The 56365-nt window shown below is 67.6% G+C and carries 51 protein-coding genes, 2 tRNA genes, 3 rRNA genes, 1 pseudogene and 1 riboswitch (2 of these 58 only partly in view); of the genes and pseudogenes, 25 read left to right on the forward strand and 32 right to left on the reverse strand.

Features of this window, described 5'->3' with window-relative positions; all coding sequences use genetic code 11:
• The 3 genes in view from QFZ21_RS18430 to QFZ21_RS18440 are tightly spaced (at most 37 nt apart) and all read right to left on the reverse strand, a layout consistent with a single transcriptional unit that may run on beyond the window.
• Positions 1-176: the beginning of a DNA repair helicase XPB gene (locus QFZ21_RS18430; protein WP_307380463.1), read on the reverse strand. 1465 nt of this gene lie to the left of the window's left edge; only the first 176 of its 1641 coding nucleotides appear in the window; it begins with the start codon at positions 174-176; its stop codon lies beyond the left edge, outside the window.
• Between the two features lie 37 nt (positions 177-213).
• Positions 214-1920: a helicase-associated domain-containing protein gene (locus QFZ21_RS18435; protein ID WP_307380464.1), complete on the reverse strand. Its 1707-nt coding sequence runs from the start codon at positions 1918-1920 to the stop codon at positions 214-216.
• Positions 1921-1929: 9 nt separating this feature from the next.
• Positions 1930-2205, reverse strand: a complete 276-nt coding sequence (locus QFZ21_RS18440; protein WP_307380465.1) for a multidrug ABC transporter ATPase — start codon at positions 2203-2205, stop codon at positions 1930-1932.
• A gap of 118 nt (positions 2206-2323) precedes the next feature.
• On the opposite strand from QFZ21_RS18440, the gene QFZ21_RS18445 reads away from it, so the two are divergent.
• Positions 2324-2704, forward strand: coding sequence for a cold-shock protein (locus QFZ21_RS18445; RefSeq protein WP_307380467.1), 381 nt, complete (start codon positions 2324-2326; stop codon positions 2702-2704).
• Positions 2688-3329: a DUF3027 domain-containing protein gene (locus tag QFZ21_RS18450; protein ID WP_307380468.1), complete on the forward strand. Its 642-nt coding sequence runs from the start codon at positions 2688-2690 to the stop codon at positions 3327-3329. Before QFZ21_RS18445 ends, QFZ21_RS18450 begins: the two co-directional genes overlap by 17 nt.
• Positions 3330-3339: 10 nt before the next feature.
• Here the strand turns inward: QFZ21_RS18450 and serC are convergent, their stop codons facing one another.
• The gene (gene serC, locus QFZ21_RS18455; RefSeq protein WP_307380469.1) at positions 3340-4452 is read right to left on the reverse strand and encodes a phosphoserine transaminase; all 1113 of its coding nucleotides are present in this window, start codon (positions 4450-4452) and stop codon (positions 3340-3342) included.
• A gap of 101 nt (positions 4453-4553) precedes the next feature.
• Here serC and QFZ21_RS18460 point away from each other — a divergent pair, with 101 nt between their 5' ends.
• From QFZ21_RS18460 to QFZ21_RS18475, 4 genes are all read left to right on the forward strand, one after another.
• Positions 4554-5255 (forward strand): metal-dependent transcriptional regulator, encoded by a 702-nt coding sequence (locus tag QFZ21_RS18460; protein WP_307380470.1) that lies wholly within the window; start codon positions 4554-4556, stop codon positions 5253-5255.
• A 343-nt stretch (positions 5256-5598) separates the two neighbouring features.
• A complete protein-coding gene (locus QFZ21_RS18465; RefSeq protein ID WP_307380471.1) occupies positions 5599-6339 on the forward strand; it encodes a M23 family metallopeptidase in 741 nt (246 codons plus the stop codon).
• Positions 6340-6648: 309 nt separating this feature from the next.
• Positions 6649-7146 carry an HNH endonuclease gene (locus QFZ21_RS18470; RefSeq protein ID WP_282216424.1) on the forward strand — a complete coding sequence of 166 codons (498 nt, stop codon included), beginning with the start codon at positions 6649-6651 and terminating at the stop codon, positions 7144-7146.
• Between the two features lie 46 nt (positions 7147-7192).
• Positions 7193-7265 (forward strand) — tRNA-Arg (locus QFZ21_RS18475).
• Between the two features lie 48 nt (positions 7266-7313).
• Here the strand turns inward: QFZ21_RS18475 and QFZ21_RS18480 are convergent.
• From QFZ21_RS18480 to idi, 8 genes are read right to left on the reverse strand one after another with little or no spacing between them, the layout of a single operon-like run.
• The gene (locus tag QFZ21_RS18480; RefSeq protein WP_307380472.1) at positions 7314-9497 is read right to left on the reverse strand and encodes an MMPL family transporter; all 2184 of its coding nucleotides are present in this window, start codon (positions 9495-9497) and stop codon (positions 7314-7316) included.
• A gap of 33 nt (positions 9498-9530) precedes the next feature.
• A complete protein-coding gene (locus QFZ21_RS18485; RefSeq protein WP_307380474.1) occupies positions 9531-10424 on the reverse strand; it encodes a prenyltransferase in 894 nt (297 codons plus the stop codon).
• Positions 10421-10768: a lycopene cyclase domain-containing protein gene (locus tag QFZ21_RS18490; protein WP_307380476.1), complete on the reverse strand. Its 348-nt coding sequence runs from the start codon at positions 10766-10768 to the stop codon at positions 10421-10423. Before QFZ21_RS18490 ends, QFZ21_RS18485 begins: the two co-directional genes overlap by 4 nt.
• Positions 10765-11112: a lycopene cyclase domain-containing protein gene (locus QFZ21_RS18495; RefSeq protein ID WP_307381353.1), complete on the reverse strand. Its 348-nt coding sequence runs from the start codon at positions 11110-11112 to the stop codon at positions 10765-10767. Before QFZ21_RS18495 ends, QFZ21_RS18490 begins: the two co-directional genes overlap by 4 nt.
• Positions 11112-12707: a phytoene desaturase family protein gene (crtI, locus tag QFZ21_RS18500; RefSeq protein WP_307380477.1), complete on the reverse strand. Its 1596-nt coding sequence runs from the start codon at positions 12705-12707 to the stop codon at positions 11112-11114. Before crtI ends, QFZ21_RS18495 begins: the two co-directional genes overlap by 1 nt.
• Positions 12704-13612 (reverse strand): squalene/phytoene synthase family protein, encoded by a 909-nt coding sequence (locus QFZ21_RS18505; RefSeq protein ID WP_307380478.1) that lies wholly within the window; start codon positions 13610-13612, stop codon positions 12704-12706. The genes crtI and QFZ21_RS18505 overlap by 4 nt, the downstream gene beginning before the upstream one ends.
• Positions 13609-14691, reverse strand: coding sequence for a polyprenyl synthetase family protein (locus QFZ21_RS18510; protein ID WP_307380480.1), 1083 nt, complete (start codon positions 14689-14691; stop codon positions 13609-13611). Before QFZ21_RS18510 ends, QFZ21_RS18505 begins: the two co-directional genes overlap by 4 nt.
• A gap of 3 nt (positions 14692-14694) precedes the next feature.
• Positions 14695-15216: an isopentenyl-diphosphate Delta-isomerase gene (gene idi / locus QFZ21_RS18515; protein WP_307380481.1), complete on the reverse strand. Its 522-nt coding sequence runs from the start codon at positions 15214-15216 to the stop codon at positions 14695-14697.
• An 80-nt stretch (positions 15217-15296) separates the two neighbouring features.
• Here idi and QFZ21_RS18520 point away from each other — a divergent pair, with 80 nt between their 5' ends.
• Positions 15297-15965, forward strand: coding sequence for a MarR family winged helix-turn-helix transcriptional regulator (locus QFZ21_RS18520; RefSeq protein WP_307380483.1), 669 nt, complete (start codon positions 15297-15299; stop codon positions 15963-15965).
• A 25-nt stretch (positions 15966-15990) separates the two neighbouring features.
• Here the strand turns inward: QFZ21_RS18520 and QFZ21_RS18525 are convergent, their stop codons facing one another.
• The 3 genes from QFZ21_RS18525 to QFZ21_RS18535 form a co-directional block, all read right to left on the reverse strand.
• Positions 15991-16335 carry an Lsr2 family protein gene (locus QFZ21_RS18525; RefSeq protein WP_307380484.1) on the reverse strand — a complete coding sequence of 115 codons (345 nt, stop codon included), beginning with the start codon at positions 16333-16335 and terminating at the stop codon, positions 15991-15993.
• A 59-nt stretch (positions 16336-16394) separates the two neighbouring features.
• The gene (locus QFZ21_RS18530; protein ID WP_307380486.1) at positions 16395-16721 is read right to left on the reverse strand and encodes a multidrug efflux SMR transporter; all 327 of its coding nucleotides are present in this window, start codon (positions 16719-16721) and stop codon (positions 16395-16397) included.
• A gap of 11 nt (positions 16722-16732) precedes the next feature.
• Positions 16733-16800: riboswitch (guanidine-III (ykkC-III) riboswitch) on the reverse strand.
• A 91-nt stretch (positions 16801-16891) separates the two neighbouring features.
• Positions 16892-17752 carry a LuxR C-terminal-related transcriptional regulator gene (locus tag QFZ21_RS18535; RefSeq protein ID WP_307380487.1) on the reverse strand — a complete coding sequence of 287 codons (861 nt, stop codon included), beginning with the start codon at positions 17750-17752 and terminating at the stop codon, positions 16892-16894.
• 109 nt (positions 17753-17861) lie between these two features.
• On the opposite strand from QFZ21_RS18535, the gene QFZ21_RS18540 reads away from it, so the two are divergent.
• On the forward strand, positions 17862-18209 hold the full coding sequence (locus QFZ21_RS18540) for a DUF485 domain-containing protein (RefSeq protein WP_307380488.1): 348 nt from the start codon (positions 17862-17864) through the stop codon (positions 18207-18209).
• Positions 18206-19843 (forward strand): cation acetate symporter, encoded by a 1638-nt coding sequence (locus QFZ21_RS18545; protein WP_307380489.1) that lies wholly within the window; start codon positions 18206-18208, stop codon positions 19841-19843. The genes QFZ21_RS18540 and QFZ21_RS18545 overlap by 4 nt, the downstream gene beginning before the upstream one ends.
• 74 nt (positions 19844-19917) lie before the next feature.
• On the opposite strand, the gene QFZ21_RS18550 is transcribed toward QFZ21_RS18545, so the two are convergent.
• Positions 19918-20430 carry a methylated-DNA--[protein]-cysteine S-methyltransferase gene (locus QFZ21_RS18550; protein ID WP_307380490.1) on the reverse strand — a complete coding sequence of 171 codons (513 nt, stop codon included), beginning with the start codon at positions 20428-20430 and terminating at the stop codon, positions 19918-19920.
• Between the two features lie 230 nt (positions 20431-20660).
• Between QFZ21_RS18550 and QFZ21_RS18555 the strand changes: the two genes are divergently transcribed.
• Together QFZ21_RS18555 and QFZ21_RS18560 are read left to right on the forward strand one after the other, a co-directional pair.
• Entirely contained in the window at positions 20661-24329 is a 3669-nt protein-coding gene (locus QFZ21_RS18555; RefSeq protein WP_307380491.1) for an AAA family ATPase, read from the forward strand.
• Positions 24322-24525 carry a hypothetical protein gene (locus QFZ21_RS18560; protein WP_307380493.1) on the forward strand — a complete coding sequence of 68 codons (204 nt, stop codon included), beginning with the start codon at positions 24322-24324 and terminating at the stop codon, positions 24523-24525. Before QFZ21_RS18555 ends, QFZ21_RS18560 begins: the two co-directional genes overlap by 8 nt.
• 66 nt (positions 24526-24591) lie before the next feature.
• On the opposite strand, the gene mscL is transcribed toward QFZ21_RS18560, so the two are convergent.
• Genes mscL through QFZ21_RS18575 form a run of 3 tightly spaced genes read right to left on the reverse strand, consistent with a single transcriptional unit; the run spans position 24592 to position 25927 of the window.
• Positions 24592-25014, reverse strand: a complete 423-nt coding sequence (mscL, locus tag QFZ21_RS18565; RefSeq protein ID WP_307380495.1) for a large conductance mechanosensitive channel protein MscL — start codon at positions 25012-25014, stop codon at positions 24592-24594.
• Positions 25015-25041: 27 nt separating this feature from the next.
• Positions 25042-25314, reverse strand: coding sequence for an FmdB family zinc ribbon protein (locus QFZ21_RS18570; protein WP_307380496.1), 273 nt, complete (start codon positions 25312-25314; stop codon positions 25042-25044).
• A 16-nt stretch (positions 25315-25330) separates the two neighbouring features.
• Entirely contained in the window at positions 25331-25927 is a 597-nt protein-coding gene (locus QFZ21_RS18575; protein WP_307380498.1) for a 5-formyltetrahydrofolate cyclo-ligase, read from the reverse strand.
• A gap of 41 nt (positions 25928-25968) precedes the next feature.
• On the opposite strand from QFZ21_RS18575, the gene galU reads away from it, so the two are divergent.
• From galU to QFZ21_RS18600, 5 genes are all read left to right on the forward strand, one after another.
• A complete protein-coding gene (gene galU / locus QFZ21_RS18580; protein WP_307380499.1) occupies positions 25969-26856 on the forward strand; it encodes a UTP--glucose-1-phosphate uridylyltransferase GalU in 888 nt (295 codons plus the stop codon).
• A gap of 45 nt (positions 26857-26901) precedes the next feature.
• A complete protein-coding gene (locus QFZ21_RS18585) occupies positions 26902-27513 on the forward strand; it encodes a GNAT family N-acetyltransferase (RefSeq protein ID WP_307380501.1) in 612 nt (203 codons plus the stop codon).
• 90 nt (positions 27514-27603) lie between these two features.
• Entirely contained in the window at positions 27604-28452 is an 849-nt protein-coding gene (locus QFZ21_RS18590) for a hypothetical protein (protein WP_307380503.1), read from the forward strand.
• Positions 28453-28504: 52 nt separating this feature from the next.
• Positions 28505-28577 (forward strand) — tRNA-Ala (locus tag QFZ21_RS18595).
• A 206-nt stretch (positions 28578-28783) separates the two neighbouring features.
• On the forward strand, positions 28784-30349 hold the full coding sequence (locus tag QFZ21_RS18600) for a CoA-acylating methylmalonate-semialdehyde dehydrogenase (protein WP_307380505.1): 1566 nt from the start codon (positions 28784-28786) through the stop codon (positions 30347-30349).
• Between the two features lie 20 nt (positions 30350-30369).
• On the opposite strand, the gene QFZ21_RS18605 is transcribed toward QFZ21_RS18600, so the two are convergent.
• A complete protein-coding gene (locus tag QFZ21_RS18605; protein WP_307380507.1) occupies positions 30370-31914 on the reverse strand; it encodes a PucR family transcriptional regulator in 1545 nt (514 codons plus the stop codon).
• Between the two features lie 128 nt (positions 31915-32042).
• On the opposite strand from QFZ21_RS18605, the gene QFZ21_RS18610 reads away from it, so the two are divergent.
• Entirely contained in the window at positions 32043-33374 is a 1332-nt protein-coding gene (locus QFZ21_RS18610) for an aspartate aminotransferase family protein (RefSeq protein WP_307380510.1), read from the forward strand.
• A 22-nt stretch (positions 33375-33396) separates the two neighbouring features.
• On the opposite strand, the gene QFZ21_RS18615 is transcribed toward QFZ21_RS18610, so the two are convergent.
• Positions 33397-33780, reverse strand: a complete 384-nt coding sequence (locus tag QFZ21_RS18615; protein ID WP_307380511.1) for a nuclear transport factor 2 family protein — start codon at positions 33778-33780, stop codon at positions 33397-33399.
• Between the two features lie 658 nt (positions 33781-34438).
• Between QFZ21_RS18615 and QFZ21_RS18620 the strand changes: the two genes are divergently transcribed.
• From QFZ21_RS18620 to rrf, 3 genes are all read left to right on the forward strand, one after another.
• Positions 34439-35961: ribosomal RNA gene (locus tag QFZ21_RS18620) — 16S ribosomal RNA — on the forward strand.
• A gap of 419 nt (positions 35962-36380) precedes the next feature.
• Positions 36381-39484, forward strand: a 23S ribosomal RNA gene (locus QFZ21_RS18625).
• A 109-nt stretch (positions 39485-39593) separates the two neighbouring features.
• Positions 39594-39710, forward strand: a 5S ribosomal RNA gene (rrf, locus tag QFZ21_RS18630).
• The 16S, 23S and 5S rRNA genes sit together here, the layout of an rRNA operon.
• Positions 39711-39783: 73 nt before the next feature.
• On the opposite strand, the gene QFZ21_RS18635 is transcribed toward rrf, so the two are convergent.
• From QFZ21_RS18635 to QFZ21_RS18655, 5 genes are all read right to left on the reverse strand, one after another.
• Positions 39784-40713, reverse strand: coding sequence for a sensor histidine kinase KdpD (locus QFZ21_RS18635; RefSeq protein WP_307380514.1), 930 nt, complete (start codon positions 40711-40713; stop codon positions 39784-39786).
• On the reverse strand, positions 40710-41429 hold the full coding sequence (locus QFZ21_RS18640; protein ID WP_307380517.1) for a response regulator transcription factor: 720 nt from the start codon (positions 41427-41429) through the stop codon (positions 40710-40712). The genes QFZ21_RS18635 and QFZ21_RS18640 overlap by 4 nt, the downstream gene beginning before the upstream one ends.
• Positions 41430-41432: 3 nt before the next feature.
• Complete coding sequence (locus tag QFZ21_RS18645) at positions 41433-41966, reverse strand: hypothetical protein (protein ID WP_307380518.1); 534 nt, start codon at positions 41964-41966, stop codon at positions 41433-41435.
• A gap of 18 nt (positions 41967-41984) precedes the next feature.
• A complete protein-coding gene (locus tag QFZ21_RS18650; RefSeq protein ID WP_307380520.1) occupies positions 41985-43193 on the reverse strand; it encodes an OmpA family protein in 1209 nt (402 codons plus the stop codon).
• A 78-nt stretch (positions 43194-43271) separates the two neighbouring features.
• Positions 43272-44054 (reverse strand): IclR family transcriptional regulator, encoded by a 783-nt coding sequence (locus QFZ21_RS18655; RefSeq protein ID WP_307380523.1) that lies wholly within the window; start codon positions 44052-44054, stop codon positions 43272-43274.
• Between the two features lie 58 nt (positions 44055-44112).
• On the opposite strand from QFZ21_RS18655, the gene hutH reads away from it, so the two are divergent.
• The 4 genes from hutH to QFZ21_RS18675 all read left to right on the forward strand — a co-directional run bounded on the left by hutH (position 44113) and on the right by QFZ21_RS18675 (position 50065).
• A complete protein-coding gene (gene hutH, locus QFZ21_RS18660) occupies positions 44113-45735 on the forward strand; it encodes a histidine ammonia-lyase (protein ID WP_307380525.1) in 1623 nt (540 codons plus the stop codon).
• A complete protein-coding gene (hutU, locus tag QFZ21_RS18665; RefSeq protein ID WP_307380528.1) occupies positions 45728-47392 on the forward strand; it encodes a urocanate hydratase in 1665 nt (554 codons plus the stop codon). Before hutH ends, hutU begins: the two co-directional genes overlap by 8 nt.
• 12 nt (positions 47393-47404) lie before the next feature.
• Entirely contained in the window at positions 47405-48568 is a 1164-nt protein-coding gene (gene hutI, locus QFZ21_RS18670) for an imidazolonepropionase (RefSeq protein ID WP_307380531.1), read from the forward strand.
• Positions 48569-48637: 69 nt separating this feature from the next.
• A complete protein-coding gene (locus QFZ21_RS18675) occupies positions 48638-50065 on the forward strand; it encodes an HNH endonuclease signature motif containing protein (RefSeq protein WP_307380533.1) in 1428 nt (475 codons plus the stop codon).
• Between the two features lie 27 nt (positions 50066-50092).
• Here QFZ21_RS18675 and QFZ21_RS21125 read toward each other — a convergent pair whose 3' ends face one another.
• The 5 genes and pseudogenes from QFZ21_RS21125 to QFZ21_RS18695 all read right to left on the reverse strand — a co-directional run bounded on the left by QFZ21_RS21125 (position 50093) and on the right by QFZ21_RS18695 (position 55155).
• Positions 50093-50698: an amylo-alpha-1,6-glucosidase gene (locus QFZ21_RS21125; protein ID WP_373426052.1), complete on the reverse strand. Its 606-nt coding sequence runs from the start codon at positions 50696-50698 to the stop codon at positions 50093-50095.
• Between the two features lie 37 nt (positions 50699-50735).
• A complete protein-coding gene (locus tag QFZ21_RS18680; protein WP_307380535.1) occupies positions 50736-51968 on the reverse strand; it encodes a glycogen debranching N-terminal domain-containing protein in 1233 nt (410 codons plus the stop codon).
• Complete coding sequence (locus QFZ21_RS18685) at positions 51965-52804, reverse strand: carbohydrate ABC transporter permease (RefSeq protein ID WP_307380538.1); 840 nt, start codon at positions 52802-52804, stop codon at positions 51965-51967. The genes QFZ21_RS18680 and QFZ21_RS18685 overlap by 4 nt, the downstream gene beginning before the upstream one ends.
• Positions 52801-53898, reverse strand: coding sequence for a carbohydrate ABC transporter permease (locus QFZ21_RS18690; protein ID WP_307380540.1), 1098 nt, complete (start codon positions 53896-53898; stop codon positions 52801-52803). The genes QFZ21_RS18685 and QFZ21_RS18690 overlap by 4 nt, the downstream gene beginning before the upstream one ends.
• A gap of 2 nt (positions 53899-53900) precedes the next feature.
• Positions 53901-55155: pseudogene (locus QFZ21_RS18695) on the reverse strand (extracellular solute-binding protein).
• Between the two features lie 122 nt (positions 55156-55277).
• Between QFZ21_RS18695 and QFZ21_RS18700 the strand changes: the two are divergent.
• Positions 55278-56282: a LacI family DNA-binding transcriptional regulator gene (locus tag QFZ21_RS18700; protein ID WP_307380543.1), complete on the forward strand. Its 1005-nt coding sequence runs from the start codon at positions 55278-55280 to the stop codon at positions 56280-56282.
• Here QFZ21_RS18700 and QFZ21_RS18705 read toward each other — a convergent pair.
• Positions 56257-56365, reverse strand: partial view of an agmatinase family protein gene (locus tag QFZ21_RS18705; protein ID WP_307380546.1) — the final stretch only. It continues 833 nt past the right edge of the window; only the last 109 of its 942 coding nucleotides appear in the window; its start codon lies off the right edge, out of view; its stop codon occupies positions 56257-56259. The two genes, QFZ21_RS18700 and QFZ21_RS18705, sit on opposite strands and share 26 nt — an antisense overlap.

Below are 56365 nucleotides of genomic sequence, written 5' to 3' on the forward strand. Positions count from 1 at the left end.
GCGGCTCGCGCGTTCCAGAGCCCGAGGCGAGTGATCCGATAGGTGTGGATGTGCTCGGGCGCGCGCTCCAGCTCGGCGAAGATCGCCAGCTCGTGGCGGGCGCTCTCGGCATCGGCGTGGGCGACTTCGAGGAGCACGGTGCGATCGCTCTGGACGATCAAGGGGCCATCAGACATAGCTGACCAGTTTAGCTGGCGCGCGGGGGTACCCGGCCTATGGCGTCACGATCGTGGCTGCGAGGATGCTGGACACCGGGAGGGTCCGCTCGACATCGGCCGCTCGGTCGCGTCCGCGGAGCCGTCCGCCACCGATGCCGGTGGCCTCCAGCAGCAGCTCGCGCCGCGACCCGTCCGGCATCCCGACGGTGACCTGGAGCACGGCCCGCGCGCGCACCGCGGCTTCGAGCTCGCGGTCGAGCCATGCCGCATCGGCATCCGGCCCCTGGTGCGCGCGAAGCCGGGCGATCAGGGTCACGACGTCGACTCCGGAGTCAGCCGCCGTCGCGGGGGGAGCGGGATGCCGCTCCCGGACGGGGATCTCGCCGGCGGTCCCGATGAGCGTCGCCGGGTACCTGGCGTCGGTGAGCGCCCAGTACACGGTCTCGCGGCCGACGCGCGTCGTGAGGCTGTCGACGTGCATGGTGAGCGCCAGCGGACGCAGCGACTGGTCGACGGCCATCGCCTCGATCAGATGCTGGTCGGTGCTCTCGATCCGGGTGCGTCCGGTCTCCCCGTCGGTCGAGACGCGGACGAGCCCGTGCCGCTGCGCGGTCTGGGCGACCAGGTAGCTCAACGGCTGCGGGATGCCGGTGAGCGAGATCGCGCTCAGGAACTCGAGGATCGACTGCTCGGTCTCGCCCACGACGAACGCGTGCGCGATGGATTCGGCGGTGAAGCGATACGACGACGCCTGGGCAGCGGATTCGCGGGCGGCGATCGAGCGCAGACGCACGTCCGCTGCCGGTTCCAGCGGCCCCGGGGCGATGGCGGTGAGATCGTTCTGGAGGAAGATCCGGTCGACCTCGGCGGGGAGCAGCTGGACGAGGGCGGTCGGGTCGGCGGGCTCCCCGCGCCGGAGCGCGACGGCCCAGGCGGGCTCGGTGCCGTCCTCGGTGATCAGGCCGAGGAGTCGTGCGGCCTCGCGCAGCATCCGAGAGCGATCCGGCCACGACGGATCCCACGGATGCGCCGACGGCCACTCCTCGGCGGGGATCCATCCGCCATCGGCCGAGCGCACGCCGCGTGGCAGCGAGTCCCGGAACGACGTCGCGAGTATCGCCCAGCGGTCAGCGACCGAGGAACGCAGCCAGGGTTCCGCGGCGGTGGTCGCGCGGAGGCGGCGTTCCACGGCGACGGCGAGGCCCGCATGGACGGCGATCGCCACCAGCGGGTCGACGATCTCGGCGGGGATGCCGGCCTCGGTGAGCTGCCGCTTCTCTCCCGCGCTGATACTGCCGCCGGTGAGCAGAGCGAACGGCGTCTCGCGGGCGACCAGCAGGAGATCTGCGAGGACCGCGACGGTGGTGAACGCCCGCTCGGCCGCGTGCGCCGATGCGCTCTCGGTCGCCGGGGTCGCGGCTGCGGCTGCGGGAGGATCCGACACTGTCCGGCCGGCGATCACGGCGGCGACCGGGGCGTAGGGGGTGCCGTCGGGGCGGAGCAGCGCGAGGGCGATCAGGGGCTCGCGCTCGGGGCCGGGATCCTCGCCGGCAGCCGCGCGGAGGAGCGCGGTCGCCTCCGATGCGGTCAGGAGCGGGAGGACTCGGCCGAGTGACACGGGATCGAGCAGGGCCTCAGCAGCATCGAAGAGATCCTGCCAGGCGACCTCCGGCCGCACGCCGCGCGTGGTGAGGAGGTGGAGCAGCTCGTCATCGCTCGCCGCGGCCAGCCAATCCGCCAGCGGTCTCGCGTGAGTGCTCATGAGGATGCCTCAGGGACGCGAAGCCGCGCGGCCCTTTCGGATGAAGGTCATCACGAGCAGCGTGATGATCATCACGAAGGCGAGCGGCAGACCCCAGAAGGGGATCGCGGCGATGAGCGGCCAGACGCCCTCTCCGAACGCGGACTGGTCCATGCCCACGGCCGTGCCGATGATGATGGCGAAGAAGCAGATCACGGATGCCGCGCCGATTCCGAGCGCGGTGAACGCGAGGATGTTGTCCAGCCGGCGGACGGGAACCTCCGGTTCGGTGTTCTGCGTGCTCATCCGTCCCAGCCTACTCGTACCCGGTCTCGAATCCGCCGGTCGCGCGACCGGTAGGCTGGGAGTGTGCGCGCGTCAGCGTCCGCACTGTTCCGCACACCGATTTTCAGCGAGGTTCTCCATGCCCACCGGCAAGGTCAGGTTCTACGACGAAGACAAGGGCTTCGGCTTCATCGCCAGCGATGACGGCCAGGACGTCTTCCTGCACGCCTCGGCGATGCCCACGGGTGCCGTCGTGAAGGCGGGCGCACGCGTGGAGTTCGGAGTGGCAGACGGCAAGCGCGGTCTTCAGGCGCTGTCGGTGCGCGTGCTCGAAGCGCCGCCGAGCCTCTCGAAGGCGAAGCGCATCCCCGCCGACGATATGGCGATCATCGTCGAAGACCTCGTCAAGCTCCTCGACACCATCGGCGGCGATCTGCGTCGCGGTCGATACCCGTCATCCGGTCACGGCCGCAAGATCGCGGCCGTGCTGCGCAAGGTCGCTGATGACCTCGAAGCCTGACGCCGACGCGCGTCTCCTCGACGCCCACGATCTCGCGCTCGATGCTCTGCGCGAGATCACTCCGGCGTCGTCCATCGGACCGGCCGCCGGCTATCTCCTCGAGGACGACGGCTCGGTCTCCCTGCGCTTCCAGAACCGGCTGCCGGGATATCCCGGCTGGTACTGGACGGTGACGGTCGCACGCGTCGACGACGCCGACCCCACCGTGCTCGAGGTGGAGCTCATGCCCGGTGACGGCGCGCTCCTCGCCCCCGAGTGGGTGCCCTGGGCCGAGCGCCTCGCGGACTACCGGGCGCACCAGGTCGAGCTCGCGGAGCAGGCGGCGGCCACGGCCGAGGACGGCACCGCGGACCCTGCCGAGGACGCCGTCGACGGTGAACTCGTCGATGAGGACGACCTCGACGACGACGACGATGACCTCGATGACGACGACCTCGATGATGACGATGACATCGATGACGACCGTCCGTCCGTCGTGCTGCACGCTGGTGACGTGGACGGTGTCGACATCGACGAACTCGATGAGACCGCGGTCGACGTCGACGAGGACGAGGACGAGGACGAGGACGACGACGTCGACGACGAGGATGCCGACGACGACCTCATCGAGGACGACGAGGAGTGACGCCGGGCGCTCAGGCGCCCAGGTGCTCCAGCACGTAGTCGAGCGAGCGGGTCAGCCGGCGTACGTCGTCCGGCTCGATCGAGACGAAAGTCGCCACGCGCAACTGGTTGCGACCGAGCTTGCGGTACGGCTCGGTGTCGACGATGCCGTTGGCGCGCAGCGTCTTGGCGATCGCGGCGGCGTCGATGCTCTCGTCGAAGTCGATGGTCACGACGACCGGCGACCGGTGCGCGACGTCGGCCACGAAGGGCGTCGCCACTGACGAGGAGTCGGCCCAGTCGTACAGGACGCCCGATGACTCCGCGGTGCGCGCGCCCGCCCAGGCCAGTCCGCCGTTGTCGAGGATCCAGCGCAGTTGGCTGTCGAGCAGATGCAGCGTCGTCAGCGCCGGGGTGTTGAGGGTCTGGTTGAGGCGTGAGTTGTCGACCGCGTTCTTCAGGCTGAGGAACTCGGGGATGTAGCGGTCGGATGCGGCGATCCGTTCGATCCGCTCGATCGCGGCCGGCGACGCGGCGCCGAACCAGAGCCCGCCGTCGGAACCGAGGTTCTTCTGCGGCGCGAAGTAGTAGAGGTCGGCCTGGCTCACGTCGAAGTCGATGCCGCCGGCGGCGCTCGTCGCGTCGATGACCGTCAGCGCGCCGTCGGAGTGCACGCGATCGACTGGGGCGGCGACACCGGTCGAGGTCTCGTTGTGCGGCCAGGCGTAGACGTCGATGCCCTCGACGATCTCGGCGGTGGCGCGAGAACCGGGCTCGGACTTGCGCACGTCGGGGGTCTCGAGCCACGGGGCGGCTGCCGCCGCAGCGAACTTGCCCCCGAATTCGCCGAACACGAGGTTCTGGCTGCGGCGCTCGATCAGGCCGAAGGCCGCGGCGTCCCAGAACGCCGTCGAGCCGCCGTTGCCCATCAGGATCTCGTATCCCTCCGGCACGCGGAACAACGCGGCGAGCTGCTCGCGCACGCTGCCCACGAGGTTCTTCACGGGAGCCTGGCGGTGCGAGGTGCCCAGGATCGTCGCCCCCGACGCGAGAAGCGCCTCGAGCTGCGCCGGGCGCACCTTCGAGGGGCCGCAGCCGAAGCGGCCGTCAGCGGGCAGGAGGTCACCGGGAATCTCGATCGCCATGGGTCGATTCTAGGGGGCGGGGGAGGGAGCGCCCGGCCGCGCGCGGATCCGATGTCCGTCCGGGAATGTAGGCTTGCCTAAGAATCTCGGAAGGCCTGCACATGACCGATCTGATCGACACCACGGAGATGTATCTCCGCACCATCCTCGAACTCGAGGAGGAGAACATCGTGCCGCTGCGCGCACGCATCTCCGAGCGCCTCGGCCACTCCGGCCCGACGGTCTCGCAGACCGTCGGCCGCATGGAGCGCGACGGCCTCGTGGTGGTCTCCGAAGACCGCACGCTCGAGCTCACCGACGCCGGTCGCCGCAAGGCTGTCGACGTGATGCGCAAGCACCGCCTCGCTGAGCGTCTGCTGTCCGACGTCATCGGACTCGACTGGGCGTTCGTCCACGAAGAGGCCTGCCGCTGGGAGCACGTGATGAGCGAGCAGGTCGAGCGCCGCCTCGTCGAGCTGCTCGGTCACCCCACCGAATCGCCCTACGGCAACCCGATCCCCGGACTCGACCAGCTGGGCGACCTGCCGGCGCGCACGTTCGACGAAGGTGTCATCGGGCTCGTGCAGAAGCTGAACGCCGCGGGCGAGGCCATCGAGGGCACTGTGCGCCGACTGGCCGAGCCGGCCCAGGTCGATCCCGAGCTCCTCGAGCAGCTGCGCGACGCCGGCGTCATGCCCGGCGCGCACGGCGATTTCCGCTTCAGCGAGGGGTACGTGCTCATCCAGATGGACGGCAACGAAGACGGTCTGGAACTGCCGGTCGAGCTCGCCTCGCACATCTTCCTCGTCGGCGAGCCGGCCTGACCCGCGAGTCGACCCCCGGAAAACCGCGGAAATCCGCGGGGCCGGAGGATTGTCAGGTTCGCAGGGTGACATGATCGTTATCTTCCGGTAACCTCGGACGAGTCGTCAGCGAAGAAGCCCGCTGGCGATGACCCGTGAAGATTCGCCTTCCAGGCTCGTCGTCTTCCCGGCAGGAACGCACAACGTACCCCGAGCTACATTCGTGCCACGAAAGCAGAGTGCCGACGAGCCAGCGCTACCCGAAAGCGCGAGGGCCCAGGAGGACCAAGTTTTGGCCACAGACATCGAACCGCCCGCGAAGACATCTGAAGACCGAGTTCCCGCCCGTCGCACCAGTGCGCGGGTGAGTGCTCGAAAGGCCGTCAAGCCACTCCGATCGGTCGCCATCTTCGCGGCCGTCGGCGCTCTTGTCGCCGCCGTCGCTCTGCCCGCTTACGCGGCGTCGAAGCCGGCCGAGGCAGCCACCACCGTCCAGCAGCTCGCGGCGGTCGATGCGCAGTCGCTGGTCGTCGCCTCGCAGGCGACCGCCGCCCCGCTGGTCCGCGGCACCTTCTCGGCGACCACGCCGGAAGAGATCGCCAAGAAGAAGGCGGAAGCCGCCGCAGCCGCTCGCGCCGCCGCGGCAGCCACCGCCTCCCAGGCGCAGAGCAACTACAACACCGCCGGCTACGCGCTCGTGTCTCCCGGTTCCGGCGAGGTGCGGTACCCGCTCCCCGGTGGCTCGTACAACCAGGGCCGCACGATCGGCGGCGGTCACAACGGCGCCGACATGCTCGCCCCCGCGGGTACCCCGATCTACGCCGCCGCCGCCGGAGTCGTTCGCGCATCGGCCGAGAACATCGGCGGATACGGCGTGTGTGTCATGCTCGACAGCGTCGTGGGCGGCCAGCAGGTTCAGACCACGTACGGTCACATGACCTACGGTTCGCGGCAGGTGCAGACGGGTCAGACCGTGGCGGCCGGGCAGCTGATCGGCTACGTGGGCAGCACGGGACGCTCGACGGCGAACCACCTCCACTTCGAGGTCTGGATCAACGGCGGCCTGGTCGAGCCCTACTCCTGGCTCGCCGCCAACGCCGGCTGATCCGCGGACACGATCCGCACCGTTCACCTCCCGTTTCGCCTCCTATGCCGCGGGATGGGTTAGCCTGAACCCGTTGTCGTACTGGCGGGAGAGGCTGATGGAGCGAATACCGAGCATCCGAACCATGGATGCCCTCGGTCGTCACGTCCTTCTGCATAGCCCGCAGGGATGCCACGGCGTTGCCGTGCGCGAAAGGCGCTGTCTTTAGACAGCGCCTTTTTTCGTCCCTGCGAACGCTCTGCCGCCTGCGCGACCTCGTGTGAGTCGAGAGTGCCGGGAAGCCGTCCCGGCGGATCGAGAGGATGACGAATGCGCACACTTGTCCTGAACGCCGGCTACGAGCCGCTCGCCATCGTGTCCTTCAAACGAGCGCTCGTGCTCGTGATGAACGATAAGGCGACGGTGATAGAACGCGTCGAAGACGATCCTGTCTGGGGCAGCCACGGGGTCTACGACCGTCCGGCGGTGATCATCCTCTCCCGTTACGTGCGGGTGCCCACCAGCAGGCGGGTGCCGGTGACCAGACGCGGCGTCCTACGACGCGACAACCACCGGTGCGGGTACTGCGGCAAGGCGGCGTCGACGATCGACCACGTGCTGCCGCGTTCGCGGGGTGGCGCCGATTCCTGGGAGAACCTCGTGGCGTGCTGTCTGCGCTGCAACAACGTCAAGAGCGACCGCACCCCGCAGGAGATGCGCTGGCAGCTGCGTTTCACTCCACGCCCGCCACATGGCACCGCCTGGACCGTGCGCGGCACCGAGCGCAGCGACCCACGGTGGGAGCCGTACCTCGCGCTGGCCGCGTGAGACCGTGGCCGACGATCCGCCGAGCTGACCCGTAGACTTGGACGGCGCCCTCGTAGCTCAGGGGATAGAGCAGCCCTCTCCTAAAGGGCAGGTCGCAGGTTCGAATCCTGTCGCGGGCACAGCGTGAAAGGGCCGCCTCCGCAGGCGGCCCTTTCTCATCTGAACGGTCAGTCCTGCCCGCGCCCGAGCTTCGACGGCCACCAGATCTTCTTACCGATGTCATAGGCGAGGGCGGGCACGAGCAGCGAGCGCACCACGAACGTGTCGAGCAGCACCCCGAACGCCACGATGAACGCGAGCTGCACGAGGAACAGGATCGGGATCACCGAGAGCGCCGCGAACGTGGCGGCGAGCACGAGCCCTGCCGACGTGATGACGCCGCCGGTGATCGAGAGCCCCCGCAGGATGCCCTCGCGGGTGCCGTGCGCCTTCGATTCCTCGCGCACGCGCGTCATCAGGAAGATGTTGTAGTCGATGCCGAGCGCCACGAGGAACACGAACCCGAACAGGGGTACGGCCGGATCGGCGCCGGGGAACTGGAAGATCCCGTTGAAGACGAGGGCCGAGACGCCCATCGCGGTGCCGAACGACAGCACGGTCGTGAGGATGAGCAGCACCGGCGCGAGGATCGAGCGCAGCAGCAGCATGAGGATGAACATGATCACGACCAGGATCACCGGGATGATGAGGTTCCGGTCGTGGATCGATGCGTCGTTGGTGTCGACGGAGGTGGCCGTGACCCCGCCGACCAGCGCGTCGAGGTCGTCGAGTTCGGTGCGCAGCTCGCGCACCGTCGATGCCGCCGCGTCGGAGTCTGCGGCATCCGTCAGCGTCGCCTGCAGGAGGACGTCGCCGTCGACGATGGTCGGGTCTGGCGCCGGCGTGCCGGGAGGGCCGATCGCGCTGATGCCGTCGGCGGTCACCGGGGCCGAGCCGCTGGGAGAGTCGGCGGCCGTCACCGAGACGCCGTCCACGCCGTCGCTCGCGAGGAGCACGTCGGCGGCATCCTGCAGCCTGTCCTCCGTGACCACGACGTAAGCCGGGCTGCCGGATCCGCCGGGGAAGTGCTCGCCGAGGGCCACCTGACCGTCGCGTGCCTCGGAAGCCCCGAGGACGAGATCGGACTGCGGGATGCCGGACGCGTTCAACTGCGTGACACCGATCGCGCCCGCCAGGAGCACGACGGTCGTCGTGATCCAGATCAGCCGGTGACGGCGCTTGACGAGTCCGGCGAGGCGTGCCCAGAGCCCCGTGGTCCGCATGCCGTGCTCCGCCGCGACGACCTCGGGCTCGAACTTCGGGCGGCGCGGCCAGAAGACTGCGCGTCCGAACAGCAGCAGCAGGGCGGGCAGCAGGCTGAGCGCCGCGAGCATTGCGAACACGATGCCGATGGCCGCGACGGGGCCGAGCGTGCTGTTCGACTTGAGGTCGCTCAGCAGGAGGCAGAGGAGCCCCGCGATGACCGTTCCCCCGGAGGCGACGATCGGCTCGAACGAGCCCTTCCACGCGGCGGCGACCGCTGCTCCCTTGTCCTGGGAGACGCGCAGCTCTTCCCGGAATCGGGCGACGAAGAGCAGGGCGTAGTCGGTGGCGGCGCCGATCACGAGGATGAAGAGGATGCCCTGGGTCTGACCGCTGAGCAGCAGGACCTCGAACTTCGCGAGCCACCAGACGACCAGCAGCGCGACGCAGAGGGCGAACAGGCTCGTGGAAAGCACGACCAGCGGCAGGAGGAACGAGCGGTAGACGAGCACGAGGATCACCAGCACGGCCAGGAGAGCGACTCCGAGGAGCAGTCCGTCGATGCCGGCGAATCCGGCGACCAGATCGGCGCTGAACCCCGCGGGGCCTGTCACGTGGACGGTGACACCGTCCGGTACGGCGGCGCGCAGCTGCTCGCCCAGCGCCGCGGTCGCGTCGGCGAGCTCCGCGTCGGACTCGATCGGGATGAACGCCTGCGCCGCGAGCCCGTCGTCCGAGGCGAGCGCGGGAGAGACGTCCCCGCCGACACCCTCCACGGCGGGGGCGTCGGCGACGGCATCCGAAATCGCATCGAGATCCGAGTCGGTGAGCTCGTCAGCCGAGGTGAAGACCACGATCGCCGGGATCGAATCGCTGTCGTTGAATTCTCCGAGCAGCGCCTGAACCTGAGTCGCATCCTTCGACTCGGGGAGATAGGTCGTCTGATCGTTGGACGAGACCTCGTCGATCTTGCCGAACAGCGGTCCTCCCAGAGACGCCCCGACCAGCCACACGAGGATCAGAGCAACCGGGAGGAACACCCGCACCCAGGAGTGCCGACGTGAGCGCTCGCGCGAGGGAGCAGCGGGCGCGTGATCAGGGCGGGCCATCAGGATTCCTTTCGGAGGGTGGTCGTGCGAGCGTCAGGCGATCCAGGCGAGGATGAGGATCATCGTCGCGAGGAAGCCGGCGAAGTAGTTCAGAGCGATGAAGCGTCGCCAGGCGCGGTTCGTGGTCCCGGATGTCTCGTCGCTGACGTTCCAACAGGGCGCCGCGTTGACCACGTACGGCAGCGCGAGCACGGCCGCGAGCGGACCGGGCCACGGGGTCAGGAGCATCGCCACCCCCGCCACGACCCACAGGGCGAGGGAGAGCCGCACGGTCGCCCGTGCACCGATCACGGTGGCGATGGAGGAGATGCCGGCCTCCCGGTCGGGGCCGATGTCCTGCACGGCGCCGAACGCGTGGGCGGCCATCCCCCAGAGGAAGAAGGCGACGAGCGTGAGGACCGTGCCCTGTGTGACAGGCGCCGCCGCCAGCGCGAGCCCGACGATCGCGGGGCTGACGAAGTGCGTGCTCGAGGTCACCGAATCGAGGAACGGGCGCTCCTTGAACCGCAGGACCGGAGCGGAGTACGCGATCACCGCGAAGACGCTCACGGCGAGCCAGATCCACGAGGCCGGGTTACCGACGATCACGAGGTAGGCGAGGAACGGGATGTTCGTCAGGGCGGCGGACCACAGCGTCGCCCGATGGATGCGCGGCGAGAGCAGCGCCCCCTCGATGCCGCCCTTGCGCGGATTCGCGAGGTCCGAGGCGAAGTCGAAGACATCGTTGATCCCGTACATCGCGAGGTTGTAGGGGATGAGGAAGTACAGCGTGCCGATCACCAGGGTGAGGTCGATCTCCCGCGTGCTCAGCAGGTAGGCGGCCGCGAAGGGGAACGCCGTGTTGATCCAGCTGATCGGTCGGGAGGACAGCACGATCTGCGCGAAGTCGCCTCCGCGGCTCCGGGAGGGCGCGGACGCGTCGGTCATCGCCGCGCCTCCGTCCGTCGGTCCCGGTGCGGATCGTTCTCGCGTCGACGGCTGCGCAGCGCCGCCCACAGCGCCGGCAGCAGCAGTGCGCCGGCGAGCGGATAGGTGAAGTCCTCGATGGGGGCGAGGCCGATGTGCAGCCCCACCAGGTGGTCGGGGGAGTAGTGGAACAGTCCGGTGGCGATCATGACGGTGTCGAACACGGCGGTGAGCACGAGCAGGGCGAGGACCGTCACTCCGATGGCGGCAGGGTTCGGTCCTCGACGTCGGGCGATGATCGCCAGCGTGAGACCGGCCACCCCGGCGATGACCAGGAAGCAGGCGGAGAGCTGGAGGTAGGTCACGGCCGTTCCTCCCGCGCTGTGCGATCCACCCGGCGACTCGTGAGGATCCGGACCGCGCCGGTGTAGATCACCATCGTGCACACGACCAGGAAGAGCAGGAACACCGGCTCTTCGAGCGGCAGCTCCGGCGCCAGCAGGATGCCGGTCGCGATGGTGGCCTCGCCCCGGAAGAAGATTCCGCTCGCGATGCCGGCGATGTCCCAGACCAGGAAGAACGCGACCCCGACGACCGTCACGACGATGGCCGGCACCGTGTCGCGCCAGAAGAACAACCGGAAGCGCCAGTCCAGCAGCAGCATGCAACCCAGCGACGCCAGCAGAGCGATCAGGTACAGGGCGCCCATCACGCGGACATCCCGTGACTCGATCCCGGCTCGCGCAGGGGACCCGCGGTGTGATCGCCGCGCACCCGCTTCAGCACGATCTCGGCGCTGATCAGGCACATCGGCACGCCGACGCCGGGGGCCGTCGTCGCACCGGCGTAGTAGAGCCCGCGCACCCGCTTCGATGCGTTCTGCGCGCGGAACATCGCGCTCTGGGTCAGGATGTGCGCCGGTCCCAGCATCCCCCCGCGCCACGAGTGGTAGTCGGCCGCGAAGTCCGCCGGACCTGTCGTCTCCCGCACCACGATGCGCTCGCGGAGGTCGGGGATGCCGGCCCAGGTCGAGATCATGTCGATCGCGGCATCCGCCGCCCGCTCGACCTGCGGCGATCCGCCGCCGTCGGAGCCGCCGTGGCCGAGCTCCACATCGGCGGGAACCGGGACGAGCACGAACAGGTTCTCGTGGTCAGCCGGGGCGACGTCCGCGTCGGTCGCGCTGGGGCGGCAGACGTAGGTCGAGGCGGGTGCGGGGACCGAGGGTGAGCGGCCGAAGATCGCGTCGAAGTTCGCGTCCCAGTCGTCGGTGAAGAACAGCGAGTGATGGGGGAGTTCCGGGAGCGCGCCGCGTACTCCGAGCATCACGAGAACGCCGCCGGGTCCGCTTGTCCGCCGCTGCCACCACGACTCCGGATAGGACTGCAGATCGCGGGGGAGGAGAGTCGTCTCGGTGTGATGCAGGTCCGCGGCCGAGACCACGATGTCGGCGCTCTCGCGATGGGCGACGCCGTCGGCATCGACCCAGTCGACTCCGGTCACGCGCGGGCCGTCCGGCCCCTCGTCCGTGCGGATGCCGGTGACCTCCGCCCCGGTGATGATCCGCGCCCCCGCGCCGCGGGCCAGGTCGCCGATGCGCTCGACGACGCGCCAGAAGCCGCCCTGCGGATAGCTGACGCCCTGGTCGAGGTCGAGAGCGCTCATCAGGTGGTACATCGCGGGGGCGCTGCGCGGATCGGTGCCGAGGAACACGGCCGGATACCCGAGGATCTGGCGGATCACGGGGTGGCGGAAGCGACGGGCGGCGAACGTCTGCAGCCGGGTGCCGAGCAGCGAGAAGAGCCGGGGCAGCGCGCGGAGCACCTCCGGCGCCGTGAGGGTGCGCAGCCGCGTGAACGGGTTGTACAGGAAGTACTTCTCGGCCATCGTGCTCGCCTGGTGCGCGGAGTCCAGATAGGCGGTGAGAGCCGCGGCCGAGCCCGGCTCGAGTTCCTCGAAGAGCTCGGTCACCGCTGCGCGCCCGGCGGGGACGGTGACGTGCTCGGCGGCGGCGCCGGTCGAAAGCGGCGGCCGGAACACCCGGTACCCGGGATCGAGCGTCGTGAGGTCGAGCTGAGCGGCGGTCGTGGTACCCATCATCGCGAAGAAGTGGTCGAAGACCTCGGGCATCAGATACCACGACGGGCCGGAGTCGAAGCGGAATCCGTCGCGCTCGATCGTGCCGGCGCGCCCGCCGATCCGGTCGTTCTTCTCGAGCACGACCACCTCGTGGCCGTCACGGGAGAGAAGTCCCGCGACCGCGAGGCCTGCCACGCCCGCCCCGATCACCACGACGCGGCTCATCGGTCCCGCTCCAGGGCGGTCACGACGACAGCCCGGGCCGCGAGAGCGGCCTTGACCGGATCGGGCACGCGGACGCGGCGCCGGTACAGCACCTCGACCGGGGTCCGGGCGACGCGGCGGGTGAGGGCCGCGAACAGAGCGAGGGCGCTGCGCACCGCTGCGCGAGCGTCCCGAGGGAGCAGGGGGATCGCCTCGCGGGCGTCGGCGAGCTGCCGGTGGACGGTCTCGACCCAGCGGTCGCGATCCGCATCCGTCAGGCGTGCGGAGCCGCCGAGATATCCGCGCTGCAGGCGGTCGGTGTCATCCGCCAGGTCGCGGAGGAAGTTCACGTTCTGGAATGCCGCTCCGAGCTGTCGTGCGCCGCGGACGAGGGTCGCGCGTTCGGAGTCCGTCCGCTCGGCTCCCCGGAGGAACACCTGCAGGCACATCAGACCGACGACCTCGGCGGATCCATAGACGTAGCTCGCGTGGGCGTCGGCGTCGTAGGCGGCGAAATCGGTGTCCGCGGCGATGTCGGCGGTCATCGAATCGAAGAAGGGCTGGGTGAGATCCTCGCCGATGCCGCTCTCCCGCGCGGTGCGGGCGAAGGCATGCAGAATCAGATCGCTGCTGTAACCGCGGCGCATCGCACGGTGGGTCTCCGCGATATAGGAGGACAGGGCCTCGGCCTGGGCCGATGGGTCGAGCCCCGCCTCCGCGGCGACTCCGTCGACGATCTCATCGGCGATGCGCACCATCGCGTAGATGTTGCGCACGTGCTGACGGTGGCGTCGCCCGAGGAGGCGGGTGGCGAGGCCGAACGAGGTCGAGTACGAGCGGATGACGTCGGTCGTGGCGATCTCGGCCGTGCGGGTGAAGCGGTGCAGTGCTTCGTCGCCGGGACGACCCGTTGCCTCACCGCTCATATGGTGCGGCCTTCGATGCGCGAGGTCAGTCCGAGGATGGTCCGCCCTGCCGCGGCGGAGATGGATCCCGTCGACTCGGCTTCCGCGAGCACGGTGGACACGGCACCGAGCTGCTCCTGCACGAGGCTGCGCACGAAGCGCTCCGCGCCGCATTCGCGCAGCCGGTCGCGGATGTCGGACGCGTCTGCGTCGCTCAGGTCCAGCGAACCGAAGCGCAGCTCGATGCTCGGCCAGTGCCCGGTCATGCGCGCATAGGCGATGATCGCGGTCTCCTTGCCCTCGCGCAGGTCGGAGAAGGCGTCCTTGCCGTGCGCTTCAGGATCGCCGAAGACGGACAGCAGGTCATCCTGCAGCTGATAGGCGAGACCGAGATGCCGTCCGATCGCCGTGAGCTGCTCTTCTGCGGCGGGCGACGAACCGGCGAGGACCGCTGCGGCGCGGAGCGGGAGGACGAAGGAGTACGTCGCGGTCTTGTAGGCGCTCGTCGACAGGATCGTCCGCAGGTCCGGGGCGATGATGCCGTCACTGAGGCCGATGTCGGTGTGCTCGCCGGCGACCGTCTCGAAGATGGTCTGCTCCAGCAGAGCGAGGAGCCGGACGCGCGCGTCGCTCGACACCTCGGCGCGGGCGAAGCCGAGCACGGCGGAGGCGAGCAGGAGGTCGCCCATGAGGATCGCGCTGGAACGCGCCCAGTGCAGGGCCGGCTCGGCGGGTTCGGTCGATCGCCGCTCCACGAGCGAGCCGATCAGGTTGGGGCGTCGACGGCGGATCAGGTCGCCGTCGATGACGTCGTCGTGGAGCAGGAACGCGAAGTGGAGCAGTTCGACGTGGGCGGCGACGTCGATGGCTCGCTCCACCTCGGTCGCGCTAAGGCCCGCGGGTGTGAGTGATCGCAACAGATCGATCAGCAGTCGGGGGCGGATGAGTTTGCCGCCGAGCGCGTGTTCCGCGGCGGCCTGCCACAGGGCGACGAACTCTGTTCCGTAGTGTTCGGCCGCGGCGCTCCGTTCCGAGAAGCGACGTCGCAGTGCCTCCTCGATCCGGGTGCCGAGTTCTTCCTCGGTCGCCGTGGTGGTCACGGGTCAGACCTCTCCGAGGGCACGGAGCCGGGGGAGCTGCTCGGCGAGCCAGGGGCTGAACGCGAACGGGGTCTGCGTGACCGCGCCGACCAGATCGTCGACCTCGACCCACGCCCACTCGGCCACTTCGTCGGGATCGGCGGAGAGATCTCCGTCGACGACGGCGATGTGCACGGGGCAGATCTCGTTCTCGACGATGCCGCTCGCATCCACGGCGCGGTAGCGGTAGTCGGGGAGGGCCAGGCGGATGCCGGTGAGGCGGATGCCCAGTTCTTCCTGCGCGCGACGCGCCACGGCCTCGAGCATGTCCTCGTCGGGACGGGGGTGGCCGCAGAAGCTGTTGGTCCATACTCCGGGCCACGTTCGCTTGCCGAGCGCGCGACGCGTGACGAGCACACGACCTCGATCGTCCAGGACGTAGCAGGAGAAAGCGAGGTGCAAGGGCGTGTCCTGCGTGTGCACTTCGCTCTTGGGGAGCGTGCCGATGGCGGAGCCGTCTTCCGCGAGGAGCGTCACGTGATCCATCGCCGATGCTCCCGTCCTGATTTCGCTAACTAAGTAAGTAATCAACTTAGCATGAAACCCTTCGTGTGTAACATGATCGCATGGACACGGAGGCCGGCACCACCCCGCGCGAGCGCGCGCGCGCCGACGGTGGCACCGCCGATGCCCCGGAGGAGGCCGCGCGGAACGCGGAACTCCCGCCCGATGGTCTGACGCATGCGGCCATCTACGATGTCGAGTCCAGCGACCCGCGCAGCACGCTGATCGACCGGAGCGGCGTGCCGCCGGAAGATCTCCCGCAGATCGCCTCGGTCATGGAAGCGCTGGCCGGCCTGCGCGACGCCGAGCAGCGGCTCTCGCAGGCATCGCGGCGCTACATGCGTCTCAATGAGACCGACATGCGCGCGCTGCATTATCTGATCGTGTGCGCGAATCGCGGATTGGTAGCGACGCCGAGTGGGATCGCCCATCATCTCGGGATCTCCACCGCGGCGACGACGAAGCTGCTCGATCGGCTGGAGGCGGGCGGGCACACGCGACGCGCGCCCCACCCCTCCGACCGGCGCGCGCTGGCCATCACGATCACGCAGACGACCCGCCATGCGGCGATGGAGACCGTCGGTCGTCAGCAGGCGAAGCGGTTCTATGCGGCGGCACGGCTCAACAGGGCGGAGCGCGACGTGGTCATCCGGTTCCTCGCCGACATGACCGACGAGATCACCCTGCGCGACGAGCCCTGGCTCACGACGACGGCAGAAGAAAGCGCCTGACGTCGACGACGCCAGGCGCTCTCTCTTAGTGTGCGGCGTTGTACGCCTCGACGACGGGGCCGGGAATGCGGCCACGCTCCGACAGCGAATAACCGTTCTCATTCGCCCACGTACGGATGGATGCGACCTCCGGGTTACGCGCGGAGCGCTTGCGAGGCGCAGCCGTTCGGGCCGATCCGGAGGAGCCCGCTTTGCGACCCGCCGAGATGTACGGCTCGAATGCCTTACGCAATTCCTCCACATGATCGACATTCAGATCGATCTCATAGGCGGTGCCGTTGAGCGAGAAATGTACGGTCTCGCCCTCGCCGACCTCCAGCACGCTTCCGTCGATGTCGTCTACTAATTGGTGCACAATTCGTCTGGCCATGGAATTGACCATAGCGCACGCTCATATCGCCGACAAGAAAGTCTGGGGCGATATATCGATTATTCGTGCCCGGTGTCGATCAGCTTCAACCCGACGATGCATCCGACCAGGCCCATCAGCAGAAGAATGCGCACCCAGGAGATCTCGGTGTCGCCCGTGATCATGGCCCAGACGACGGTGAGTGAGGCGCCGATACCGACCCAGACGGCGTAGGCCGTTTCGGTGGCGATATCGCGCATCGCGAATGCGAGGCCGAACATCGACAGCGCCAGGCCGACGAAGAAGATGACACTCGGCCAGAGTTTGGTGAGGCCCTCCGACTTTCCGAGGGCGGTTGCCCAGACGGCCTCGAGAACTCCGGAGACGATGAGAATGATCCACGGCATGATCGGTCCTTTCGGACCAGTCTTTTCGCTCACCGGGTACTGGTCTGCCTCGTCCGGGGCCGGTGATCGCCGACCGTTTCCGATGATATCCGGTTCGCCTGGGCAGGCACTGGGCACGCGTCGAGGCAGGAGGACCGGCAGGAGGACCGGCAGGAGGGCCGGCAGAGGAGTCAGGGGAGCAGGCCGGCGCGCCGCGCCCGCGTCACCGCCGAGTGCCGGGTCGACGCGTCCAGTTTCGACATCGCCGTTCCGAGGTAGGCCTTCACCGTGCCTTCGCGCAGTCCCAGCTGGGAGGCGATCTCGGCATTGGTCGAGCCCAGTGCGGCGCAGGCGAGCACATCGGTCTCGCGTCGCGACAGGTGCACGGTGGGCACGGGGCCGGTCGCCGCAGGGACGGCGTCTCCTGCGAGGGTGACGAGCCGTCTCTCCACCAGGGCGATCCTCGCTCGGAGCTCCGCATCGTCGACCGAGGCCGCGATGCTGCGGAGCTCGGCGAAACTCTCGCGCAGCTCTTCGCGCTGGGGTGCGGCGACCCCTGCCTCGCCCGCCGCTGACGCCGTGCGCAGCCGACGCTGGACCTCGTCGCGGATGCGGAGCTCGTCGGCGACCGACTGAGCGACCTGCATGGCAGGGGCGGTGGTCACTCCGCCGACCTGCTCCTCATCCCAGGCTCCGGCGTAGAGGACTCCCCGTGGCCGCCCCTGCACGACGATCGGAAGGGCGAGAAGAGTGCGCAGGCCCTCGCCGAGCACGAAGACGTCATAGTCGTGGGTGATCTGCTGGGAGGACCCGTAGTCGCTGGTCATCCGCGGGCGCAATTCCATCATGGCGCGCCCGCCGAGCCCGCGCTCGGGGCGCACGCGCAGTCCGTCCAGGGCCCTGGTGCGGTTGCCGACGATGCTGGTGACGCTCACGACCCCTTCCTCGATGAGGCCGCCGAAGGCCACCGGGAAGCGCGTGCGTCTGGCCAGCTCGCGCACCGCATTGGCGACGAGTTCGCCCTCGGATTCGATGGCGACCGGTGAGCTCACGACTACCTACTTTCGGGGGTGACGGCAGTGTTCCCCGGGATCGTAGCGTCGACCCTATCACTCGCGCGACCTCGTCGTGCGGGCACCGGACATGCGGCAAGGAGGCCCCATGAGCGACCAGACCCCAGCGGGTTCGAGCGGCGCGATCGACTACATCGCGATCGAAGAATCCCCCAGATTCCGAACCCTCAAACGCACCCAGAGATCCTTCATCTTCCCGCTCGCAGCATTCTTCCTCATCTGGTATTTCGCCTACGTGCTCCTCGCGGCGTTCGCGACGGACTTCATGGCGCAACGCGTCTGGGGCGATATCACGGTCGGGCTGCTTCTGGGTCTCGGCCAATTCGTCACCACGTTCGCCATCACGATGATCTACGTGTCCTTCGCGAACAGGAAGATCGATCCGCTCGCGACGGAGATCCGTGAAGAACTCGAGAAGGCGCAGGGCCACGCATGATCATCATCCGTACTGCGACCGAACCGGCCGCCATCGAGAGCAATCCCGTTCTCAACATCTCGATCTTCCTGGCTTTCGTGGCCGTGACCCTCTTCATCGTCATCCGGGCCAGCCGCAACAACAAGACGGCCGCCGACTACTATGCCGCTGGCCGCTCTTTCACCGGCCCGCAGAACGGCTTCGCCATCGCGGGCGACTATCTGTCCGCAGCATCCTTCCTCGGCATCTGCGGTGCGATCGCGATCAACGGCTACGACGGATTCCTCTACTCCATCGGATTCCTGGTGGCATGGCTCGTCGCGCTGCTCCTCGTCGCGGAGATGATGCGCAACACCGGCAAGTTCACGATGGCGGATGTGCTCTCGTTCCGTCTGAAGCAGCGTCCGGTGCGCATGGCAGCCGCGATCACCACGCTCGCGGTGTGCTTCTTCTACCTGCTGGCCCAGATGGCCGGCGCGGGCGGACTCGTGTCGCTGCTGCTGGGCATCGACGGTCGCCTCGGGCAGTCCATCGTCATCGCCGTCGTCGGCGTGCTGATGATCGTGTACGTGCTGATCGGCGGGATGAAGGGCACGACCTGGGTGCAGATCGTGAAGGCGTTCCTGCTCATCGGCGGCGCGCTCGCGATGACCATCTGGGTGCTGGCGATCAACGGCTTCAATCTGAACACGCTGCTCGAGGCCGCGGTGGCGAACTCCGACAAGGGCGAGGCCATCCTGGCGCCGGGGCTCCAGTACGGCGCGAACCCCTGGGACTTCCTCTCCCTCGGCATGGCGCTGGTGCTCGGAACCGCGGGACTGCCGCACGTGCTCATGCGGTTCTATACGGTGCCGACCGCCAAAGAGGCGCGGCGGTCGGTCGTCTGGGCCATCTGGCTCATCGGCGGTTTCTACCTGCTGACGCTCGTGCTCGGCTACGGAGCCGGCGCCCTGGTCGGCGCCGACGTGATCGCCGCCGCTCCCGGCGGCGTCAACTCCGCGGCCCCGCTGCTGGCGCTGGAGCTGGGCGGCCCCGTGCTCCTCGGGTTCATCTCGGCCGTGGCGTTCGCGACGATCCTCGCGGTCGTCGCGGGTCTGACCATCACGGCGGCGGCGTCGTTCGCGCATGACATCTACGCCAACGTGATCCAGAAGGGGAAGAAGGATGCCGAGGGTAACCCCGTGGAGGCGGATCCGAACGCCGAGGTGCGCGTTGCGCGCCGCACGGTGATCGTGATCGGCATCCTGGCCATCATCGGCGGGATCGGCGCCCAGGGGCAGAACATCGCCTTCCTCGTGGCACTCGCCTTCGCCGTCGCCGCATCGGCGAACCTGCCGACCATCCTCTACTCGTTGTTCTGGCGGCGCTTCTCGACCAGGGGCGCGGTGTGGAGCATGTACGGCGGTCTCGCATCGGCGATCATCCTGATCGTGCTGTCGCCGGTCTTCTCCGGAACGCCGACCTCGATGATCCCCGGGATCGACATCGCCATCTGGCCGATGAACAATCCCGGCATCGTGTCGATTCCGCTCGGGTTCTTCCTCGGCTGGCTGGGGACCGTCACCAGCTCGCGGAAGGAATCGCCGCAGCTGGCTGCCGAGATGGAGGTGCGCTCGCTCACCGGCTTCGGTGCGGAGAAGGCGACCGAGCACTGACCCCGACCTGTGGATGCACGTGGACCCGGCGGCCTACTCGCCGGGTCCACGTCGTTTCCACCGGATCCCGCAGGTCAGCGGGATTCGAGGTCGAGGAGGAAGCGCTTGCGCTCCGGATGGGCTCCGTACTGCCCCACCGACCCATCGGAACGGACCACGCGGTGCACCGGGACGATGATCGAGAAGGGGGTGAGCCGGCAGGCCGTGCCGACGGCCCGCGCCGCACCGGGGTGCCCGGCGAGCACCGCGACCTCGCCGTAGCTGAGCGTCTCGCCCCAGCCGATGGTGCAGATCGTCTGCAGCGCGATCAGCGGGAATCCCTGGACGAGCTGCCAATCGAGGCGCACGTGGTCCTCGAACCGTACGGGTTCCCCCTCGAAGTAGTCGCGCAGCAGATGCGCGAGCTCGTCGGCGGCGCCCGGATCGGGTTCGGGCATCGCGCCCAGCTGCCGGGCGACCCCCTCGAGAAGCCACGGGACGGAGGGATCTGCGGATTCGGAGAGGTCGAACCGGACGATGCCCTCGTCGGAGAACACCGCGAGCGCGTCGCCGAAGGGCGTCGGAGCGAAGTCGTAGCGGAACGTCATGCCCCCATCCTGACCGGACTGGGTGACCCCCAGGAGCATCGAGCACGCTCGAGGTGGAGAACCGTGCGAGTGCGGCCAGTGTTGCAGGAGTAGTCAGGAAGAGTAGAGAGGGGCCAGAATTCCGGTGAAACCCGCCCGGGATACCCGGGCTCGCGCCGTCCCGCGCCTAGGGTGTCAATGTGTGGCGACGAGAAGAGAGATCTGCGGACGACGCAGTGGCGGATGCCGCTGTGACCCTCGGTGATCTGCACGAGTCCGCCACCGGCATCGACGTCGCGCACGCCGCGGAGGCGGAACGCACCCGGCTCCGCGCGGAAGCGGCCGATCTGGGCGGGCCCTCGCCCCTCGTCGGATTCCGGGATCGCCCCGAGTCCGGAATCGACATCTCGAAGGCGCATCCCGGCAGTCTTCCGCAGTTCATCACGGGCAAGTCGACGCTCCTCTCCAATCTGTTCCGCGACGAGGTTGGACTGCGTACCGCCCGACTCGCCGCCGAGCGCATCACGGCGAAGAACACCGAGCTGCGCACGGTCCGGGGCATCGAGGCGGTCTACCTCGCGGTCGGTGTCGCGCACTGGCGCATCGGGGGAGCGGGTTTCGCCGCCCCCGTGCTGCTGCGACCGCTGGCGATCCGGCGCCACCACTCCGACTTCGAGCTGAAGCTGCAGGGGGCGTTCGACGTCAACCCGGAACTCGTGCGCATCGCGCAGGACCACTTCGGCATGACGATCGATGCGGCAGCGCTCGCCGCCCTCGCCTACGACGGCGGCATCTTCAAGCCGCAGCCGGTGATCGACAGCCTCCGAGCCATCACGCGATCGATCGACACGTTCTCGGTGGAGCCGCGACTGGTCGTCTCGACCTTCGCGGATGTCGCCGGTGCGATGGCGCGCGACGGCGGAAGTCTCGATCACCCGGTGCTCAATGCCCTGGCTGGGCACGTGGGCGATCGTGAACAGGTCTCCGCTCCGCGCGCGGCGCCGCACCACACCTCCCCGGACGACCGTGCTCCGGCATCCGACAATCTGCTCCTCGATGCGGATGCCGAGCAGGAGGCGGTGCTCGCCCGTATCGCGGCCGGGCATTCCCTCACCGTCGCGACGCTCCCCGGCACCGGCGGAACGCAGACCGTGATCAACGCGCTCGGCGAACTCGTACGCGGGGGGAAGCGCGTGCTCGTCGTCTCCGCCCGCCGATCGACCCTCGACGGCGTGCGCCATCGGCTCGCCGGAATCGGGCTGGACAGTCTCGCGATCTCCCCGGCAAGTGTCCGTCGCGACCTCGTGCGCGCCATCGGCCGCAACGAGAAGGCGACCGCGCCCAAGGTCGGCGAGGTCGACGACGCTCTGGTGCGGTTGCGCACCGTGCTGCGGGACTACCGGCAGGCGCTCACCGCGCCGGTCGCCGGTACCGACGCCTCCGTGCTCGACGCCACCCGCCACCTCACTCGCCTCGCCTCGCTCCCGGTTCCGCCGTCGACGACCGCACGCCTCGGCATCGATGCCCTGCGGCGCCTGGCCGCCGATCGGTCGGATGCGGCGGCGGCCCTCGCCCAGGCCGCGAGGCTCGGCGAGTTCCGCTTCGGACCTGACGACTCGCCCTGGTACGGGGTGACGTTCGCGAGCACCGAGGCGGCGCGCGCGGCGCACGAGCTGGCCGGCCGGCTGCACTCCAGCAGCGTGCCGGCGCTCCTCGAGCGCGGGTACGAGCTGATCGCCCAGACGCACATGCGCCCGTTCTCGACCGTCGACGAGCTCGGCGAGTACCTGCGCCTGCTGCAGGGGATCCGCGATTCTCTCGACCGGTTCAGCCCCACCGTCTTCGAGCGCCCGCTCGGCGAACTCATCCAGGCGCACGGCTCGCGCCGGGACGCACCGGGTCTGTCCGGCGCGAATCGTCGGCGCCTGCGTCGCCTGGCGAAGGAGTATGTGCGACCAGGGGTCCACGTCACCGAGATGCACGAGGCGCTGCTGCGCATCCAGACCCAGCGCACCCAGTGGCAGCGTTGCGTCGAGGCCGGGGTCGCACCCGAGGTCCCGCTCGGACTCGCCGACGTCTCCTCGGCATGGCAGCGGGTCGAGGCCGAACTCGCCGAGCTGGATGCCGCGCTCGGTCGCCGTGAGCCGCTGGCCTCTCTGCCGGTCGCCCGGCTGGTCCGTACGCTCGCCGGCCTCGCCGCGAAGTCCGACGTCTTCGAGAACCTCGTCGAGCGCGCCCAGCTGCGCGACCGGCTCGCACTGCTCGGCCTGGGACCGCTGCTGGCGGAGCTCTCGGTGCGTCACGTGTCGGAGTCCCGGGTCGGCGATGAGCTGGAGTTCGCGTGGTGGCAGTCGCTCCTGGAGCGCGCCCTGCAGGACAATCGTGCTCTCCTCGGCGCCAACACCGCGGTCGTCGACCGCCTCGAACGGGATTTCCGACTGGTCGACGAGGCGCACGCCGCGATGGCCGGGCCATTGCTGGCGTGGCAGCTCGCGAATCAGTGGCGCATCGCCATCGTCGACGAGCCCCAGCAGTCGCAGCACCTGCGCCGGGCCCTCACCCAGCCTGCTTCGACGACCGCCGAGGTGGTGAGCGCGGCGCCGACGCTCGTCGACGTGCTCGCGCCCGTCTGGATCTCGTCGCCGTATCTGGTGCCCGAGATCCCCGACTCCGTCGAGTTCGACACGGTGCTCCTCGTCGACGCCGCGGCGATCAACCTCGCCGAGGCCGCACCCGCGATCCGTCGCGCGCGCCAGATCGTCGCGTTCGGCGACCCGGTGACGCAGCGCCCGACGCCGTTCCACATCGCCGTGGACCCGGTCGACACCTGGGAGCCCGAGGTCGCGTTCGACGATGTCTCGGTGTTCGAGCGCCTGTCCGAGCTCCTCCCGGTCATGACGCTCACGCGCAGTTACCGCGCGGGCGGCGAGGACCTCGCGGAACTCATCAACGACGCCTTCTACGGTGGCGAGATCGTCTCCCTGCCGTGGGCGGGATCGTATCTCGGCCGAGGCAGTCTCACTGTCGACTACGTCGAGGGCGGCACGGGAGCCCCCGACCCGGTCTCGGGTGCGGTGGAGAGCCCGGATGCTGAGGTGGCCCGCGTTGTCACGCTGGTCGTCGAGCACGCCATCCACCGGCCATCCGAGTCGCTCATGGTGGTCACCGCGAGCGCACGGCACGCCGAGCGCGTGCGCGCCGCCGTCACGACGGCCTTCGCCGGTCGGTCAGACGTGGCCGACTTCGTGGGCCGCGACACGGTCGAGCCCTTCGCCGTGCTCACGCTCGAGGAGTCGGTGGCGGAGAGTCGCGATCGGGTGATCTTCTCGCTCGGCTTCGGTCTCACGAAGCACGGGCGTGTGCTCAGCGACTTCGGTGACCTCTCGACACCCGACGGCGAGCGGCTGCTCACCGTCGGCATGACCCGCGCGCGTCGGTCGATGGTGATCGTGTCGTCCATCCGTCCCTCGTCCTTCGACGACGGGCGGCTCGAGCACGGGGCGGCCACGCTCATGTCGATCCTCGGCGGTCTCGCCGCGCGCAGCAGGGATGCGCGCCTGGAGGATCTCGCCGATCCGCTGACCCTCGCCCTGGCGCGGGAACTGCGCCGCCTCGGCGCGTCCGTCGATGTCGACTACCGCGGTCTGCTTCCGCTGGTCGCGCAGCATGACGGCAAGGCCGTGGTGATCGAACCCGATCCGGAATCCCGGGGGGAGTCGCTGCGCGAGACGCTGCGGCTGCGACCGCACGTGCTCCGCCGGCTCGGCTGGCACTACGTGCGCGTGCACGCGTTCGATCTGTACAGCGATCCGGTCACCGCTGCGACCCGGATCGCCGCCGTGCTCGGCATCTCCGAGTCGGCACCACGCGTCGAGAACGACACGCAGCCGATCGACGTCATCGACACCGAGAATGACTGAAGAGCCGGATGCTGCGCCGCGCCAGCGCGTGGTGCGGGTGCCCGGCTCTCGTCGCGCGCGGCTGACCCCGGTGCCCGGCAGCGACCCCGAACCGGAGACGGCGGTACCCGCCGCTGACACCGGTCCCCGTCGTCCACAGGGCGCCAAAGGCCCCAACGACGACCGTCTCGTGCAGGACGTTCCGCCGCACTACTGACGGAGAGACGAGAGAAGCGCACGGCCCGTTCGCGGGCCGTGCGCTTCTCTCGTGCGGGCGCTGATGTCAGGCGCGGGCGTTCTTCGCCAGCAGGTCGCGGATCTCGACGAGCAGCTCGGACTCGGTGGCCGCGGCCGGCTCATCCTCCGGCGCCTCCGCGCGCGTGCCCTTGCGGGCCTCGACGTGCGCCTTGAAGGTGTTCATCGGCAGCACGAACACGAAGTACACGACCAGCGCGACGGCGAGGAAGCTGATGATCGCCGAGAGCAGTTCGCCGAGCGGGAAGGTGACCTTGTCGCCGTAGATGCTCGTGAGCTGAGGGCCGAACTTGCCCGTGGCATCCGCTTTGAAGAAGAGCGAGACGAGCGGCGTGATGATGCTGGCGACCACCGAGTTCACGATCGCCGTGAACGCACCTCCGATGACGACGGCGACGGCAAGGTCGATGACGTTGCCTCGCAGGATGAAGTCCTTGAATCCTTTGAGCATGGGAACCCCCAGATGTTCGTTCTGGCCTCAGGAAGAGGCCGGAGTCGATGCGGCCGCCGGCTTGGGGCTTGTCGTCGACTCCGCCTTCGATGATGCCGAAGCATCCTTGCCACCGCCAGTATTCTGGCGCGAGTCCGTGCGGTAGAAGCCGGAGCCGTTGAAGGTCACCCCGATCGATCCGTACTGCTTGCGCAGCGCGCCCCCGCACTCGGGGCACTCGGTGAGCGTGTCGTCGGAGAAGCTCTGCACGATGTCGAACTTGTGTCCGCACGATGAGCAGGCATAGGCATAGGTGGGCATTCGCGGGTCCTTGCGGTCAGCGTCGCGGGGGCGACAGTTCCAGGGTCTGCGACGGGGTGACGACGCCGTTCACCGGCTGGTCGTGCACCTCCCGCGGCAGGGAGTCGAGTATCTCGGAATCATAGATGACCGCGTACACCGGCGGGCATTTCTCCATCGAGCCGATGGTCTTGTCGAAGTAGCCGCGGCCCCATCCCATCCGCATCCCCGACCGGTCGACGGCCGCGGCGGGGACGATCATCAGATCGACGTCGTTCACCGCGATCGGCCCCAGCACCTCGCCGGTCGGCTCGGGCAGGCCGTAGAGGCCCTCCGCGATCTCGTCGTCGGCGGTGGCGACGGCCCAGTCCAGCAGGCCGTCGGCGCGGGTCACGGGAAGAAGCACGCGGATGCCGCGGCGCACGGCGCGGCTCACGAACTCGCGGGTGCCGGGCTCGGTGGTGGTGGAGAGGAAGCAGGAGATCGACCGCACCCCGAGGGAGTCGATCAGGGCGTCGAGGCGCTCGCCGATCGCGGATGCCGCGGCAGCGCGCTGCGAGTCGGAGAGCAGCTGACGTCGTTCGCGGAGTTCGGCGCGCAGTGCGCGCTTGGCGTGTTCGACGTCGTTCGACATGGCTCCGAGTCTACGGCGGAGCACCCCGCTAGGCTGTGAGGATGGGTGAGCACACGATCAAGGCCGTCATTCCTGCTGCAGGATTGGGGACGCGGTTCCTGCCGGCGACGAAGGCGATGCCGAAGGAGATGCTCCCGGTCGTCGACAAGCCGGCGATCCAGTATGTGGTGGAAGAAGCCGCGGACGCCGGGATCGACGACATCCTCGTCATCATCGGGCGCAACAAGAACGCGATCTCGAATCACTTCGACTCGGTCCCCGAGCTCGAGGTGAAGCTGATGGAGAAGGGTGACGACGGTCGTCTGGCCAGCGTCATGAAGTCGAGCGACCTCGCCGACATCCACTTCGTGCGTCAGGGCGAGCCCAAGGGCCTCGGCCACGCCGTGCTGCGGGCGCGCACCCACGTCGGCGACAGCTCCTTCGCGGTGCTCCTCGGCGACGACCTGATCGACGAGCGCGATCCGCTGCTCACCGACATGATCGCCGAGCACGAGCGCTCCGGCGCCGCAGTCATCGCACTGATGGAGGTCGACCCGGCCAGCATCCACATGTACGGCGCCGCCGCCGTGGAGACGATCGAAGGATCGGACAATGTCCGCGTGACCGGCCTCGTGGAGAAGCCGGCCCAGGAGGATGCTCCCTCCAACCTCGCGATCATCGGCCGCTACGTGCTGCCGGCATCCGTCTTCGAGATCCTGGAGCGCACCGAGCCCGGCAAGGGCGGCGAGATCCAGCTGACCGACGCGCTGCAGGAGATGGCGGCAGATGCCGACGGCCCCGGCGTGGTCGGCGTCATCTTCCGCGGACGCCGCTACGACACCGGCGACCGCGTCGACTACATCAAGGCGATCGTGCAGCTGGCATCGGACCGTGAGGACCTCGGTCCGGAGCTGCGTCCCTGGTTGAAGGAGTTCGCGGAACGCCTCTAGGCGACTCTGCGGGCGTCGGGACGAGTCATGGATCTGGCGGCGGGAATGAGACACGGACCGATCGAGCTCCGGCTCGTGCGCACGAAGGACGCCCGCGCACTGCAGTCGGAACTGCTCGCGAACCGGTCCTGGCTGCAGCCGTGGGAGGCGACCGTGCCGTACGGCGCGGTGTCGTTCGACATGCGGCTGAGCATCCGGCGGCTGCTGCAGCAGCATCGCGACGGGGCCGGCTACCCGTTCGTCATGGAATACGACGGAGAGATCGCCGGACAGCTCAATGTCTGGGGCGTCTCGCGCGGCTCCCTGTGCTCGGCGACCATCGGGTACTGGGTGAGTGAGCGGTTCGCCGGCCGGGGGATCACTCCGACGGCTGTGGCCCTCGCGACCGATGCCTGCTTCGTCGAGTACGGCCTGCACCGCATGGAGATCTGCATCCGTCCGGAGAACGCGGCCAGCCTTCGCATCGTGCAGAAGCTGGGCTTCCGCTACGAGGGGCTGCGTCGGCGCTACATCCACATCGACGGCGACTGGCGTGATCACTACGCCTTCGCGCTGACCCGTGAGGATGTGCCGCAGGGCGTGCTGGCCCGCTGGATCAACGGTCAGGTGCCGCCAGATGCCGCGACGGTGCCGCCGTCCGACCGTCTGACGCTCTGAGCGACTGACCGGGGATCCGCCGGACGCGAATGCGTCGCGACACGCTCCGCCTGCGGGGCTCAGCGGCCCGCAGCGTTTACCGTTGACCCTATGGACGGGCCGGTGCTGAGCGGGGGAGTGATCGTGCTCGTCGCTGTGCTCCTGTGGATGCTCTATCTGCTCCCGTCCTGGCGCGGCCGCTTCCAGTACAACGCCGCGGAACGCAACGCCGTGCGTCTGAATCAGGCGCTGCGCGTGCTCGCCGAGACGAGCGAGACGCCGAACGAGGTGCGCTTCGAGTTGAACGCCCGCACCGTACTCGCCCAGCAGAAGCTGGCGAAGCGTGTGCAGGCCGAACGGGAAGCCGCCGAGCTCGAGTCGTTGCGGGAAGAACTCGCGGCGACGCGCGCCGATCCCGCGGTCCGTCGCGCACGCGCCCGTCGCCGGGTTCGGGCGGTCGCCACCACGGCGCTGATCCTCGGGCTCGTCGTCGGTGGTCTCGGCATCTGGCAGATTCTCGCTTCGGGGGCGCAGGTATTCGCCTGGACCGGGGGAGCGCTCGTCGTCCTCGCCGGGCTGACACTGCAGCGGATGGCGTCCGTGGCGCAGCGCGCCGGTCGTCGGCCGCAGGTCGCCGAGGTCCCTGTGCAGGAACGCATCGCTCCCGAGCTGCATGATCAGGGCCGGGCCACCTGGACACCGCGCCCCCTGCCGGAACCACTGGTGACAGTCGCGGGCTCGCGAGCGCAGACGGCTCGGGCGGAGATCGAAGCTCAGGAAGAACGTCGCAAGGCGGCAAGGGTCGCCGCGCTCCGTGCGCGCGCAGAGGAGATGTCGGCACCTGCCGCTCCGGCGCAGATCCCGGCAGCCTCTTCGCCTTACGCGCGCATGGGCTTCGTCGACGATGCCGAGATCGAAGCGCACGTGCGGGAACTGCTGTCTCGACGGGCTGCCGGTTGATCGATCGCGACGCGAGCGGCTCTCACGTCGTGATAGCGTAGAAGTCGTTCACGGGCCTATGGCGCAGTTGGTAGCGCGCCTCGTTCGCATCGAGGAGGTCAGGGGTTCGAATCCCCTTAGGTCCACAGAACAGACGGCCGATCAGACATGAGAGATCATGACTGATCGGCCGTTTTTGACGTTCTCCCGTCCTGGATCGGCCGCGATGGCGACCTCGACGCGATCTGCCTCAATGTCGGTGGTTCACGAAGATCTCCGACGTTCTGGCACCGTTCCGGCCGGCGTCGGCTTGCTTCAATGGTCTCAACCGTCCCCGACCTCGAGGTGAATCGTGACCATTGCCGCCCCATCCGCCGTCGAAGCCGCACACTCCTCCGCCCCGGTGATCGCGCACTGGATCGACGGCGCCCTGCGCCCCTCGGACTCGGGTCGGACCGCCCCGGTCTTCAATCCGGCCTCGGGCGCGGTGCAGGCGCATGTCGCGCTCGCCGACCAGGCCGAGATCGATGAGGCGATCGCCTCGGCGGATGCCGGCTTCCGAATCTGGTCCGGGTACTCGATCGCGAAGCGGCAGTCGGTGCTGTTCGCGTTCCGGGAGATCCTGAACGCGCGCAAGCGCGAGCTCGCCGAGTTGATCACGTCGGAGCACGGCAAGGTGGTCTCCGACGCGATGGGTGAGATCCTCCGCGGCCAGGAGGTCGTCGAGCTCGCGACCGGGTTCCCGCATTTCATCAAGGGCGCGTTCAGCGAGAACGCCTCCTCCGGCATCGACGTCTACTCGCTCAAGCAGCCGCTCGGGGTGGTCGGCGTCATTTCGCCCTTCAACTTCCCGGTCATGGTGCCGCTGTGGTTCGTGCCGATCGCGATCGCGGCCGGCAACGCCGTGGTGCTGAAGCCGAGCGAGAAGGATCCGTCCGCCGCCCTCTGGTTGGCGAAGGTGTGGCAGGAGGCGGGGCTTCCGGACGGCGTCTTCACCGTCCTGCAGGGTGACAAGCTCGCGGTCGACGGGCTGCTCGAGTCACCGGTGGTGCAGTCGATCTCGTTCGTGGGGTCGACCCCGATCGCGCAGTACATCTACGAGACGGCATCGAAGAACGGCAAGCGCGTGCAGGCGCTGGGCGGCGCGAAGAATCACATGCTGGTGCTGCCGGATGCCGACCTCGACCTGGTCGCCGACAACGCCGTGAACGCGGGATTCGGCGCCGCGGGGGAGCGCTGCATGGCGATCTCGGTTGTCCTCGCGGTCGAGCCCGTCGCCGACGACCTGATCGCGAAGATCAGCGACCGTATCGCGGCACTGAAGATCGGCGACGGCGCGGGCGTCGACGGCGTCGAGCCCGACATGGGGCCGCTCATCACCGACGTGCACCGCGACAAGGTCTCGTCCTACGTCGACATCGCCGAAGCGGACGGTGCCACCATCGTCGTCGACGGTCGAGGCTTCACGGTCGACGGCCACGAAGACGGCTTCTTCTTCGGTCCGACCCTGATCGACGGCCTTCCCACCACCTCCCGCGCGTACACCGAGGAGATCTTCGGCCCGGTGCTCTCGGTCGTCCGCGTCGCCTCGTACGACGAGGGTCTCGCCCTGATCAACTCGGGTGAGTTCGGCAACGGCACCGCGATCTTCACGAACGACGGTGGTGCGGCCCGTCGCTTCCAGAACGAGGTGCAGGTGGGCATGATCGGCATCAACGTGCCGATCCCCGTGCCCGTCGCCTACCACTCGTTCGGCGGCTGGAAGAAGTCGCTGTTCGGCGACGCGAAGGCATACGGCGTGCACGGCTTCGACTTCTTCACGCGCGAGAAGGCCGTCACCAGCCGCTGGATCGACCCCGCCTCCCGCAACGACTCCGCGCACGGCGGCATCAACCTCGGATTCCCGCAGAACAGCTGAGACCGCGCTTCCTGCTGCGGTCAGACGCGAGTCAGCTGCAGCGCTCCCCAGAGCTCGCTGCGGGCGGCGAAGGTGTCGAGATCCATACCCAGAAGGCCGGCGGCGGCATCGACTCGCGCCCGCAGGGTGTGGCGATGGATGCCGAGGGCCTTGGCCGTGGGATCCCACGCGCCGTTGTGCTCGAGCCAGACCTCGAGCGTGCGGCGAAGGCCGGCCGGAGCCTGGGGGTGCTGCAGAGGCAGCAGCATCCGCAGGGCGATGTCGTGCGCACCGGTGTGCTCGAGATGGCCGATCAGCCCGCCGAGCGCGACATCGTCGAACTCCACGATCTGCTGCTCGGGCGTCGCGCGCGCTAGCGCCCGCTCGGATTCGGTCGATGCCTCGGCGAAGCGCTCCCATGTGGCGGCGGCGGAGAATCCGGCGCGGGCGCCCTGACGACCCAGCACGGCGAGCAACTCGGTGCGGTCGCTGTCCGGGGTCACCGTCACGATGCGCTCGCTGCGCTCGGCGAAGAACAGCGTCTCTCGGCCGTCGGCCGCCAGCAGTTCGAGCGCCGCTCGCAGGGTCTGCGCCGTCCCCTCGTCGTGCGCCGGGAGGGCGACGCTCCCGACGCGTAACGGTTCCGCGGGGAGGGGACCCCAGAGGTGCTCGACCGTGCGCTGGGCGACCTCGGTCATCCCCGCCGTCAGCAGTTCCAGTACACCGGAGCGCAAGCGCCTTCGCGCATCGTCGAGTGTGCGGCTCTGCTCGAGCGCGATGCTTGCCAGTGCGATGACCGCGTCGACGAGGTCGGCGCGTGCGCGATCGAGTGCGCCCGTTCCCGTGCCGACCGCCAGTATGCCGCGCAGGTCTCCGCGCTGGCCGAGGGTCTGCAGAGTGACCTCGCCGACGGTGCCTCCGACCCCGGCGCCGGCGATGCTCAGGCGCACGGCCGCGGCCCGCCCGCGCGCGAGCATATCCGTCACGGCCTCCGCGATCTCGGGGGCGAGGGCCGGCGGGATCGCGCGCTGCGTCGGCACCTGCATCCGAGCGCCGGAGGCGTCGAACAGCGCCACCCAGCAGTCCAGGTTGCGTTCCAGCTCGCGCAGGATCTCGGTGAGGCCGTCGGGACGGAGCGCGGCACGTGCGACTGAGCGCTGCGCTGCGAGTGACTGCTCCAGCATCCGGCGATCGTCTTCGGCGACCGCATCGGAGACGAAGCGGATGATGCCCATGAACGGGGTGTCCCGAGGGATCTCGAGAAGCGGCAGCCCGCTCGCGGTCGCGGCACCGATCAGCTCGTCGGGGATGGCGTCGTGCACGATGCCGGTCGCGAAGCCGAGCGCGAGCACACCGTGGTCGACGAGTCTCTGCGCGTATGGCCCGGCGAGTGCGGGGGTGGGGCCGGCGAACTGCCCGCCGTCTGTCAGGAGCAGACCGCCGGAACCGAGCCACGGCGTGGGGTCGGGCAGGTCCGAGCTGTGCGCCCAGAGCACGGCCGTGTCGCGGAGCGCGTCGTCGACCCCACTGACCGGGCGCAGGTCGAAGCGCGATTCGTTCAGCAGGGCGCGGAGAGTGGCAGGCATTCCCGCATCCTGTCGGATGCCGTTCTGTCCGTCAACCGCAGGGTCGATCGACGGATTGGCGCTCAGTGGTTATACGCTTGGTTGAGAGAATCAGGATGCTGCCACCGCCCCGGATCCGGAGGATGTCCATGTCGTTCCCCTCGCCCGCCGCCGCTTCGACGCTCAGCAACGCCGACGTGTCGAACGCCGACCGTTCGCGCGTGTTCCACTCCTGGTCGGCCCAGGGCTCGCTCAACCCGCTGCCGCTCGCGGGCGGCGAGGGCACGACGGTGTGGGATGCCGACGGCAACCGCTACCTCGACTTCTCGAGTCAGCTCGTCAACGTGAACATCGGCCACCAGCATCCGAAGGTCGTCGCGGCGATCCAGGCGCAGGCGGAGGTGCTCACCACCGTCGCACCGGCCCATGCGAACGCGGTGCGCGCCGAGGCCGCGCAGCTCATCGTCGACATCGCGCCCGAGGGCTTCGAGAAGGTGTTCTTCACGAACGGCGGCGCCGACGCCATCGAGAATGCGATCCGCATGGCGCGGCTCTTCACCGGCCGTGACAAGATCCTCTCCACCTATCGCTCCTACCACGGCAACACGGGAGCCGCAGTGGTCGCGACCGGTGACTGGCGCCGCCTGCCGAACGAGTACTCCCGCGGACACGTGCACTTCTTCGGACCGTACCTGTATCGCTCCGAGTTCTGGGCGACGACGCCCGAGGAGGAATCGGCCCGCGCGCTGCATCACCTCGAGCGTGTCGTGCAGTCCGAAGGACCGGACGGCATCGCCGCGATCCTGCTCGAGACCATCCCCGGCACGGCCGGCATCCTGACGCCACCTCCCGGATACCTGGCGGGCGTCCGCGAGATCGCCGACCGCTACGGCATCCTGCTCATCCTCGACGAAGTGATGGCCGGCTTCGGCCGCTCCGGCGAATGGCTCGCACTCGACGCCTTCGGCGTGCGGCCCGACCTCATCACCTTCGCGAAGGGCGTGAACTCCGGATATGTGCCGATCGGCGGGGTGATCATCCCCGGCGAGATCGCGCACCACTTCGACGACCGCGTCTTCCCCGGCGGACTCACCTACTCCGGCCACCCGCTGGCAGCGGCGAGTGTCGTCGCGACGATCACCGCCATGCGCGAGGAGGGGATCGTCGACAACGCCCGGCGCATCGGCGCCGAGGTCATCGGCCCGCGTCTCGAAAAACTCGCCTCGCGTCATGAGCTCATCGGCGAGGTGCGCGGGAGCGGTGTGTTCTGGGCCGTCGAGCTCGTCGAAGACCGCGACACTCGGGCGCCGCTCGCCGCCTCCTCGATCGGGGCGCTGAAGAGCGACCTGCTGTCGCGCGGACTGCTGCCGTTCTTCGCGGACAATCGCCTGCATGTCGTGCCGCCGTGTGTGATCACCGCCGAGGAGGCGACGCGCGGGCTCGACCTCATCGACGAAGCACTGGCGGCTTTCCGGCGTTAGGTGAAGTCGATCGGGTTCGTGCTCACCCCCAGAACAGGTCTTCCGCCCGCTGGTCCTCGCTGATCAGCCACACCTCGGCGATCCGATCGCCTTCGATCCGGAAGACGTCGACACCGTGCTGGTCGAGATCGACGGCGCCGTCGCGTCGTGCGGTGAAGCGCACGGTGGTCGAGACGAGGTCGCCGCTCTCCGTCGCCGATTCCGTCACGAGCGTGAAGGTGCCTGCACTCCGCTCCATGAATGCACCGAGATGGGCCACGACGGCCGCGGGGCCCACATGGTCGCCCGACAGCGAGTTGGCGCCGGGCTGATGCCACACCACGTCCGCGGTCAGCGTGCGCGCCAGTGCGTCCATGTCTCCTGCCGCCACTGCGGCGCCGTAGCGTTCCCTGCACGAACCTCTCAAGGCTTTGCAGGTCTGGGCCGAGTCCCATTCGAGGGTGTGCTCGAGGCGCAGGAGCGGTACGACTCGGCCGAGGATGAACGCACGCTCGCGCCGAGGGCGGGGGAGGTGTCGTGAGCGATCGCCTCGGCATCCCCGGGGAGCGGTCTGGCCGCGTGCTGACGCGGAACCCGGTGCGACACGCCCGGCGGTCGCCCGCGATTTGCCGGACCCCCGGGATCCGCGTAAGTTATTACTTGTTCGCCCCAAACGGTTGAGCGGAGGTCCTCGGACCGGCTCCCGTCAAGTAACGAACACTTCCCGAATCCAGAACAACTCAGTGAGTGTTCCAGATGAAGGAACTGCCTCGATCCCTCGAGCAGGTCGCCGGAAGGCGATTTGACAACGGGAACGAGATCAGTAAGATAGAGAAGTTGCCCTTCGGGCCTGGCTGTGATGGCTGGGTCGTGGGAGCATCCGATCCTTGAGAACTCAACAGCGTGCACTTGTCAAATGCCAAATTATCCTCGTCTCCACTTCGGTGGGGGTGAGAATTCCTTTGGATCAAAGACCAACCTCCTTGTGGGGTTGGCATTCGGATGAAGTCAGCAATGATGTCATCTCTTTGGTCAGCATCAAACTCGCTGCGTCACCGTTTTCCCGGTGGGGTATGCATTTCTTTTTTACGGAGAGTTTGATCCTGGCTCAGGATGAACGCTGGCGGCGTGCTTAACACATGCAAGTCGAACGGTGAAGCCCAGCTTGCTGGGTGGATCAGTGGCGAACGGGTGAGTAACACGTGAGCAACCTACCCCTGACTCTGGGATAAGCGCTGGAAACGGCGTCTAATACTGGATATGTACCACGATCGCATGGTCTGTGGTTGGAAAGATTTTTCGGTTGGGGATGGGCTCGCGGCCTATCAGCTTGTTGGTGAGGTAATGGCTCACCAAGGCGTCGACGGGTAGCCGGCCTGAGAGGGTGACCGGCCACACTGGGACTGAGACACGGCCCAGACTCCTACGGGAGGCAGCAGTGGGGAATATTGCACAATGGGCGCAAGCCTGATGCAGCAACGCCGCGTGAGGGATGACGGCCTTCGGGTTGTAAACCTCTTTTAGCAGGGAAGAAGCGAAAGTGACGGTACCTGCAGAAAAAGCGCCGGCTAACTACGTGCCAGCAGCCGCGGTAATACGTAGGGCGCAAGCGTTATCCGGAATTATTGGGCGTAAAGAGCTCGTAGGCGGTTTGTCGCGTCTGCTGTGAAATCCGGAGGCTCAACCTCCGGCCTGCAGTGGGTACGGGCAGACTAGAGTGCGGTAGGGGAGATTGGAATTCCTGGTGTAGCGGTGGAATGCGCAGATATCAGGAGGAACACCGATGGCGAAGGCAGATCTCTGGGCCGTAACTGACGCTGAGGAGCGAAAGGGTGGGGAGCAAACAGGCTTAGATACCCTGGTAGTCCACCCCGTAAACGTTGGGAACTAGTTGTGGGGTCCATTCCACGGATTCCGTGACGCAGCTAACGCATTAAGTTCCCCGCCTGGGGAGTACGGCCGCAAGGCTAAAACTCAAAGGAATTGACGGGGACCCGCACAAGCGGCGGAGCATGCGGATTAATTCGATGCAACGCGAAGAACCTTACCAAGGCTTGACATATACGAGAACGGGCCAGAAATGGTCAACTCTTTGGACACTCGTAAACAGGTGGTGCATGGTTGTCGTCAGCTCGTGTCGTGAGATGTTGGGTTAAGTCCCGCAACGAGCGCAACCCTCGTTCTATGTTGCCAGCACGTAATGGTGGGAACTCATGGGATACTGCCGGGGTCAACTCGGAGGAAGGTGGGGATGACGTCAAATCATCATGCCCCTTATGTCTTGGGCTTCACGCATGCTACAATGGCCGGTACAAAGGGCTGCAATACCGTGAGGTGGAGCGAATCCCAAAAAGCCGGTCCCAGTTCGGATTGAGGTCTGCAACTCGACCTCATGAAGTCGGAGTCGCTAGTAATCGCAGATCAGCAACGCTGCGGTGAATACGTTCCCGGGTCTTGTACACACCGCCCGTCAAGTCATGAAAGTCGGTAACACCTGAAGCCGGTGGCCTAACCTTTTTGGAGGGAGCCGTCGAAGGTGGGATTGGTAATTAGGACTAAGTCGTAACAAGGTAGCCGTACCGGAAGGTGCGGCTGGATCACCTCCTTTCTAAGGAGCATCTGACACCTCTTGTAGGTGTCCAGAACCCAGATCGAAGGCGTTCGTTCTTCGCTGGGAGCTCATGGGTGGAACATTTGACATGGCATCAGGATCTGATCCTGGAATTAGTACACCGCTTGCGGTTGGAAGGTTCTGGGTGAGGGGGTGGGTGTCTGCACGCTGTTGGGTCCTGAGGGACCGGATGCGGGTCTTCGGATCCGAATCTGTACCTCTGGACCTTTTGTCGTTTCCCCGGTTGGGGAGATGGTGAGGGGTACCGCCCGTACTTTGAGAACTACACAGTGGACGCGAGCATCTTGCAACATCCTTTGGGGTGTTGCACAAGATGATCTTAAAGATCATTAGTCAATTTCAATGTCCGGATCCTTCGGGGTTCGGTGTCGATTCTGATTCAAACTCATGTGATTTATCAAGTCTTTAAGAGCAAACGGTGGATGCCTTGGCATCTGGAGCCGAAGAAGGACGTAGCAATCTGCGATAAGCCTCGGGGAACTGATAAGCAAGTTTTGATCCGAGGGTGTCCGAATGGGGAAACCCCGCTGGGCGGCGTGCCGACCTAGTGACTCCCGCCTGAATATATAGGGCGGGTAGAGGGAACGTGGGGAAGTGAAACATCTCAGTACCCACAGGAAGAGAAAGCAACCGCGATTCCGTTAGTAGTGGCGAGCGAAACCGGAACAGGCTAAACCTAGCGTGTGTGATAGCCGGCAGGTGTTGCACGTTGGGGGTTGTGGGACTTTTCAGTCATCTCTGCCGAGGTGGCAGCGTTACAAGAAGGTATAGACGAACGGTCTTGAAAGGCCGGTCATAGAGGGTGCCAACCCCGTAGTCGAAATGCCTTGCTTGGCGCGAAGAGTATCCCAAGTAGCACGGGGCCCGTGAAATCCCGTGTGAATCTGTCAGGACCACCTGATAAGCCTAAATACTCCCAGATGACCGATAGCGGACAAGTACCGTGAGGGAAAGGTGAAAAGTACCCCGGGAGGGGAGTGAAATAGTACCTGAAACCGTTTGCTTACAAACCGTTGGAGCCTCCTTAGTAGGGGTGACAGCGTGCCTTTTGAAGAATGAGCCTGCGAGTTAGCGATATGTGGCGAGGTTAACCCGTGTGGGGTAGCCGTAGCGAAAGCGAGTCTGAATAGGGCGATTCAGTCGCATGTCCTAGACCCGAAGCGAAGTGATCTATCCATGGCCAGGTTGAAGCGACGGTAAGACGTCGTGGAGGACCGAACCCACTTAGGTTGAAAACTGAGGGGATGAGCTGTGGATAGGGGTGAAAGGCCAATCAAACTTCGTGATAGCTGGTTCTCTCCGAAATGCATTTAGGTGCAGCGTTGCGTGTTTCTTGCCGGAGGTAGAGCTACTGGATGGCCGATGGGCCCTACAAGGTTACTGACGTCAGCCAAACTCCGAATGCCGGTAAGTGAGAGCGCAGCAGTGAGACTGTGGGGGATAAGCTTCATAGTCGAGAGGGAAACAACCCAGACCACCAACTAAGGTCCCAAAGCGCGTGCTAAGTGGGAAAGGATGTGGAGTTGCCTTGACAACCAGGAGGTTGGCTTAGAAGCAGCCACCCTTGAAAGAGTGCGTAATAGCTCACTGGTCAAGTGATTCCGCGCCGACAATGTAACGGGGCTCAAGCACGCCACCGAAGTTGTGGCATTGACATTATTGGTAGGCCTTCGTGGTCCAGCCGTGTTGATGGGTAGGAGAGCGTCGTGTGGCCAGCGAAGCGGCGGTGTGAACCAGCCGTGGAGGCTACACGAGTGAGAATGCAGGCATGAGTAGCGAATGACGTGTGAGAAACACGTCCTCCGAAAGACCAAGGGTTCCAGGGTCAAGCTAATCTTCCCTGGGTAAGTCGGGACCTAAGGCGAGGCCGACAGGCGTAGTCGATGGACAACGGGTTGATATTCCCGTACCGGCGAAGAACCGCCCAAGCTAATCCAGTAGTGCTAAGTGTCTGAATCCCAGTGACTGATCCCTTCGGGGTGACGCTCTGGGCCTAGCGCACGACCCCATTCTGGTGCGGTTAGCGTATTAACAGGTGTGACGCAGGAAGGTAGCCCAGCCCGGCGATGGTTGTCCGGGTGCAAGTGCGTAGGCCGAGTCGTAGGCAAATCCGCGACTCATACAGGCTGAGACACGATGCGAATAAAAAGTGGGTGATCCTATGCTGCCAAGAAAAGCATCGACGCGAGGTTCTAGCCGCCCGTACCCCAAACCGACTCAGGTGGTCAGGTAGAGAATACCAAGGAGATCGAGAGAATCGTGGTTAAGGAACTCGGCAAAATGCCCCCGTAACTTCGGGAGAAGGGGGGCCATCCACTTATACGGACTTGCTCCGAAAAGGGTGTGGTGGCCGCAGAGACTAGTGGGTAGCGACTGTTTACTAAAAACACAGGTCCGTGCCAAGTCGCAAGACGATGTATACGGACTGACGCCTGCCCGGTGCTGGAAGGTTAAGAGGACCGGTTAGCCGTAAGGCGAAGCTGAGAATTTAAGCCCCAGTAAACGGCGGTGGTAACTATAACCATCCTAAGGTAGCGAAATTCCTTGTCGGGTAAGTTCCGACCTGCACGAATGGCGTAACGACTTCCCAACTGTCTCAACCGCGAACTCGGCGAAATTGCATTACGAGTAAAGATGCTCGTTACGCGCAGCAGGACGGAAAGACCCCGTGACCTTTACTACAGCTTGGTATTGGTGTTCGGTGTGGCTTGTGTAGGATAGGTGGGAGACTGTGAAGCATGGACGCTAGTTCGTGTGGAGTCATTGTTGAAATACCACTCTGGTCACTCTGGATATCTAACTTCGAACCGTAATCCGGTTCAGGGACAGTGCCTGGTGGGTAGTTTAACTGGGGCGGTTGCCTCCCAAAAAGTAACGGAGGCGCCCAAAGGTTCCCTCAACCTGGTTGGCAATCAGGTGTCGAGTGTAAGTGCACAAGGGAGCTTGACTGTGAGACTGACAGGTCGAGCAGGGACGAAAGTCGGGACTAGTGATCCGGCAGTGGCTTGTGGAAGCGCTGTCGCTCAACGGATAAAAGGTACCTCGGGGATAACAGGCTGATCTTGCCCAAGAGTCCATATCGACGGCATGGTTTGGCACCTCGATGTCGGCTCGTCGCATCCTGGGGCTGGAGTAGGTCCCAAGGGTTGGGCTGTTCGCCCATTAAAGCGGTACGCGAGCTGGGTTTAGAACGTCGTGAGACAGTTCGGTCCCTATCCGCTGCGCGCGTAGGAAGTTTGAGAGGATCTGACCCTAGTACGAGAGGACCGGGTTGGACGAACCTCTGGTGTGTCAGTTGTTCCGCCAGGAGCACCGCTGATTAGCTACGTTCGGGATGGATAACCGCTGAAAGCATCTAAGCGGGAAGCCGGCCTCAAGATGAGACTTCCATACCTTCGGGTGAGAGGCTCCCAGCCAGACTACTGGGTTGATAGGCCAGATGTGGAAGTGCAGTAATGCATGCAGCTGACTGGTACTAATAAGCCGATGACTTGATAACACACCGTTTGTTGGTGCTACGCGTCCACTGAGTGGTTCTCGATGTACGGTCGAGAACCGCATGACAACATTGACTTTGTTATGTGTTTTGATTGAAACATCAATAGTGTTTCGGCGGCCATAGCGTGAGGGAAACGCCCGGTTACATTCCGAACCCGGAAGCTAAGCCTCACAGCGCCGATGGTACTGCAGGGGGGACCCTGTGGGAGAGTAGGACACCGCCGGACTTCTTTTAAGAAAAAGAGCCACCCAACGTTGGGTGGCTCTTTTTCGTTAACACGGACACGCGCGCCAGGCTGCTCAGCGCCGTATCGGAAGGCGCAGCGTCACCAGCGTGCCGGAGCCTTCGGCCGAGCGGATCGACACATCGCCGCCATGCAACCGCATGACCGTAGCGACGAGCGTCAGCCCGATGCCGGAGCCGGCCACGTCACGCGCGTTCTGCGCACGCGCGAGCTCATCGAAGACCTGGGCGACGTCGGTGGCGGGTATGCCGCGTCCGGCATCCGCCACATCCACGACAGCCCACCCGTCCTGTTCACGCAACCGCACCTCGATCGGGCCGGTCGCGGAGTACTTCGCGGCGTTGCCGAACACATTGTCCACTGCCAACGACAGCAGATCGATGTCGGCTGAGAGCGGAGGGACAGCCCAGGGGACCCGCGTGACGACGAAGTCGATCCGTGCCCCGGCAGTCGGATCCTGCTGCCGCAGAGCGGTGATGGCCTCGCCGATGACCTGCTCGAGGTCGATGACCTCGAGTTCCAGCGGGCGCGTCTCGAGGTCGGCCAGCTTCCGCAGATCGCGGACGAGAGTGCTGAGCTTGTTCGCCTGCGCATCGACCGTGCGCCATGCCGCGTCCTCCGCACCATCCTGAGCGGCGACCGCCGTCGCCCGGATGGCCGTGAGCGGATTCTTCAGCTCATGATCGAGCCGCGCGAGGAACCGCTGATGGTTCTCGCGCTCGTGAAGGGCTGCTGCGGTGCGGGCGGCGTCCACGGCGGCAGACTCACGGCGCCGCGACCGAGCGCGGGCCGAGTGCCGGATCAACATCGCGCCCGGGATGCAGGACACGAGCGCACCGCCGATCAGCACAGCACCGGGCAGCGCGAGCTCCATCGCGAGAAGGCGTTGGTCGCCGGCGAGGAGCATGCCTCCCGCAGCCAGGGCACCGAGGCCCACGGGCACCGCGGTCAGCAGGCCGAGGGCGACGCCTCTGCGTTCGGTCATCCTGCGACCACCGGTGCGAGGAAGCGATATCCCAGGCTCTGGGCCGTTTCGATGTAGCGAGCCTGCGTCGAGCTGTCACCCAGGACGCGTCGCAGCTCGGCGATCCGATGGTCGACGGCACGACTCGACGATGCGAAGTCGAAGCCCCACAGCGCCGACAGGAGACGGTCGCGGGAGTGCACTTCCTGCGGGTGCAGCATCAGATACTCCAGCAGCATCAGCGCTTTCGGCGTGAGGGACAGTTCCTCATCACCCCGCCAGACGCGTCGAGCCGTCCGGTCGACCGTGAGGTCGTGCGCGCGGAGGCGTTCGGCCGATCGCAGAGGGGCCGCGCCCCGGACGGTGCGACGGAGAACGGCGCGGATCCGCGAGATGAGCTCGTGCGGATCGAACGGCTTGTTGAGGTAGTCATCCGCCCCCTCGTCGAGCGCGGCACTGCGCTCCCACGACTCGCCCACCTGGGTGAGCAGGATGATCGGGAGCCAGAGCTGACGGGCGCGGACTCGGCGCACGAACTCGCGGCCGTCGACGTGCGGCATCAAGACGTCGCAGACGACCAGGTCAGGCACGTCCTGCTCGACTTCGAGAAGACCGGCACGGCCGTCCTCGGCGATGCGCACGTCGAAGCCGCTCCGGCCGAGAAAAGCCGCAAGCGCGACGGTGATGGCCTCGTCGTCGTCGACGATGAGGATGTTCGGCCGGCTCGGGGTCTCCATCTCTCAGCCCCGCCGGAGGACGTTCGCCGTGCCGGTGTCGGTCACCTGCGGAGTCTCGCCGAGCCAGTAGATCTCGTTCGCGGTCCCGCTCACGCGCACCTCGCCGATGGTGGCCGCGTAGACGACGGTTCCTGACCCGCTGAGCAGGAGCGACGAGACGTCGTCGACGATGACCGCACCCGCATCGAGATCGATCCGGATCTCGTCGCAGTCGCCCTCGATGCGGATGATGGTGCCGTCCTGCTGCAGCGGACCCGTGGGGCACGGCATGGTCGTCGACGCGGAGTCCAGCAGGCGTTCGCGGTGTGCCGCGTGCTCGGCATCCCACCCATCGGACTGCGGATCCGCGGATGGCGGGTTCGCCTCGGGCGTCTCCTGCTCGGGTGCCTCGGCTGGAGGCGACTCCGGACCCTGCGAGTTCGATGCCGGATCCGGACTCTCCGACGCCGGATCGACGATGCGGAGAGTGCATCCGCTCAGCACGACGGCGGTCACGAGCACAGCCGTCGCGGCGGCAGTCGATCGGGAAGCGCGCATGGGTCTCATCCTCTCCTGTCAGAGGGTCGCCGGGATGAAGATCTCGACGCGACGATTGAGCTGCCGGCCCGCCGGATTGTCCTCGCCATCGATCTCGTTGGCCGCGACCGGGCGGCTCTCGCCGAAACCTTCGCCCGTGAGAGACGTGCGGACGCCGCGATCCTCGAGTCCGTCCACCACCGCGTCGGCGCGGTCCTCCGACAGCGACAGGTTGTACGAGTCGGAGCCGACCGAGTCCGTGTGTCCCGATACCGATGCCTGTGCGACCTCGAGGGAGGTGAGCACCTCGGCCACAGCATCCAGCGTCTTCCCGGCATCGGCGCGGATGTCGCTCTTGTCGAAGTCGAACAGGACTCCGTCTTCGAAGGTGAGGGTCGTTCCGCAGGATTCGAGCGGCGCCAGCGTGCCGAGAGGCGGAAACACTCCGAGTGTCGGGACGACGGGCAGCGGCTCGGCTTCCACCTGTTCTCCGTTCACCTTCGCGGTACCGTCGCCGTAGTTCTCGATGGTGATCTCGGCGCTGCGGTAGTTGCCGGACCCGTCGCCGAAGTTCTGGATGGTGAGGTCGCCGTCCTCATAGTTGCCGGATCCGTCGCCGAAGTTCTGGATGGTCTTCGTCGCGTCGGTGTAGTTCCCCGACCCGTCGCCGAAGATCTGCACGGTCTTCGTCGCGTCGGTGTAGTTGCCCGATCCGTCGCCGAAGTTCTGGATCGTCACCGTCCCATTGCTGTAGTTCCCGGAGCCGTCACCGAAGTTCTGGATGGTGACCCCGTTGATCGTCGAGTTCCCGGAACCGTCGCCGAAGTTCTGCACGGTGCCGTCGGGGCCGGTGAACGAGCCGGAGCCGTCGCCGTAGAGCAGGGCCGTCCCGTTGCCGGAGATGACGCTCCCGCCGGCGTCGCAGTGCGCGGGGGAGGCGATCACCCCGGGGATGTCGGTCAGCGCCTCGTTGACCTTGATCGCGAAGGCGGATGCTGAGGAGTCGAGCAGCGAGAGGTCCGGAAGCACGAACATCGGGATCGGCGGGAACTGTCCCACGTCGTATCCCGGCACCGTGGCCACTCCGGCGGCGGGCTCCGCGGATGCCGTCGGAACCGGCTTCGACGTCTCCTTCGAGACCGCGACCGGAGCGGCGGCGCACCCGGTGAGGAGGACGGATGCGGCGAGCCCGAGTGCGAGTCCGCGGTGTCGGCGGCCGGCCCTGTCAGCAGCGCGTGAGGTGGTCATGGAACGAGCGTATCCAGTGGTTGTCGCCGGCGCGTCGCCGGGCTGTCGCGATCTCGTCGCAGTTCTGCGACAACTCACTCATCGCTTCAACCGCGATTCCAGCACCGCGGCGGTGTCGATCACAGCCTCCGCCAGGTGACGCTCGTCGAGGCTCTCGTCCGCCCAGGTCACCGCCACCGCCGCGACAGGCCAGCCCGCCTGGTCGCGCACGGCTGCGCCGACGGAGCGTAGACCGTCGGCGACCTCGCTGTCCTCCGTCGCGTAGCCGCGGGAGCGCACCTCGCGGAGCAGTTCGCGAAGCTCGGTCGGCCGGCGCGGACCCCGGCCAGTGCGGTGGGGGAACGCCGAGGCGCTCGGGTACAGCGCCCGCACCTGCTCCCGCGGCAGGGCCGCAAGCATCGCTCTTCCGCTGGCGGTGAGATGTGCGGGGAGTCGCACTCCGACGTCGGTCACCAGCGCGGGTCGCCGCGGTGCGCGCTCCTCGACGATGTAGAGCACATCACCCCCGCTCATGACGGCCACGTGCGCGCTCTCGCCCAGCTGGTCGGAGAGCGCGGCGACCAGCGGGCGACCGAGGCGGGCGAGCGGCTGCTGCCGCGCGTATCCGCCGGCGAGCTCGAAGGCGGAGGTGCCGAGGCCCCAGCGCCGCTCCTCGCGGAAGTGCAGCACGAACCCGTGGGCCGAAAGGGTCGTGAGCAGGTGATACACGGTGGAGCGGGGGAGAGCGAGCTCGCGGGCGATCGCCGAGGCTGCGACCGGCGCCGGTCGCCCAGCGAGGTGGCTCAGGATGCGCAGCGTGTTCTCCGCGGCGGGGACCTGCGGTTCGCGGTGCTGCTCAGCCGCAGGATTGTCTGGGATCACAGACACAGGATGCCATGATCCGCTGTCGCCGTCGACACCGTGGGTGTGGAATCAGAACATGAGTGATCTTGCCCCCGTCCTCGTCGGTGCCGCGCCGCTGACCCCCGCCGATGTCGTCGCCGTCGCGCGTCTCGGAGCGCCGGTCGTCATCGACGCCGCCGCACTCGAGCGGGTGGCGCAGACGCGGAACGTGATCGACGGGCTCGCCGCCGACCCGCATCCGCACTACGGCGTCTCCACCGGCTTCGGGGCACTGGCCACGACGTTCATCGCCCCGGATCGCCGGCTGCAGCTCCAGGCGAGTCTGATCCGATCGCACGCGGCGGGCACCGGTGCCGAGATCGAGGTCGAGGTCACCCGCGGCCTGCAGCTGCTGCGACTGCAGACGCTCGCGTCGGGGCGCACGGGGGTGCGCTCCGTCGTCGTCGAGACGTATGCGGCGATGCTCAACGCCGGCGTGACTCCGATCGTGCGCGAGTACGGTTCTCTCGGCTGCTCGGGTGATCTCGCACCGCTCGCGCACATCGCCCTCGCCGCGATGGGCGAAGGCGAGGTGCGCGTGCTTCGTCAGGCTCAGCAACCGGGGGATCAGGCTCAGCAACCGGGGGATCAGGCTCAGCAACCGGGGGATCAGGCTCAGCAACCGGGGAGTGTCGTGCTCCCCGCCGCCGAGGCGCTCGCCGCGGCCGGGATCGAACCCCTCACTCTCGTCGAGAAGGAGGGCCTCGCGCTCATCAACGGGACCGACGGGATGCTGGGCATGCTCGTTCTGGCCCTGCACGATCTCGACCAGCTGCTCGTCACCGCCGATATCGCCGCGGCCATGTCGATCGAGTCGCAGCTCGGCACCGATGCCGTGTTCGCCGCCGACCTCATGGCGCTCCGCCCGCAGACCGGGCAGACCGAGTCCGCGGGCAACCTTCGTGCCTTCCTCGCCGACTCGCCCATGGTCGCGAGCCACAAGGGCCCGGAGGACGGGAGGGTGCAGGACGCCTATTCGCTGCGCTGCTCACCGCAGGTGCACGGTGCCGCCCGCGACACGATGGCACACGCCGGCCTGATCGCCGGGCGCGAGCTCGCCAGCGTGATCGACAATCCGGTGATCACGCTCGACGGCCGGATCGAATCGAACGGCAACTTCCACGGTGCCCCGGTCGCCGCGGTGCTCGACTTCCTCGCGATCTCCGTGGCCGACGTGGCCTCGGTGTCCGAGCGCCGCACCGACCGGGCGCTCGATCCCGCCCGCAGCCACGGGCTGCCCCCGTTCCTCGCCGACGAGGTGGGCGTGGACTCCGGGCTCATGATCGCCCAGTACGCGGCGGCCGGCATCGTCTCCGAGCTCAAGCGCCTCGCCGTACCGGCATCCGTCGACTCGATCCCGTCCTCCGCCATGCAGGAGGACCACGTCTCGATGGGATGGGCGGCGGCACGCAAGCTCCGCCGGGCGATCGACGGACTGGGACGCGTTCTGGCGATCGAGATCCTCACGGGTGCCCGGGCGCTCGATCTGCGGGCGCCGCTGCAGGCAGGCCCGGCGACGGGTGCCGTGCGCGATCTCGTCCGCACCGTGGCCGCCGGCCCCGGCCCCGATCGATTCCTCTCCCCGGAGATGGAAGCCGTCACCGCACTGGTCCAGTCGGGCGAGGTCGCCCGCATCGCGAAGGAGCACACTCATGGTTGAGCACAACGAATCCGGCCCCCGCGTGGTCCGTGCCGCCCGAGGCAACCAGCGCACGGCGAAGAGCTGGGGCGCCGAGGCCGCCAAGCGGATGCTGATGAACAACCTCGATCCCGAGGTGGCCGAGCACCCCGAAGACCTCGTGGTCTACGGCGGCACCGGAAAGGCGGCCCGCAGCTGGGAGGCGTACGACGCGATCGTGCGCACCCTCGACGAGCTCGAGCCCGATGAGACGCTGCTCGTGCAGTCCGGCAAGCCGGTCGGTGTCTTCCGCACCCATGAGTGGGCGCCGCGCGTGCTGATCGCGAACTCGAACCTCGTAGGGGACTGGGCGACGTGGCCCGAGTTCCGCAAGCTCGAGGAGCTCGGACTCATCATGTACGGCCAGATGACCGCCGGTTCCTGGATCTACATCGGCACGCAGGGCATCCTGCAGGGGACGTACGAGACGTTCGCCGCCGTCGCCCGCTCGCTCGGTCGCGAATCGCTGCGGGGCACGCTCACCCTCACCGGTGGGGCCGGCGGCATGGGCGGTGCTCAGCCTCTCGCGGTGACGATGAACGACGGCACCGTGCTGATCGTCGATGTCGACGAGTCGCGCCTGGCCCGGCGGGTGGAGCACGGCTACCTCGACGAGTACACGACCGATCTCGACGCCGCCGTGGCGCGCGTCGTCGCGGCCAAGGACGCCGGCGAGGCCCTCTCGGTCGGTGTCGTCGGCAACGCGGCCGAGGTCTTCCCCGAGCTGCAGCGTCGCGGCGTGCCGATCGACATCGTGACCGATCAGACCAGCGCGCACGATCCGCTCGCCTACCTGCCGGTCGGCATCTCGGTCGCCGACTGGAAGGCCGAAGCCGAGCGCGATCCGGAGGAGTTCACCCGCCGGGCGCGGGAGTCGATGGCCGCGCACGTCGCGGCGATGGTGGACTTCCAGGATGCCGGTGCCGCGGTCTTCGACTATGGCAACTCGATCCGGCGCGAGGCGGAGCTCGGCGGCTTCGACCGGGCGTTCGAGTTCCCGGGTTTCGTGCCCGCGTACATCCGCCCCCAGTTCGAGGAGGGGCGCGGGCCGTTCCGCTGGGCGGCGCTTTCGGGCGACCCCGAGGACATCCGCAAGACCGACCGCGCCATCGCGGAGCTCTTCCCCGAGGACGCGGCCCTGCACCGCTGGCTGGAGAAGGCCGGCGAGAAGGTGCACTTCGAGGGACTCCCCGCCCGCATCTGCTGGCTCGGCTACAAGGAGCGTCATCTCGCCGGACTCAAGTTCAACGAGATGGTGGCGTCCGGCGAGCTGTCCGCCCCGATCGTGATCGGCCGCGATCACCTGGACTCCGGCTCCGTCGCGTCGCCGTACCGCGAGACCGAGGCCATGAAAGACGGCTCGGATGCGATCGCCGACTGGCCCCTGCTCAACGCTCTCTTGAACACGTCGTCCGGCGCATCGTGGGTGTCACTGCACCACGGCGGCGGTGTCGGCATCGGGCGTTCGATCCACGCAGGTCAGGTCTCGGTCGCCGACGGCTCCGCGCTCGCGGCCGAGAAGCTGGAACGCGTGCTCACCAACGATCCGGGCACGGGGGTCATGCGGCACGTCGACGCCGGCTACGAACACGCCCGCGAGGTCGCCCGTGATCGGGGCCTCAAGATCCCGATGCTCTGAGAGGCTGAGGCCATGACGACGCTGATCACGCACATCGGCGAGCTGACCACCAATGTCGGCGCTGTCGATGATCCCTGCGGCACCCATCGCGACGCCGCTGTGCTGATCGAGGACGGGCGCATCGCCTGGGTGGGGGCGGCGTCGGATGCGCCGATGGCCGATGAGACGGTGGATGCCGGTGGACGCGCGGTGATCCCGGGCTTCGTCGACAGCCACAGCCACCTCGTGTTCGGCGGCGACCGTGCCGCGGAGTTCGAGGCGCGCATGGCAGGGCAGAAGTATGCCGCGGGCGGCATCCGCTCCACCGTGGCCGCCACACGCGCCGCAAGCGACGACGAATTGCGGGCCCGGCTGCGCGGATTCCTCGACGAGATGCGGGCTCAGGGCACCACGACGGTCGAGATCAAGAGCGGATACGGCCTGAGCGTCGTCGACGAGGAGCGCCTCGTGCGTCTGGCCGCGGAGGTCACTCCCGAGGTCACGTTCCTCGGTGCGCACGTGGTGCCGGCGGAGTATGCGGACCGATCCGACGAGTACGTCGATCTCGTGGTCGGCCCGATGCTCGACGCCTGCGCCCCGCACGCGAAGTGGATCGACGTGTTCTGCGAGACCGGCGCCTTCATGGTGCCGCAGTCGCGACGCGTGCTCGAAGCCGGCATCGCCCGCGGGCTCGCGCCCAGAGTGCACGCCAGCCAGCTCGGGCCGGGGGAGGGCGTGCGGCTCGCGGTCGAGCTCGGAGCAGCATCCGTCGACCACGGCACGTACCTGACCGACGGCGATGTCACGGCGCTCGCCGCATCCGACACCGTGCTCACGCTGCTGCCCGGCGTCGAGTTCTCGACCCGGCAGCCCTACCCGAACGCGCGTCGGCTGATCGACGCTGGAGTGACGGTCGCGTTGGCCTGCGACACGAACCCGGGATCGAGCTTCACCTCATCGATGGCGTTCTGCATCGCGATCGCCGTGCGGGACATGGGGATGACACCGGCTGAGGCCGTCTGGGCGGCGACCGCCGGCGGGGCGAGGGCGCTGCGTCGAGGCGACGTCGGGGTGATCGCGCCGGGTGCGCGGGCCGATCTCGTGCTGCTCGCTGCCCCGACGCGCATCCACCTCGCCTATCGCCCGGGAGTGCCCCTCGTCCGAAGCGTGTGGAAAGACGGGGTCGCGGTGGTCTGACAGGAGGGTTGGCGATTCATCTCTGGCTAGAATATTGCTTGGTTCGAAGCTTTGTTCTAATCTTGGGGTATGGAACAGCCGACCGATCTCTCCCTCGATCTTGAGGAGCGTCGCCGTGTGCTCGACTCGTGGGTGGAGGCGCGGCGGCGGATCGCGGTGCTCGAGGCGGAGGCGACGGCGCTCCTGGTCGAGCAGATCGCGATCCATGACGCTGATGTATCGGGGAGTCCGTATCACCGGGATGCGATCTACCGGTCGATGGTGGCGGAGTTCTCCGCCGCGGGTCGCATCCCGAAGGGATCGATCGAGTACGCGTTCTCGGATGCGCGTTCGCTGAGCACAGAGTTACCGGCCGTGCGCGCGGCGTTCGCGAGCGGCCGGATCAGTGCCGCACATATGCGGGAGATCGCCCGCGCGGCCGCGATCGTGTCCGAAGCGATCCGCAACCAGAGGGCGGATGCTGAGGTGATGGGTCTCTACGAGACCGCGGTGCTGCTTTTCGCGGAACGGGAGACCGCGGCCCGTACGAGCGCGCACGCGAAGCAGGTCGCCGCGGCCCTGGTGGGTGAGACGGTCACCGACCGGCACCGTCGGGCGGCGGAGGAGCGGTGCGTGAAGGTGCGGTCGGTCGATGATGGCCTCGCGATCCTGACTGCGGTGCTGCCTGAGTGGATGGCGAACGCGATCGCCGACCGGCTCGATCAGATGGCCCGCCAGGTCATCGACACGCGCGACGACCGCGAGCCCGTCCTCGACCCGTGGATGGCCGATGAGTCCGGCGACTCCCTGTTCCCCGAAGACTTCGCGCTCGATGACCCGGCGTTCAACGACCCCGCGTTCGACCCGTCTGCGGGTGCGATCTTCGGCGATGGCACGTTCACGACCGACCCGGACGTGATCCACATCCCGGCAGACACGCGCACGAAGGATCAGGTGAAGGCTGACATCTTCGCCGACCTGCTCCTCGCCGCCGACCCGAGCACGGTGCACGGCGACGGCCTCGAGAACATTCAGGGACGCATCCAGGTCACCGTCGCCGCCTCCACCCTGACCGGTGCGGATGAGCGCCCTGCGGAGCTTGACGGCCACGGTCCACTCCACCCCGACATCGCCCGCGACCTCGCCGGACGAAACACCGGCTGGAGCCGCCTGTTCCTCAACGGCACCGGCATGATCACCCACACCGACACCTACACGCCGACCGAGGGGATGCGCCGGTTCCTCCGCGCCCGCGACCAGCACTGCCGCTTCCCCGGCTGCCGCATGCCCGTCCACCGGTGCGACATCGACCACACCTATGATCACGCGAAAGGCGGCAAGACACGGCTCGACAACCTCAGCCACCTCTGCCGCTCCCACCACACCCTGAAACACCCCGACATCCCCGAACCGTACCGGTGGACGGCACAACAACGGCAGGACGGCACCATCACGTGGCACAGCCCCCTGGGCCGCACCTACACCGACCGACCATCCCGGCGAGTGATGTTCGCCTGAAGCGCGGGTATCTGATCGAGGGCGCGCCTACGACAGAGCCTGCGCGCAGACCACGGCGGCGGCCGCCGACCAGGCCTGCGGGCGGCACGCGGCGGGGTACGGCAGCGGGCGGGCTCCGGGGATCCGTGCGTCTCCTGAGTGGAGTTCCGGAACTCGGTAGTCGAAGCCCTCGGCGACGTCGAGCAGTTGGAGGGCGATCCCCCTGGCGTCCTCGAGCAGGCCGGCGCGGAGCATCCCGTGCACGGCGATCGCGGTGTCGTGCGTCCAGACGCTGCCCCCGTGATAGCTCAGCGGCCAGTATCCGGCGGCGCCCGTCGACATCGTGCGGATGCCGAAGCCGCTCGACATGCTCTCGGCGGCGAGCAGTTCGGCGCACACCCGTTCTTCCTCTGCGTCGAGCAGCCCGGTGCCGAGCAGATGGCCGATGTTGCTCGTGAGCGAATCGACGGCGGCGCCGTGCGCGTCGAGCGCGATCGCCGGGTAGCGCCCTTCCTCCGTCGTCACCCAGAAGGCGTCGCGGAACCGGGTGCGCAGGTCGGCGGCCCAGACGCGGAGCTCGTCGGCGCCTGATTCGCCGAGCGTCTCGAGCAGTCCTGCTCCGCGCACCGCGGCCTCGTAGGCGTACCCCTGCACCTCGCTCAGCGCGATCGGTCCCTCGGCGAGGCGTCCGTCACGCCACTGGATCGAATCGCCGGAATCCTTCCAGCCCTGATTGGCGAGGCCGTGACCCGACTCGTCGGCGTAGTCGATGAAGCCGCTGCCGGATGCGTCGCCGTGCTCGGTGACCCAGTTCAGCGCATCCCGGAGAGCGGGGGAGGAGGGCGCGTACTTCGTGCTCGGGCATCCCGGCCTCCCGCGCATCGGCGAGAAGGCAGACCCAGAGCGGGGTGGCATCCACCGTGCCGTAGTACAGCGGGGCGAGGTGCACGCCCTCGTTCGGAATGCTCAGTGTGTCGCTGCGGAGTTCGTGCGGGATCTTGCCCGGTGCCTCCGCCGTCGACGGATCATGCGTGGTTCCCTGAAGCCGGGCGAGGACGCGCAGCGTCGATGCGGCCATGAGCGGGTCGGCGGCGAGAGCGAGACGTGCGGTCCAGAGCGAGTCGCGGCCGAACAGGGTGAAGAACCAGGGGGCGCCGGCCGCGTAGAACGCGTCCTCAGGATGCTGCGGCGTCGCCAGCCGGAGCGCGGCGAGGTCGGCCGAGGCGCGCTGCAGCCAGCGGGCGGCGCGCGAGTCGACGGGGTCCGGGAGCGGGGGTGCGGCCGGATGCGCGGGCGCGCCGACCACGAGCGACGTGTCTGCGAGCACCAGAGTCCACTCGATATCCCGGGTGCTGCGCGGGGCGACCTCGAGATCCCAGCGCAGCGTCAGACGCTCGCCGTCGGACGAGACCGTCGCTCCCGGCGCCGTCAGCGCGAACGAGGCCTGACCCGCGCGGCAGACTTCACCGTCCCACTCCCAGTCCGCGGCACCGCTCATCCCCGCCTTGACCATTTGCATCGGTCCGAAGTCCGGCGTGAGGTGCACGGTGACGCCCACCCGTGTCGATGTCTCCAGATGGCTGGCGATCAGCCACCGCTCCGAGAAGTTCCCGGCCGTCACAATGCGTTCGCGGTCGAGACGCACCTTCGGGTCCGCCGTGTCGTCGTCGAGGCCGCGCAGCACGTCCGTGAGCAGCAGCATCCCCGGCGTCGGAGACGAGCATCCGATCGACTCCAGCGTCGTGCCGTCGACAGCGGTCTCCACCGCGCGCACCTGACGGACATCGCCGTGATAGATGCCGTGGATCGGGGCCGTCCCGATGAGGCCGGCGTCATCCGACCACACCTGGGTCGGCGCCTCGAGCGCGATCACGGCGTCGTCCAGCAGCGGCTGGAGGGGCTGCGGGGGCGAGGTGGTGGTCATTCCTTGACGGCTCCTTCGGTGGAGTTCATGATGCGGCGCTGGAAGACGAAGAACATCACCGCGACGGGGATCGTCATGATGAGCGCCGCTGCCAGCTTGAGCGGATACTGCGTGCCCTGACTCAGCTGCCCGCTGGCCAGCGATGCGACACCCTTGGTGAGTGTCGTCAGCGCGGGATCGTTCGTCGACACGATGAAGTGGCTCAGTTCGTTCCAGGAGCCCTGGAACGACAGGATGATGATCGTCACCAGTGCAGGGGTGGCCATCGGGAGCACCACCGACCAGAAGATGCGGAACGTGCCGGCCCCGTCGATCCGCGCCTGCTCCTCCACCGACACGGGGATCGACTCGAAGAAGTTCTTCATGATGAACACCCCGGCCGCGTCCACGAGCAGAGGCAGGATCATCCCGGCGTAGGAGTTGAACATTCCGAGCTGGTTGATCACGAGGAACTTGGGGATCAGCAGCACGACGGTGGGCACCGACATCACCGCCACGAGCGCGGCGAACACGACGCCCCGTCCGCGGAACCGGAGCCGGGCAAGGGCATAGCCGGCGAGGGAGTTGAAGAACACGCGGCCGATCGTGACGAAGACGGTCACGATCGCGCTGTTGACGAACCAGGACGGGAAGTCCGAACGCGCGAAGAGCCGTTCGTAGGCGGCGAAGCTCCACACCTCCGGCACCAGCGAGATGCCCGCGCTCGCCGCCTCCTCGTCGGTCTTGAAGCTGGTCGCCACCTGCACCAGGAACGGATAGATGTAGATGACCGCGAGTGCGATGAGCACGGCGTAGAGCACGATCTGCCAGGTGAGCTGCTTCGAGGACAGCCTCATGACGACTTCCCCTTGCCCGCGATCTCATAGGCGCGGATGCGGCGGCGCGACACCGGCTTGTCACGCAGCACCCAGCGCTGCAGGAGCGTGAAGATCACGATGATGACGAACAGGATGAAGGCGATCGCCGCCCCCTGACCCCACTCCTGGTTCCGGAAGGCGGTCTGGTACGACAGGTAGGCCGGCGTCAGAGTCGTCTTGCTCGGCGCGCCCTCCGTGCCGGTGTAGATCTGGTCGAAGACCTGCCAGCATCCGATCAGCCCGAGGGTGAGCACCGTGAACAGGGTGGGGCGCAGCTGAGGCAGGGTCACGCGCCAGAACCGCTGCCATCCGCTGGCACCGTCCATCATCGCCGCCTCGTCGACATCTGCCCCGAGATTCTGCAGTCCCGCGAGGAAGATGAGCATGAAGGTGCCCGAGGTCGTGAAGATCGCCATGAAGACGAATGCGCTCATCGCGACGGAGGGGCCGGCGAGCCAGTCCCACCAGGAGATCCCCAGCGCACCCGACTGCGTCAGCGCGGCAGGTCCGCTGTCGACACCGAACACGCCGAGGAGCAGCTGGAGCACGCCGCGGGGGTCGTTGAACCAGTTCGGCCCGTTTATGCCGAACCAGGAGAGCACGTCGTTGACGGCGCCGCTGGCGGAGAACAGGAACAGCCAGAGCACGGTGATGGCGACGGAGCTGGTGACCGAGGGGAAGTAGTACGCGGTGCGGAAGAAGCCGCGACCGCGCAGCATCGCCCGATTGACGAGCACCGCCAGGAAGAGAGCCAGCGCCGTCTGCAGCGGCACCACGAGCAGCACGTACCAGGCGTTGTTGCGCAGCGCCGTGCCGAAGTCCTTGGTGGCGAGGCCGCCGTCGGCGAGCACGGCGGAGTAGTTCTCGCCGCCGACGAACGACACCGAGCCCGACAGCGGGCTGCCGCGGCCCGCCCAGTCCGACATGCTGACCCACAGGGCCATGAGCACCGGGACCAGGAGGAAGACGCCGAGGATGACGATCACCGGAGCGGTGAACAGCCATCCGGCGGCGGCCTCGCCGCGGCGGAGCCCGGAGGCGCCCCCGCGGCGAGACAGAGACCGCTGGGCCATGGCTACTCGACGATCGCTTCGAGGTTGGTCTGCACCGAGCCGAGGATCGCGGCCGGGTCGCCGGTCTTCAGCGTCTCGATCTGGGCGTTGAAGTCGGCGATCACATCCGTGGCGCCGTCCTGGTTGGGCGGGAACTGGGCGTACTCCGCTCCGGCGAGGAATGCCGCGAGGTCGGGGTTCGCCGAGGTCCAGGCGTCAGCGGCCGACGCGATCGACGGCATCGGCCCGAAGGCCTTCGAGAACGCCAGCTGGCTGTCGGCGCTGGTGAGGTACTCGACGAGCTCGAGTGCCGCCTGCTGGTTGGGGCTGTCGGCCGCCATGCCCCAGCAGTTCGTGAACTGCAGCGTGCCCTGGCCACCAGGGCCCTCGGGGAGCTCCGCGACGGTGTAGCCCACCGAGCTGAAGTCGTTCGACATGGCGCCGGTGATCCAGTTGCCTTCGATCACCATGGCGGCGGCGCCCTTGCCCAGGGCCTCGCCGCCCCCATCCGACGCCCACGTCCTTCGCGAAGGCGAAGGTGCCGTCCTCCAGATGGGACTTCACGTAGTCCAGCGCTTCCACATTCGCGTCGTTGTCGGCGATCGCGGCGCCGTCCGAGACCAGGCCGCCGCCGGCCTGCGCCATGAAGGTGCCGATCCGCTGGTACTCCGCACCGAACGCGAGCCCCACGTGGTCCGCCGTGGTCAGCGTCTTCGCGACGGCGGCGAGGTCGTCCCAGGTCTTCGGCAGGTCAGCGTCGGTGAGCCCGGCATCCGTCCACATCTGCGTGTTGATCACGAGGGCGAGCGTGGAGAAGTCCTTGGGGGCGCAGTAGAACGTGTCGTCGATGGTGAAGTTCTCCACGAGGGAGGGGTAGAAGTCGTCCTTGTTCGACAGTTGGTCGCCGTACGCCTGCAGGGAGCCGTTGGAGGCGAAGCCGGCGATCTGATCGGTCGAGAGGTAGAACAGGTCGGCGGGCTCTCCGGCCGCGAAGCCCTGGGAGAGTTCCTGTCCGAGGTCGCTCGCGACCTGCAGCGAGACCTCCGTGCCGGATTCCTCCGACCAGGCGTCGACGGCGGCCTGCACGGCGGCGGTCTCGGCGTCGCCGGAAGAGCCGATGAGCACGCTGAGCGCGTCGTCGGAGGAGGTGAGGCCCTCGGTCTCGGGCTCGGCGGCGTCGTCGCCGGAGAATCCGGAACCGCACCCCGCGAGGACGAGCGTGCTGGCCAGCAGCACGGCTCCCGTGCCGAGGACTGCGCGAGTGGTGTGCCGTGTCATTGTCTCTCTCCTTTGATGAGTCACTGCGGGGGCGGACACGAATTTGAACGATCAAACTCTGCGTGGAATAGGCTAAGGGCGAGGTGCGGGAGTGTCAAGCCCGCCGTGAACGAGGAGCTGTCGTGGCGAAAGCCCCCACCGTCGAGGATGTCGCCGAACGCGCGGGCGTCTCCCGGCAGACCGTCTCGAACGTGCTCAACTCGCCCGACATCGTGCGACCCGCGACGCGGGAGCGCGTACTCACCGCGATCCGCGAGCTCGGGTATCGGCGCCATGCTGCTGCCCGCCAGCTGCGGCTGCGCCGGAGCTCGACCATCGGCATCCGGCTCGACCCGTATCTCGGCGGGGTCTCCGGTGTCGTGCTCGACCGCTTCGTGCATGCCATCACCGAACGGGCGAGCGAGCGCGGTATGCGGATGCTGGTGTATGCCGCTCGCACGCCGGAGGACGAGATCGCGCGGCTGTCGGAGCTCTGGGAGGGCTCCGAGATCGATGCGGCGATCATCACTGGCACGACGCGCGACGATGCGCGCGTGCGCCGCCTCGACGAGGACGGTCTGCCGTTCATCTCGTTCGGCCGTCCCTGGGGCGAGGACGACATCGCCGATCCCCGTCATCTGTGGGTCGACGTCGACGGGGCTGCCGGCACACGTGCCGCGACCGAGCATGCGCTGACCTTCGGCCCGAACGTCGCATTCCTCGGGTGGCCTGCGGGATCGGGGACGGGGGATGATCGCGAACGCGGCTGGCGCGAGGCGATGGATGCCGCCGGTGCGCGGGGGCCACGACTCACGACGGAGGACGATGTGCCGCTTGCGCGAGCCGCCGTCGCCACAGCCCTGGCAGACGGCGACACACCGGATGCTGTGGTCTGCGCGAGCGACTCACTCGCCGTGGGCGCCCTGCTCGCCATCGCCGATGCGAGCCATTCGGCCCCGGTGATCGGATTCGACAACACTCCGACGGCCGAGGCGCTGGGATTCTCGAGCGTCGAGCAGCGCCCGGAGGATGTCGCCACCGCGATCCTCGAGCTCCTCATGGGCCCGACGGGAGAGATCGTCGCGCCGCGCCGACTTCAAGCCGGGTCCGCGCATGCGCTGATCACACCTGAGCTCGTGGTGCGCTGACTCCGCGCGCGGCGAGCCCGGCGAGCAGTTCGAGGACACACAGCGCGGCGAGCCGAACCGTGCGCCCATCGGCGACATCGGCC

The organism is Microbacterium sp. W4I20, assembly GCF_030816505.1.
In the GTDB taxonomy this organism is placed as follows: Bacteria; Actinomycetota; Actinomycetes; order Actinomycetales; family Microbacteriaceae; genus Microbacterium.

Coding starts and splice junctions, on each gene's coding strand:
- QFZ21_RS18435 (WP_307380464.1), bottom strand. CDS start 1,920: ATGAGCACTCACGCGAGACCGCTGGCGGATTGGCTGGCCGCGGCGAGC.
- QFZ21_RS18440 (WP_307380465.1), bottom strand. CDS start 2,205: ATGAGCACGCAGAACACCGAACCGGAGGTTCCCGTCCGCCGGCTGGAC.
- QFZ21_RS18445 (WP_307380467.1), top strand. CDS start 2,324: ATGCCCACCGGCAAGGTCAGGTTCTACGACGAAGACAAGGGCTTCGGC.
- QFZ21_RS18450 (WP_307380468.1), top strand. CDS start 2,688: ATGACCTCGAAGCCTGACGCCGACGCGCGTCTCCTCGACGCCCACGAT.
- serC (WP_307380469.1), bottom strand. CDS start 4,452: ATGGCGATCGAGATTCCCGGTGACCTCCTGCCCGCTGACGGCCGCTTC.
- QFZ21_RS18460 (WP_307380470.1), top strand. CDS start 4,554: ATGACCGATCTGATCGACACCACGGAGATGTATCTCCGCACCATCCTC.
- QFZ21_RS18470 (WP_282216424.1), top strand. CDS start 6,649: ATGCGCACACTTGTCCTGAACGCCGGCTACGAGCCGCTCGCCATCGTG.
- QFZ21_RS18480 (WP_307380472.1), bottom strand. CDS start 9,497: ATGGCCCGCCCTGATCACGCGCCCGCTGCTCCCTCGCGCGAGCGCTCA.
- QFZ21_RS18485 (WP_307380474.1), bottom strand. CDS start 10,424: ATGACCGACGCGTCCGCGCCCTCCCGGAGCCGCGGAGGCGACTTCGCG.
- QFZ21_RS18495 (WP_307381353.1), bottom strand. CDS start 11,112: ATGGGCGCCCTGTACCTGATCGCTCTGCTGGCGTCGCTGGGTTGCATG.
- crtI (WP_307380477.1), bottom strand. CDS start 12,707: ATGAGCCGCGTCGTGGTGATCGGGGCGGGCGTGGCAGGCCTCGCGGTC.
- QFZ21_RS18505 (WP_307380478.1), bottom strand. CDS start 13,612: ATGAGCGGTGAGGCAACGGGTCGTCCCGGCGACGAAGCACTGCACCGC.
- idi (WP_307380481.1), bottom strand. CDS start 15,216: ATGGATCACGTGACGCTCCTCGCGGAAGACGGCTCCGCCATCGGCACG.
- QFZ21_RS18520 (WP_307380483.1), top strand. CDS start 15,297: ATGGACACGGAGGCCGGCACCACCCCGCGCGAGCGCGCGCGCGCCGAC.
- QFZ21_RS18525 (WP_307380484.1), bottom strand. CDS start 16,335: ATGGCCAGACGAATTGTGCACCAATTAGTAGACGACATCGACGGAAGC.
- QFZ21_RS18530 (WP_307380486.1), bottom strand. CDS start 16,721: ATGCCGTGGATCATTCTCATCGTCTCCGGAGTTCTCGAGGCCGTCTGG.
- QFZ21_RS18540 (WP_307380488.1), top strand. CDS start 17,862: ATGAGCGACCAGACCCCAGCGGGTTCGAGCGGCGCGATCGACTACATC.
- QFZ21_RS18545 (WP_307380489.1), top strand. CDS start 18,206: ATGATCATCATCCGTACTGCGACCGAACCGGCCGCCATCGAGAGCAAT.
- QFZ21_RS18550 (WP_307380490.1), bottom strand. CDS start 20,430: ATGACGTTCCGCTACGACTTCGCTCCGACGCCCTTCGGCGACGCGCTC.
- QFZ21_RS18560 (WP_307380493.1), top strand. CDS start 24,322: ATGACTGAAGAGCCGGATGCTGCGCCGCGCCAGCGCGTGGTGCGGGTG.
- mscL (WP_307380495.1), bottom strand. CDS start 25,014: ATGCTCAAAGGATTCAAGGACTTCATCCTGCGAGGCAACGTCATCGAC.
- QFZ21_RS18570 (WP_307380496.1), bottom strand. CDS start 25,314: ATGCCCACCTATGCCTATGCCTGCTCATCGTGCGGACACAAGTTCGAC.
- QFZ21_RS18575 (WP_307380498.1), bottom strand. CDS start 25,927: ATGTCGAACGACGTCGAACACGCCAAGCGCGCACTGCGCGCCGAACTC.
- galU (WP_307380499.1), top strand. CDS start 25,969: ATGGGTGAGCACACGATCAAGGCCGTCATTCCTGCTGCAGGATTGGGG.
- QFZ21_RS18585 (WP_307380501.1), top strand. CDS start 26,902: ATGAGACACGGACCGATCGAGCTCCGGCTCGTGCGCACGAAGGACGCC.
- QFZ21_RS18590 (WP_307380503.1), top strand. CDS start 27,604: ATGGACGGGCCGGTGCTGAGCGGGGGAGTGATCGTGCTCGTCGCTGTG.
- QFZ21_RS18605 (WP_307380507.1), bottom strand. CDS start 31,914: ATGCCTGCCACTCTCCGCGCCCTGCTGAACGAATCGCGCTTCGACCTG.
- QFZ21_RS18610 (WP_307380510.1), top strand. CDS start 32,043: ATGTCGTTCCCCTCGCCCGCCGCCGCTTCGACGCTCAGCAACGCCGAC.
- QFZ21_RS18635 (WP_307380514.1), bottom strand. CDS start 40,713: ATGACCGAACGCAGAGGCGTCGCCCTCGGCCTGCTGACCGCGGTGCCC.
- QFZ21_RS18640 (WP_307380517.1), bottom strand. CDS start 41,429: ATGGAGACCCCGAGCCGGCCGAACATCCTCATCGTCGACGACGACGAG.
- QFZ21_RS18645 (WP_307380518.1), bottom strand. CDS start 41,966: ATGCGCGCTTCCCGATCGACTGCCGCCGCGACGGCTGTGCTCGTGACC.
- QFZ21_RS18650 (WP_307380520.1), bottom strand. CDS start 43,193: ATGACCACCTCACGCGCTGCTGACAGGGCCGGCCGCCGACACCGCGGA.
- hutH (WP_307380525.1), top strand. CDS start 44,113: ATGAGTGATCTTGCCCCCGTCCTCGTCGGTGCCGCGCCGCTGACCCCC.
- hutU (WP_307380528.1), top strand. CDS start 45,728: ATGGTTGAGCACAACGAATCCGGCCCCCGCGTGGTCCGTGCCGCCCGA.
- hutI (WP_307380531.1), top strand. CDS start 47,405: ATGACGACGCTGATCACGCACATCGGCGAGCTGACCACCAATGTCGGC.
- QFZ21_RS18675 (WP_307380533.1), top strand. CDS start 48,638: ATGGAACAGCCGACCGATCTCTCCCTCGATCTTGAGGAGCGTCGCCGT.
- QFZ21_RS18680 (WP_307380535.1), bottom strand. CDS start 51,968: ATGACCACCACCTCGCCCCCGCAGCCCCTCCAGCCGCTGCTGGACGAC.
- QFZ21_RS18685 (WP_307380538.1), bottom strand. CDS start 52,804: ATGAGGCTGTCCTCGAAGCAGCTCACCTGGCAGATCGTGCTCTACGCC.
- QFZ21_RS18690 (WP_307380540.1), bottom strand. CDS start 53,898: ATGGCCCAGCGGTCTCTGTCTCGCCGCGGGGGCGCCTCCGGGCTCCGC.